55 protein-coding genes and 1 pseudogene (1 of these 56 only partly in view) are annotated in these 54,774 nt (G+C 67.6%); 25 read left to right on the forward strand and 31 right to left on the reverse strand.

Annotation, left to right across the window (positions count from 1 at the left end):
• Positions 1-393, forward strand: a pseudogene (locus ACFVTM_RS00005) (acetyl-coenzyme A synthetase); the annotation flags it as partial.
• Positions 394-459: 66 nt separating this feature from the next.
• Entirely contained in the window at positions 460-1,077 is a 618-nt protein-coding gene (locus ACFVTM_RS00010) for a hypothetical protein (RefSeq protein WP_390201269.1), read from the forward strand.
• On the opposite strand, the gene ACFVTM_RS00015 is transcribed toward ACFVTM_RS00010, so the two are convergent.
• From ACFVTM_RS00015 to gluQRS, 3 genes are read right to left on the reverse strand one after another with little or no spacing between them, the layout of a single operon-like run.
• Positions 1,074-2,075, reverse strand: a complete 1,002-nt coding sequence (locus ACFVTM_RS00015; RefSeq protein WP_390201270.1) for an NADP-dependent oxidoreductase — start codon at positions 2,073-2,075, stop codon at positions 1,074-1,076. The two genes, ACFVTM_RS00010 and ACFVTM_RS00015, sit on opposite strands and share 4 nt — an antisense overlap.
• A 2-nt stretch (positions 2,076-2,077) precedes the next feature.
• Positions 2,078-2,698 (reverse strand): HD domain-containing protein, encoded by a 621-nt coding sequence (locus ACFVTM_RS00020; RefSeq protein WP_390201271.1) that lies wholly within the window; start codon positions 2,696-2,698, stop codon positions 2,078-2,080.
• Positions 2,699-2,707: 9 nt separating this feature from the next.
• Positions 2,708-3,643: a tRNA glutamyl-Q(34) synthetase GluQRS gene (gluQRS, locus tag ACFVTM_RS00025; protein WP_390201272.1), complete on the reverse strand. Its 936-nt coding sequence runs from the start codon at positions 3,641-3,643 to the stop codon at positions 2,708-2,710.
• Between the two features lie 284 nt (positions 3,644-3,927).
• On the opposite strand from gluQRS, the gene ACFVTM_RS00030 reads away from it, so the two are divergent.
• Positions 3,928-4,437, forward strand: a complete 510-nt coding sequence (locus tag ACFVTM_RS00030) for an Lrp/AsnC family transcriptional regulator (RefSeq protein ID WP_390201273.1) — start codon at positions 3,928-3,930, stop codon at positions 4,435-4,437.
• A gap of 54 nt (positions 4,438-4,491) precedes the next feature.
• Here ACFVTM_RS00030 and ACFVTM_RS00035 read toward each other — a convergent pair whose 3' ends face one another.
• The gene (locus ACFVTM_RS00035; RefSeq protein ID WP_390201274.1) at positions 4,492-4,947 is read right to left on the reverse strand and encodes an Lrp/AsnC family transcriptional regulator; all 456 of its coding nucleotides are present in this window, start codon (positions 4,945-4,947) and stop codon (positions 4,492-4,494) included.
• Positions 4,948-5,064: 117 nt separating this feature from the next.
• Here ACFVTM_RS00035 and ACFVTM_RS00040 point away from each other — a divergent pair, with 117 nt between their 5' ends.
• Positions 5,065-5,727 (forward strand): LysE family translocator, encoded by a 663-nt coding sequence (locus ACFVTM_RS00040; protein WP_390201275.1) that lies wholly within the window; start codon positions 5,065-5,067, stop codon positions 5,725-5,727.
• A 22-nt stretch (positions 5,728-5,749) separates the two neighbouring features.
• On the opposite strand, the gene ACFVTM_RS00045 is transcribed toward ACFVTM_RS00040, so the two are convergent.
• The 6 genes from ACFVTM_RS00045 to ACFVTM_RS00070 all read right to left on the reverse strand — a co-directional run bounded on the left by ACFVTM_RS00045 (position 5,750) and on the right by ACFVTM_RS00070 (position 11,443).
• The gene (locus ACFVTM_RS00045) at positions 5,750-6,106 is read right to left on the reverse strand and encodes a nuclear transport factor 2 family protein (RefSeq protein ID WP_390201276.1); all 357 of its coding nucleotides are present in this window, start codon (positions 6,104-6,106) and stop codon (positions 5,750-5,752) included.
• Positions 6,107-6,187: 81 nt separating this feature from the next.
• Positions 6,188-7,159, reverse strand: a complete 972-nt coding sequence (locus ACFVTM_RS00050) for a hypothetical protein (RefSeq protein WP_390202074.1) — start codon at positions 7,157-7,159, stop codon at positions 6,188-6,190.
• A gap of 156 nt (positions 7,160-7,315) precedes the next feature.
• Positions 7,316-7,816, reverse strand: coding sequence for a DUF456 domain-containing protein (locus tag ACFVTM_RS00055; RefSeq protein ID WP_390201277.1), 501 nt, complete (start codon positions 7,814-7,816; stop codon positions 7,316-7,318).
• A 125-nt stretch (positions 7,817-7,941) separates the two neighbouring features.
• Positions 7,942-9,135 (reverse strand): NADP-dependent malic enzyme, encoded by a 1,194-nt coding sequence (locus ACFVTM_RS00060; RefSeq protein ID WP_390202075.1) that lies wholly within the window; start codon positions 9,133-9,135, stop codon positions 7,942-7,944.
• Between the two features lie 304 nt (positions 9,136-9,439).
• A complete protein-coding gene (locus tag ACFVTM_RS00065; RefSeq protein ID WP_390201278.1) occupies positions 9,440-9,994 on the reverse strand; it encodes a helix-turn-helix domain-containing protein in 555 nt (184 codons plus the stop codon).
• A 183-nt stretch (positions 9,995-10,177) separates the two neighbouring features.
• Positions 10,178-11,443, reverse strand: a complete 1,266-nt coding sequence (locus ACFVTM_RS00070; protein WP_390201279.1) for an MFS transporter — start codon at positions 11,441-11,443, stop codon at positions 10,178-10,180.
• Positions 11,444-11,623: 180 nt separating this feature from the next.
• Here ACFVTM_RS00070 and ACFVTM_RS00075 point away from each other — a divergent pair, with 180 nt between their 5' ends.
• The 4 genes from ACFVTM_RS00075 (at position 11,624) to ACFVTM_RS00090 (ending at position 16,793) form a co-directional block, all read left to right on the forward strand.
• Positions 11,624-12,718 (forward strand): thermonuclease family protein, encoded by a 1,095-nt coding sequence (locus ACFVTM_RS00075; RefSeq protein ID WP_390201280.1) that lies wholly within the window; start codon positions 11,624-11,626, stop codon positions 12,716-12,718.
• 33 nt (positions 12,719-12,751) lie between these two features.
• Positions 12,752-13,276 (forward strand): ribonuclease E activity regulator RraA, encoded by a 525-nt coding sequence (rraA, locus tag ACFVTM_RS00080; protein ID WP_390201281.1) that lies wholly within the window; start codon positions 12,752-12,754, stop codon positions 13,274-13,276.
• 105 nt (positions 13,277-13,381) lie between these two features.
• A complete protein-coding gene (locus ACFVTM_RS00085; protein ID WP_390201282.1) occupies positions 13,382-15,052 on the forward strand; it encodes an MDR family MFS transporter in 1,671 nt (556 codons plus the stop codon).
• A gap of 277 nt (positions 15,053-15,329) precedes the next feature.
• Positions 15,330-16,793, forward strand: a complete 1,464-nt coding sequence (locus ACFVTM_RS00090; RefSeq protein ID WP_390201283.1) for a sugar porter family MFS transporter — start codon at positions 15,330-15,332, stop codon at positions 16,791-16,793.
• A 73-nt stretch (positions 16,794-16,866) separates the two neighbouring features.
• Here ACFVTM_RS00090 and ACFVTM_RS00095 read toward each other — a convergent pair whose 3' ends face one another.
• The 5 genes from ACFVTM_RS00095 to ACFVTM_RS00115 all read right to left on the reverse strand — a co-directional run bounded on the left by ACFVTM_RS00095 (position 16,867) and on the right by ACFVTM_RS00115 (position 22,768).
• Entirely contained in the window at positions 16,867-18,093 is a 1,227-nt protein-coding gene (locus ACFVTM_RS00095; RefSeq protein ID WP_390201284.1) for an MFS transporter, read from the reverse strand.
• Between the two features lie 38 nt (positions 18,094-18,131).
• Positions 18,132-18,617, reverse strand: coding sequence for a MarR family winged helix-turn-helix transcriptional regulator (locus ACFVTM_RS00100; protein WP_390201285.1), 486 nt, complete (start codon positions 18,615-18,617; stop codon positions 18,132-18,134).
• A gap of 212 nt (positions 18,618-18,829) precedes the next feature.
• A complete protein-coding gene (locus ACFVTM_RS00105) occupies positions 18,830-19,978 on the reverse strand; it encodes a mannitol-1-phosphate 5-dehydrogenase (RefSeq protein WP_390201287.1) in 1,149 nt (382 codons plus the stop codon).
• Positions 19,978-21,981, reverse strand: a complete 2,004-nt coding sequence (locus ACFVTM_RS00110; RefSeq protein WP_390201288.1) for a PTS mannitol transporter subunit IICBA — start codon at positions 21,979-21,981, stop codon at positions 19,978-19,980. Before ACFVTM_RS00110 ends, ACFVTM_RS00105 begins: the two co-directional genes overlap by 1 nt.
• A gap of 58 nt (positions 21,982-22,039) precedes the next feature.
• Complete coding sequence (locus tag ACFVTM_RS00115; protein WP_390201289.1) at positions 22,040-22,768, reverse strand: TetR/AcrR family transcriptional regulator; 729 nt, start codon at positions 22,766-22,768, stop codon at positions 22,040-22,042.
• A 185-nt stretch (positions 22,769-22,953) separates the two neighbouring features.
• On the opposite strand from ACFVTM_RS00115, the gene ptsP reads away from it, so the two are divergent.
• The 3 genes from ptsP (at position 22,954) to ACFVTM_RS00130 (ending at position 25,519) form a co-directional block, all read left to right on the forward strand.
• Positions 22,954-24,639, forward strand: a complete 1,686-nt coding sequence (gene ptsP / locus ACFVTM_RS00120) for a phosphoenolpyruvate--protein phosphotransferase (protein ID WP_390201290.1) — start codon at positions 22,954-22,956, stop codon at positions 24,637-24,639.
• 82 nt (positions 24,640-24,721) lie between these two features.
• The gene (locus tag ACFVTM_RS00125) at positions 24,722-25,135 is read left to right on the forward strand and encodes a helix-turn-helix domain-containing protein (protein WP_390201292.1); all 414 of its coding nucleotides are present in this window, start codon (positions 24,722-24,724) and stop codon (positions 25,133-25,135) included.
• A gap of 153 nt (positions 25,136-25,288) precedes the next feature.
• On the forward strand, positions 25,289-25,519 hold the full coding sequence (locus ACFVTM_RS00130) for a hypothetical protein (protein WP_390201293.1): 231 nt from the start codon (positions 25,289-25,291) through the stop codon (positions 25,517-25,519).
• A gap of 3 nt (positions 25,520-25,522) precedes the next feature.
• Here the strand turns inward: ACFVTM_RS00130 and ACFVTM_RS00135 are convergent, their stop codons facing one another.
• Positions 25,523-26,743 (reverse strand): PucR family transcriptional regulator, encoded by a 1,221-nt coding sequence (locus tag ACFVTM_RS00135; protein WP_390201295.1) that lies wholly within the window; start codon positions 26,741-26,743, stop codon positions 25,523-25,525.
• A gap of 245 nt (positions 26,744-26,988) precedes the next feature.
• Between ACFVTM_RS00135 and ald the strand changes: the two genes are divergently transcribed.
• Positions 26,989-28,107, forward strand: a complete 1,119-nt coding sequence (ald, locus tag ACFVTM_RS00140) for an alanine dehydrogenase (RefSeq protein WP_390201296.1) — start codon at positions 26,989-26,991, stop codon at positions 28,105-28,107.
• A gap of 91 nt (positions 28,108-28,198) precedes the next feature.
• Here the strand turns inward: ald and ACFVTM_RS00145 are convergent, their stop codons facing one another.
• Both ACFVTM_RS00145 and ACFVTM_RS00150 read right to left on the reverse strand, forming a co-directional pair.
• The gene (locus ACFVTM_RS00145; protein ID WP_390201297.1) at positions 28,199-29,278 is read right to left on the reverse strand and encodes a Gfo/Idh/MocA family oxidoreductase; all 1,080 of its coding nucleotides are present in this window, start codon (positions 29,276-29,278) and stop codon (positions 28,199-28,201) included.
• A gap of 43 nt (positions 29,279-29,321) precedes the next feature.
• Entirely contained in the window at positions 29,322-29,966 is a 645-nt protein-coding gene (locus ACFVTM_RS00150) for a TetR/AcrR family transcriptional regulator (protein ID WP_390201298.1), read from the reverse strand.
• A 127-nt stretch (positions 29,967-30,093) separates the two neighbouring features.
• On the opposite strand from ACFVTM_RS00150, the gene ACFVTM_RS00155 reads away from it, so the two are divergent.
• The 3 genes from ACFVTM_RS00155 (at position 30,094) to ACFVTM_RS00165 (ending at position 32,657) form a co-directional block, all read left to right on the forward strand.
• Positions 30,094-30,657 (forward strand): NAD(P)H-dependent oxidoreductase, encoded by a 564-nt coding sequence (locus tag ACFVTM_RS00155; protein ID WP_390201300.1) that lies wholly within the window; start codon positions 30,094-30,096, stop codon positions 30,655-30,657.
• Positions 30,658-30,833: 176 nt separating this feature from the next.
• Entirely contained in the window at positions 30,834-32,126 is a 1,293-nt protein-coding gene (locus tag ACFVTM_RS00160) for a PLP-dependent aminotransferase family protein (protein ID WP_390201301.1), read from the forward strand.
• Between the two features lie 102 nt (positions 32,127-32,228).
• Positions 32,229-32,657: a universal stress protein gene (locus ACFVTM_RS00165; protein WP_390201303.1), complete on the forward strand. Its 429-nt coding sequence runs from the start codon at positions 32,229-32,231 to the stop codon at positions 32,655-32,657.
• 4 nt (positions 32,658-32,661) lie between these two features.
• Here ACFVTM_RS00165 and ACFVTM_RS00170 read toward each other — a convergent pair whose 3' ends face one another.
• Positions 32,662-34,296, reverse strand: coding sequence for an AMP-binding protein (locus tag ACFVTM_RS00170; protein ID WP_390201304.1), 1,635 nt, complete (start codon positions 34,294-34,296; stop codon positions 32,662-32,664).
• A gap of 274 nt (positions 34,297-34,570) precedes the next feature.
• On the opposite strand from ACFVTM_RS00170, the gene ACFVTM_RS00175 reads away from it, so the two are divergent.
• Positions 34,571-34,909, forward strand: a complete 339-nt coding sequence (locus ACFVTM_RS00175) for a hypothetical protein (RefSeq protein ID WP_390201305.1) — start codon at positions 34,571-34,573, stop codon at positions 34,907-34,909.
• Positions 34,910-35,057: 148 nt separating this feature from the next.
• Here ACFVTM_RS00175 and ACFVTM_RS00180 read toward each other — a convergent pair whose 3' ends face one another.
• The 4 genes from ACFVTM_RS00180 to ACFVTM_RS00195 form a co-directional block, all read right to left on the reverse strand.
• Complete coding sequence (locus ACFVTM_RS00180; RefSeq protein WP_390201306.1) at positions 35,058-36,620, reverse strand: dihydrolipoamide acetyltransferase family protein; 1,563 nt, start codon at positions 36,618-36,620, stop codon at positions 35,058-35,060.
• A 9-nt stretch (positions 36,621-36,629) separates the two neighbouring features.
• Positions 36,630-37,610, reverse strand: a complete 981-nt coding sequence (locus tag ACFVTM_RS00185; RefSeq protein WP_390201307.1) for an alpha-ketoacid dehydrogenase subunit beta — start codon at positions 37,608-37,610, stop codon at positions 36,630-36,632.
• On the reverse strand, positions 37,610-38,860 hold the full coding sequence (pdhA, locus tag ACFVTM_RS00190) for a pyruvate dehydrogenase (acetyl-transferring) E1 component subunit alpha (RefSeq protein WP_390201308.1): 1,251 nt from the start codon (positions 38,858-38,860) through the stop codon (positions 37,610-37,612). The genes ACFVTM_RS00185 and pdhA overlap by 1 nt, the downstream gene beginning before the upstream one ends.
• A 147-nt stretch (positions 38,861-39,007) precedes the next feature.
• Positions 39,008-40,126, reverse strand: a complete 1,119-nt coding sequence (locus tag ACFVTM_RS00195) for a histidinol-phosphate transaminase (protein WP_390201309.1) — start codon at positions 40,124-40,126, stop codon at positions 39,008-39,010.
• A 106-nt stretch (positions 40,127-40,232) separates the two neighbouring features.
• On the opposite strand from ACFVTM_RS00195, the gene ACFVTM_RS00200 reads away from it, so the two are divergent.
• Complete coding sequence (locus ACFVTM_RS00200) at positions 40,233-40,619, forward strand: phage holin family protein (protein ID WP_390201310.1); 387 nt, start codon at positions 40,233-40,235, stop codon at positions 40,617-40,619.
• On the opposite strand, the gene ACFVTM_RS00205 is transcribed toward ACFVTM_RS00200, so the two are convergent.
• A complete protein-coding gene (locus ACFVTM_RS00205; protein ID WP_390201311.1) occupies positions 40,570-41,925 on the reverse strand; it encodes a hypothetical protein in 1,356 nt (451 codons plus the stop codon). The two genes, ACFVTM_RS00200 and ACFVTM_RS00205, sit on opposite strands and share 50 nt — an antisense overlap.
• A 95-nt stretch (positions 41,926-42,020) precedes the next feature.
• Entirely contained in the window at positions 42,021-42,341 is a 321-nt protein-coding gene (locus ACFVTM_RS00210) for a hypothetical protein (protein WP_390201312.1), read from the reverse strand.
• A gap of 265 nt (positions 42,342-42,606) precedes the next feature.
• On the opposite strand from ACFVTM_RS00210, the gene purB reads away from it, so the two are divergent.
• From purB to ACFVTM_RS00230, 4 genes are all read left to right on the forward strand, one after another.
• The gene (purB, locus tag ACFVTM_RS00215) at positions 42,607-44,049 is read left to right on the forward strand and encodes an adenylosuccinate lyase (protein ID WP_390201313.1); all 1,443 of its coding nucleotides are present in this window, start codon (positions 42,607-42,609) and stop codon (positions 44,047-44,049) included.
• Complete coding sequence (locus tag ACFVTM_RS00220; RefSeq protein ID WP_390201314.1) at positions 44,046-44,717, forward strand: histidine phosphatase family protein; 672 nt, start codon at positions 44,046-44,048, stop codon at positions 44,715-44,717. Before purB ends, ACFVTM_RS00220 begins: the two co-directional genes overlap by 4 nt.
• A gap of 85 nt (positions 44,718-44,802) precedes the next feature.
• Positions 44,803-45,306 (forward strand): GNAT family N-acetyltransferase, encoded by a 504-nt coding sequence (locus tag ACFVTM_RS00225; RefSeq protein WP_390201315.1) that lies wholly within the window; start codon positions 44,803-44,805, stop codon positions 45,304-45,306.
• Between the two features lie 84 nt (positions 45,307-45,390).
• Positions 45,391-45,825: an acyl-CoA thioesterase gene (locus ACFVTM_RS00230; RefSeq protein WP_390201317.1), complete on the forward strand. Its 435-nt coding sequence runs from the start codon at positions 45,391-45,393 to the stop codon at positions 45,823-45,825.
• A 23-nt stretch (positions 45,826-45,848) separates the two neighbouring features.
• On the opposite strand, the gene ACFVTM_RS00235 is transcribed toward ACFVTM_RS00230, so the two are convergent.
• The 3 genes from ACFVTM_RS00235 to ACFVTM_RS00245 all read right to left on the reverse strand — a co-directional run bounded on the left by ACFVTM_RS00235 (position 45,849) and on the right by ACFVTM_RS00245 (position 48,429).
• On the reverse strand, positions 45,849-46,241 hold the full coding sequence (locus ACFVTM_RS00235) for a nuclear transport factor 2 family protein (RefSeq protein ID WP_390201318.1): 393 nt from the start codon (positions 46,239-46,241) through the stop codon (positions 45,849-45,851).
• A gap of 128 nt (positions 46,242-46,369) precedes the next feature.
• Positions 46,370-47,560 (reverse strand): 4-hydroxybenzoate 3-monooxygenase, encoded by a 1,191-nt coding sequence (locus ACFVTM_RS00240; protein ID WP_390201319.1) that lies wholly within the window; start codon positions 47,558-47,560, stop codon positions 46,370-46,372.
• A gap of 89 nt (positions 47,561-47,649) precedes the next feature.
• Entirely contained in the window at positions 47,650-48,429 is a 780-nt protein-coding gene (locus ACFVTM_RS00245) for an IclR family transcriptional regulator (protein WP_390202076.1), read from the reverse strand.
• 133 nt (positions 48,430-48,562) lie between these two features.
• Here ACFVTM_RS00245 and ACFVTM_RS00250 point away from each other — a divergent pair, with 133 nt between their 5' ends.
• A complete protein-coding gene (locus tag ACFVTM_RS00250) occupies positions 48,563-49,879 on the forward strand; it encodes an MFS transporter (RefSeq protein ID WP_390201320.1) in 1,317 nt (438 codons plus the stop codon).
• Here ACFVTM_RS00250 and ACFVTM_RS00255 read toward each other — a convergent pair.
• Positions 49,876-50,958, reverse strand: coding sequence for an FUSC family protein (locus ACFVTM_RS00255; RefSeq protein WP_390201321.1), 1,083 nt, complete (start codon positions 50,956-50,958; stop codon positions 49,876-49,878). The genes ACFVTM_RS00250 and ACFVTM_RS00255 overlap by 4 nt on opposite strands.
• A 265-nt stretch (positions 50,959-51,223) precedes the next feature.
• Here ACFVTM_RS00255 and mscL point away from each other — a divergent pair, with 265 nt between their 5' ends.
• Together mscL and ACFVTM_RS00265 are read left to right on the forward strand one after the other, a co-directional pair.
• Positions 51,224-51,757: a large conductance mechanosensitive channel protein MscL gene (gene mscL, locus ACFVTM_RS00260; RefSeq protein WP_390201322.1), complete on the forward strand. Its 534-nt coding sequence runs from the start codon at positions 51,224-51,226 to the stop codon at positions 51,755-51,757.
• Positions 51,758-51,971: 214 nt separating this feature from the next.
• On the forward strand, positions 51,972-52,757 hold the full coding sequence (locus ACFVTM_RS00265; RefSeq protein WP_390202077.1) for an ACT domain-containing protein: 786 nt from the start codon (positions 51,972-51,974) through the stop codon (positions 52,755-52,757).
• 50 nt (positions 52,758-52,807) lie between these two features.
• Here ACFVTM_RS00265 and ACFVTM_RS00270 read toward each other — a convergent pair whose 3' ends face one another.
• Positions 52,808-53,758 carry a diacylglycerol/lipid kinase family protein gene (locus tag ACFVTM_RS00270; protein ID WP_390201323.1) on the reverse strand — a complete coding sequence of 317 codons (951 nt, stop codon included), beginning with the start codon at positions 53,756-53,758 and terminating at the stop codon, positions 52,808-52,810.
• Between the two features lie 219 nt (positions 53,759-53,977).
• Between ACFVTM_RS00270 and ACFVTM_RS00275 the strand changes: the two genes are divergently transcribed.
• On the forward strand, positions 53,978-54,169 hold the full coding sequence (locus tag ACFVTM_RS00275) for a hypothetical protein (protein WP_390201324.1): 192 nt from the start codon (positions 53,978-53,980) through the stop codon (positions 54,167-54,169).
• A gap of 35 nt (positions 54,170-54,204) precedes the next feature.
• Here the strand turns inward: ACFVTM_RS00275 and ACFVTM_RS00280 are convergent, their stop codons facing one another.
• Positions 54,205-54,774 carry the 3' portion of an IclR family transcriptional regulator C-terminal domain-containing protein gene (locus tag ACFVTM_RS00280; RefSeq protein ID WP_390201326.1) on the reverse strand. 237 nt of this gene lie beyond the right edge of the window, so only the last 570 of its 807 coding nucleotides appear in the window; its start codon lies off the right edge, out of view; its stop codon occupies positions 54,205-54,207.

Here is a 54,774-nt window from a genome sequence, read left to right on the forward strand (position 1 = left end):
GATGACGTCATGAACATCTCCGGCCACCGGCTCTCCACCGCCGAAATCGAATCCGCCCTCGTCTCCCACCCCGCCGTCGCCGAAGCCGCCGTCGTGGGGGCCGCGGACGAGACCACCGGCCAGGCCGTCGTCGCCTTCGTGATCCTCCGCGCCGACGCTGTGGACTCGGGCGAGGACACCGTCACCGAACTCCGCACCCACGTCGGCAAGGAAATCGGGCCCATCGCCAAACCCAAAACCATCCTCATCGTCCCCGAACTGCCCAAAACCCGCTCCGGCAAAATCATGCGCCGCCTCCTCAAAGACGTCGCCGAAGGCCGGGACCCCGGCGACGCCACCACCCTCGCCGACAACACCGTCATGACCCAGATCGCCCAATCACTCAAGAAATAACCCGCCGCGATCGGTATGCTCGCTGTGTCCGCATGCGCGGGCGCCCGTGCATGAGGGGAGGGAACAGTGATCCTGTTTCTGACGATTGTGAGCGGCCTGGCCTGGACCGTGGCCTATGTCGATGCCATCCGGATCGGTTTCAAGGACAGGAGCTACGCAATCCCGGCCGCCGCGCTCGGGCTCAACTTCGCCTGGGAGGCCATCTACGCAGCCCGCTCCATCGCGACCGGAATTGACGCGCAGGGAGTCTTCAATATCGCGTGGGGACTCGCCGACGTCGTCATTGTGTACACGTTCCTGAAGTTCGGCCGGTCCGAACTTCCGGCGTGGGTCACGCGGCGGCTCTTCGTCGGCTGGGCGCTCCTGCTGGGCGTCACGTCCTTCGCCGTGCAGCTGCTGTTCGTCGCCGAGTTCGGCTGGGACGACGCATCCCGCTATTCGGCCTTCCTGCAGAACCTGCTGATGTCCGGGCTGTTCATCGCCATGTTCGTTGCCCGCGGCGGACCCCGGGGCCAGACCCTGCTGATCGCCGTGGCCAAGTGGATCGGCACCCTCGCCCCCACTATTGTCTTCGGCTGGTACCGCGGCTCGCCCCTGATCCTGGGCGTGGGTCTGCTCTGCAGCGTCTTCGATCTGGTGTACGTCGGCCTGCTGTGGCGGTCCCGACGCCGGCTTCAGTCCTAGAGCGTGACGACGATCTTGCCCTTGGCGTGGCCCTGTTCGAGCGCGGCGAAGGCCTCCGCAATTTCCGCGAGCGGGTAGGTCCTGTCCACAACTGGCTGCACGTGGCCGCCGTCGACGAGCGCCGCCAGGGTGCGCAGGTCATCCCCGCTGGGGTGCATAAACAGGTAGCGGTAGCTGGCTTTCGCCTTTCGGGCGCGGCGGCGGATGCCCAAGCTCATGAGCCAGAACACGGCGCTGATCAACGGCGGCGAGCCCAGGTCCTTCGTCGCCGTGAGGGGTTCCGGAACGCCGGCGATGGATACCACCCGGGCGCCGGGCCTGAGGATGCGGAAAGAATCCTTGAGGGTTGCTCCGCCGACCAGGTCCAGCACCGCGTCGAAATCGTGCAGTACTTCGGCGAAGTTCTCCCGGGTGTAGTCGATGACGCGGTCCGCCCCCAGCCGCCGGACCAGCCCCTCACCGCGGGATGACGCCGTGGTGGTGACGTCGGCCCCGAGATACTTGGCGAGCTGGATGGCCAGCGTTCCCACGCCGCCTGCGCCGCCGGAGATGAAGAGCCGGGTGCCGCGGCCCACTCCGAGTTCATCGCGGAGGGCCTGCAGTGCCGTGAGTCCGGCCAGGGGCAGTCCGGCGGCGTCGGCGAATCCGAGCGACGCCGGCATGGCGGCCACGAATTCCTGCTGCACGCACACCAACTCGGCGAAGGCCCCGAGCCGCGTCTTGTCCACCCGGGCGTAGACGCGGTCCCCAAGGGCGAAACGGCTGGGCCCGGGTCCGACTGACTCCACCGTCCCGGCGACTTCACAGCCTGCGACGATCGGCAGGCGGACGTGATTGATGGGACGGAGCGCGCCCTGGCGGAATTTGAAGTCCACCGGATTAAGCCCGGCCGCGCAGACTTTGATCCGGACATCGCCCGGGCCGGGCTGGGGAGCCGGAACATCGCGGAACTCCATGGCATCCGGGCCGCCGTAGCGGGTGAGGACGTAGGCACGCACGCTTAGTCCCGCGTGGGCTCGGATTCGGCGGAAGGAGTTTCGTAGGCGAGGTTCTCGTAGTCGGTGTCGTCCGCCTCGTCGAGCATGTCGTCCAGTTCCGCCAGCAGCCACGGGTTGATCCGGGCGAGGATCTTCCGGGTTTCCTCGACCGGGACGGCCGCGTAGAGCACGGGGCGGGCGTCGTCGTAGCGGGTGACCGGGGGCTTGTCCGGCCATTTTTCGGCCAGGGCCTTGACCCGTTCGGGCAGCGAATTGTGCGCGTTGTCGGCAATCTTGACCAGGGTGGCGTCGTGGTTCTCGGCGATGTAGCGGATGCCGGCCTGGTAGTCGTCGGGGTTCTCGTGCAGGCGCTTCGTGACCCGTTCGATGATGTCCACGGCGCGCTCGGAGACGCCCATGTCCAGCAGGGCCTGCCGTGTCATCGGGGTGTCCTCGGCGATGTCGTGGAGGTACCCGGCGATCTGGATATCGTCGTCGAAGTCCGCCAGGGCATCGCCGACGGCGAGCACATGCTCCCGGTAGGGCCGCTTGAGCTTGTCCTTCTGGCGGTTGTGGGCCACCTCGGCCAGGACCCTGGCTGTCTCAACGGTGAAGCGGGGCTGGGGGTGTGCGGGCTCGGTCATGAATCCAGCCTACGCGTCGCGGCTGGCCGTTCGGGGCGGGGCGCCGGGGCCCGGGAGAGCTGCGTTCATTCCGGTCCATACCCAGGGGTCGCGCGGCAGCGTGGCAGGGTCGAAAGCGGTAAGCGCCTGTTCGAGGCGGCCGGGCGGAAGGCCGAGGGAGGCAAGCAGCCCGTCCCGGACCTGCTCCGCGGTCACGCCGGCCAGCGCCAGGTCAGCGAGCGTGACGGCGCCGTCGCGCTTGGCCAGCCGGGCGCCGTCGGCGTTCAGAACGAGCGGCACATGCGCATATTCCGGAACAGGCATATTCAGGAGGGACGCCAGGTAGGCCTGCCGGGGTGTGGAAGGCAGCAGGTCATCGCCCCGGACCACCTGGTCGATGCCTTGCTCGGCATCGTCTACCACCACTGCCAGGTTGTAGGCAGTCACACCGTCGTTGCGCCGGAGCACGAAGTCGTCCACCACCCCGGTGTAGTCGCCGTGGAGCACGTCCCGGACCGCCACCTCGGCCACGGCGGAACGGAGCCGGACCGCTGGCGGCCGGGTGGCCCGCTTGGCGGCGCGCTCGGCGTCGGTGAGGTTCCGGCAGGTCCCCGGGTAGGCGCCCTGCGGAGCGTGCGGCGCGGACGGCGCCTCCTGGATCTCGCGGCGGGTGCAAAAACACTCGTAGGTCAGCCCGGCCGCTGTCAGCTGCGAGATCGCCTCGGCGTACAGGTACTCGCGGTCTGTCTGGCGCACCACGCCGCCGTCCCAGTCCACGCCGATCGCCGCGAGGTCGCGGAGTTGCTCGGCCTCGGCGCCGGCCCGGGCACGGTCCAGGTCCTCCACCCGCATCAGGAACGTCCGCCCCGTGGACCGGGCGAAGAGCCAGGCCAGGATGGCGGTCCGGAGGTTGCCCACGTGCAGTTCGCCGGAAGGACTGGGGGCAAAGCGGCCGGCTGACGTCATGGCACCAGCCTATGCGGGCACAGCACAAGAGCCCCTCAGCTACCGATGACTTCGGGAAATCCGACGTCGGTAGCTCAGGGGCTCTTGCCGTGTGGTGGTGCGTGCGGAATGACGATGCGTGAACAAGAGTCAGTCAGCGGCGGGTTCCTTGCGGGAGCCTCATCCGGGGTCCGGGTGGTGTGCCGGGGTGCCCGTAGCCTTCGGGACCGTGGCGGTGGCCGCGTCCCTTTGTTGTCACCATTTGAGCAGAAGCCCTACAGTTGGTGCAACGGACAGTCGCATGAATGGTCAATCTGATCAACTACAGCCGGTACTGTGAACAGGAAGTGGTCATTTTGCAGGAGCTGGACTCAACGGACCGGCGGATCCTCGCCGCGCTGGATGACGATCCCCGCGTGCCGGTCATGGTGCTGGCGCAGAAGCTGGGCCTGGCCCGCGGCACTGTCCAGTCCCGCCTGGAGCGGATGACGGCGTCGGGCGCGCTCCGCCCGAACAGCAGCCGGGTCCTGCCGTCTGCCCTGGGCCGGGGCGTGGCGGCGGCGGTGAGCGCGGAACTGGACCAGAGCCACCTCAACGAGGCAATCGCCGCTCTGCGCAACATTCCGGAGGTGCTCGAATGCCATGCGCCCGCCGGCGACACCGATCTCCTGATCCGGGTGGTGGCAAAGAGTCCGGATGACCTCTACCGCGTGTCCGAGGAAATCCGGCTGTGCCCCGGCATCGTCCGGACCTCGACGAGCATGTTCCTGCGCGAAGTCATTCCTTACCGGACTACGGGACTGCTCGGCGCCTGACGCCTTCGTCAGGACCCGGCGCCCGGGGCCCGCGCCTATTTTTCCAGACTTTGCCTAGACCGGCGGCCCGACGTTGGTCTTGAGGTTCTTCATGACCAGCGTTGATGTCAGGCGTTCGACGCCGGGCAGCGATGTCAGTTCGGAATCGTAGAAACGCTGGTAGGACGGAAGGTCCTCGGCGATGACCTTGAGCAGATAGTCCGGCGAGCCGAAGAGCCGCTGGGCCTCCACGATGTTGGGGTTGTCGGCCACCCGGTTCTCGAAGATCTCCATGGTGGAGCGGTCCACCTGACGCAGCGTCACGAAGACGATGGCCTCGAACCCGAGTCCCACCGCGGCCGGATCGACGTCCGCCCGGTAGCCCCGGATAATCCCGGCGGCTTCGAGATCCCGCAGCCGGCGGTGGCACGGGGCAACGGTCAGCCCCACCTTGCCGGCCAGGGCCGTGGCAGTCATTCGCCCGTCCGTTTGAAGGTGGCGCAAAATACTTCTGTCAATATTGTCGATCACGCAATTATCTTACCCAAAAGCCGCGATTCTCCAGTAAATAGGCGAACACTTCCGGGCCGATTTTGCCTAGAGTTTTCCCTGTACCCGCAACGAGGGTGCCGCACCCCTGGAGCCGCCATGAACCCCCAGCTTTTCCTCGCCTTCCTGGTTGTCGCCGTCGCCTTGGCGTGCACGCCCGGCGTCGACTGGGCCTACTCGATCGCCGCCGGGCTCAGGCAGCGCAGCTTCGCGCCCGCCGTCGCCGGGCTGTGCGGCGGCTACGCCCTCCACACGGCGCTCCTGGTGCTGGGGCTGGCGGCACTGCTCGCCGGGTTGCCCGGCGTCCTTGGCTGGCTGACCGTCGCGGGCGCCCTCTACCTGCTCTGGCTGGGATTCAGCACCCTGCGGTCCTGGCGCGGGGCCAGCTTCAGCGCCGGCACCCCGGCTCCCCCGGCGGCGGCGGCCGCCAGCCAGTTCCGGATCTTCCTCCAGGGCATGGGGATCAGCGGGATCAATCCGAAGGGCCTGCTGTTCTTCGTGGCCCTGGTGCCGCAGTTCGTCAGCCCCGAGGCCGCGTTGCCGGTTCCGGTCCAGTCGGGGCTGCTCGGGCTGACCTTCGTCCTGCTCGTGGCGGTCATCTATAGCTGCGTGGCGCTCCTGGCACGCAAACTGCTGCACGCCCGGCCGGGCGCGGCGCGTCAGGTGACGCTGGCCAGCGGGATCATCATGCTGGTCCTGGGCGCCCTGCTGCTCGCCGAGCAGATCGTGCCGGCCGTCAGCGCAGCGCTGACCCGCGGGTGAGCCCGGGAATCCGGCGTGAGCGCTACTTGCGCTGCATGTACCACTCGGTGAAGGACGACGCGCGGCCGTCCGCGGTCAGCTGGATGATCCACAGGTTGTCATAGCTTCGGCTGTTGCCGCGGTACGTCGTCAGGCCCTGCACGAACGCCCTGCCCCCGTCGACCCCCAGCAGCTTCCACTCAAACGTCCAGTCGTCCGGCTCATCGCGCCCGGCAATCCAGTGCTCCACGATGTCATCCCGGCCCTGCCACGGTTCGGCTTCCTGGGGGCTGGTCGCATAGACGGCGTCCTCGGTAAACAGGGCCCGGATGTCCTGTGGATCGTTCGTTGTCCACGCCGTGATGTAGTGCTGCATCCAGCGCTCCACAGCATCTCTCATGCCTTTTTTGTACTCCCCGCCATGGGGGCCCGCAAGAGTAGTGGATACGTGTATTTGGCGCTGATCCGGCGCGTAAACCGGTCAGTTGTCGTCAGGCTGCCCGTATTCGCGGTCCCAGAGTTCGTGCATTTCCGCGTCCTTGCGGATGGCCTTCACGGCCTCCAGCTGTGCCGGTTTCCGGCGCTGCCAATCCCTGGCCCCGAGGGTTTTGCGGCCTGCGTCCAGGAGGAGCAGGGCACGGTCTGTCAGCGCATCGCTGCGGAGGGTGAAGTCCGTTTTCCTGCGCCGCAGGACCTCCTGCAGGGCGGAGCGGGAAGCGCTGTAGGACCCCAGCCGGCGCAGGGACCGGGCACGCACCAGCAGCAGCGCGGCGGACAGATCGTCCGCATTCAGCAGCCCCTCGGTGTCCGCCACCACGTCATCGTCGCGCCCCAGCTCGGCGGCCAGTGAACAGCGGGCCAGGGCCAGCGGCAGCGACGGCGGCAAGCCGGCCAGCGCCGCAAGCGCCGCCTCGGTCTGGCCGGTCTCGCGCAGGGAATGGGACAGGGCCAGGAAAACGGCCTCCTCACTGAACAGCGCCGGGACCTCGATCCGCTCGGCCACCTCCACCCTGGTGACCACGCCGGCCAGGTAGACGGCGGCGTAACGGTTGGCGTCGGCGTCGTTCCGAAGGCTGAGGCCGTGCTGCAGGAGATCGGACGCGCGCAGGTGCCCGCCATGGGCGTACGCCAGCAGCCCAGCCATGAGGTAGCAGAGTCCGGCCCAGCCGGGGTACGCGCGGGCCAGGGTGATCAGCCGGTCCGGATCGGTGCTGCCAAAGATGGCGGCGTGCACGGCTTTCGCCGTCTTGGCGGACGTCCGGCCGCCCACCTTGCCCAGCCGGGGGACGCCGCCCTCTGCGGTCAGCGTCCCGGGCTTCCGGCCCGCCATGAGTCCGGTCACCACGCCGCCCACGTTGCCGGCCAGGCCGCGGACGGGCGTCCGGATCACGGGCGTGCGGAAGGGCGTCAGGTCGCGGGCGTCGGCGTACGGCCTGCGCTTGCCCGCGGGCATCCCACCCGCGGGCATCTGCCCAGCGGGAATCAAGCCTGCGGGAATCAAGGCCGCGGGAATCAAGCCGGCGGGGATTTGGCCGATGGGGAGGTGGGGGGCGGATTCGCCAAGTCCGGCGCTCATTCCCTCATGGTAGTAGGCTCCGGCTGGCCGCTGCTAGGCTGCCGAAGCCACCCAGAGGCCGATCACCCAGGTGCTCGCGGCGAGGCACGCGAGGCCGAATTCCACGATCATGCCCAGGCCGGTGGCCTTCAGCGCGGCCCAGCTCGAGGCCACTGCCCTGCCGAACGCCCGCGTGCGCAGCAGCTCGCTCAGCAGGAGCCCGGCCGCGAAGCCCAAGAAGAGCCCCACCACGGGGATGATGAACATGCCGGCAACGCCCAGCACCAGGCCCACCACCAGCGAACGGCTCGGGATGCTGTGCTCCTTGAGCTTCCGGCCGGTCAGGACGGCGCTGGCGGCCATGCCGGCCAGGACGAACACCAGCCCGATCCCGAAGACCACCCAGCCCGTGGTTCCGGCGCCGCCCCACAAGGCCCAGGCGAGCAGGCTCAACCCGATCAGGATGCTGCCGGGCAGCACGGGAATAATGGTCCCGGCCACGCCCACCAGGATGGCGAGCCCGCAGAGCACAGTCACGGCAATCTCGGGGTTCATGGGCCCAGTCTAGGCGGGAAGGGACCCGGCCCGGCCGGGAAAGGGCCCGGCCCGGCGACGGTGGCACCGCTCCGTTAGACCTAAAGCAGGCAGTGCCGCCGTCGCCGGTTCGGCCGCGCGCGGGTCTACCCGGCTTCCACCGCCGCGGCGACTGCAGCGGTGACAGCCGGCGCCACCCGGGGGTCAAGCGGGCTGGGCACGATGTAGTCGGCGGAGAGATCGTCCTCGGCCAGTTCGGCGATGGCCCGGGCCGCGGCGAGCTTCATGGCCGGGGTGATCCGGCGGGCGCCGGCGTCGAGGGCTCCGCGGAAGATGCCGGGGAAGGCGAGGACGTTGTTGATCTGGTTCGGGAAGTCGCTGCGTCCGGTGGCGACCACAGCCGCGTACTTGCTCGCGACCTCCGGCAGGACTTCCGGGTCCGGGTTGGACAGGGCGAACACGATCGAGCTGTGGTTCATCAGCTTCAGGTGTTCCTCGTCCAGCTTGGCGGAGGAGACACCGACGAACACGTCGGCGCCGAGCAGGGCCTCTCCCGGGCCGCCGGTCACGCCGCGCGGGTTGCTGCGGGCGGCGAGCTCGGCCTTCTTGCTGGCCGGATCGGCCGCGATGTCCGCTCGGTCCGCGGTGATCGCGCCACGGGAGTCCAGGAGGACGACGTCGCCAATCCCGGCGGTCAGCAGGATTTCGGCGACGGCGATTCCGGCCGCACCGGCGCCGGAGACCACCACGCGCAGGCTGTCGAGCGTCCGGCCGGTCACCTTGGCGGCGTTGGTCAGGGCGGCGAGGACCACGACGGCGGTACCGTGCTGGTCATCGTGCATGACGGGGCAGTCCAGTGCCTCGATGAGCTTGTCTTCGAGTTCGAAGCAGCGCGGCGCGGCGATGTCCTCGAGGTTGACGGCGCCGAAGCTCGGGCGCAGACGGACAAGGGTCTCGACGATTTCGTCGACGTCGGTGGTGTTGAGGACCAGCGGGATGGAGTCGAGTTCACCGAAGGCCTTGAAGAGCGCGGACTTGCCCTCCATCACGGGCAGCGAGGCGCTGGCGCCGATATTGCCCAGGCCGAGCACCGCAGTGCCGTCGCTGACGACCACCACAAGTCGCTGGGCCCACGTGAGCGTCTTGGCGAGCTCGGGGTTGGCATGGATGGCGCGGCTGACCTGGGCGACGCCGGGCGTGTAGGCGATGGAGAGGTCGCGCTTGCTGGCGAGCGGGACGGTGCTGGAAATCGACAGCTTGCCGCCCTCGTGCGATGCGAAGATTTCCTCGTCGCTGAGCACGGCTACCGTCTCGGCCGGGGAAGTGGAATCGGCGGGAATGATCGTTTCAGTGGACACGTCTTTGTCTCCTGGGATTCACCGTGGGCGCACGGCTCATGAAGCTCAAGCACAGGGATGCTCAAGTTGGTCTGGCGGGGGCGGCGGCAACCAAAGGTGGCGGTGGCGTTAGGGCCCCCGGAGTTGATGGCGTCAGCCGGGTCCGGTCCAGCAATGGTAAACAGGGCATTCACCCGGTTACGCCGGGCAAGGGCCGCATTGGGCCGTGGTTAAACGTTTACGCTCTGGGTTAAGTGACCCGGATCACGCTTAAAAAGTGTTTTTCGGGGCAATTGGTCTAGACCGGTTACGCGGCCTGCGGAGCGCGCTGCAGGAGCGAGCAGGCCTTCTTGAGGTCCTCCTCCGCTTCGAAGAGGGACAGCCGGCGGCAGCGGACGGCCTGGACCAGTCCAGTGACCGTCAGCAGCAGGACCCGGGCCACGGCGGCGTCGCCGCAGGCGGCCGTCACAGCCTTCTCGGCCGTCGCATCGATTTCCCGGAGCAGACGCGTGGTGTCGGTGTCCTTGACGTAGACCGCCCGGTTCAGGCACTGCTCCACGGCAGGCTGCATTAGGCGCATGTGGAAGATCTCCATCACCACTCCCACAAGGGCCTGGGCTGCAACTTTTCCCTCCGCGGAGCTTCCTGCCAGCAGTTCGCCCAGTTGCTTGCGGTAGAGCGCCAGGACCAGCTGGGTGGAGGAGGGGAAGTAGCGGTACAGCGTCCCCAGCGGCACATCCGCCTTGGCCGCCACCTCGGAGAGGACCACGGAGTCCAGGCCCTTGCGGGCAAATCCGGCGGCAACGTCAAGGATCCGGACGTAACGGAGCCGTTGCCGGGGCAGAGTGGGAGGAGGGGCCATCGGTGGAAGATCTGAGTGAAAGTCAGGCATCAGCAGCGTTCCGGGGGGTCGTTTTTCTCGGCAGCCGGGCGCCATCCGCCCACCGCGCTGCCGCGGCAATTGCCGTCCACTATACGCCACCAAACCGGGCATCTGGCCCGTCGAGCCGGGCCCCAGCGGCCCCCGGAACGGGCCGCGCCCGGCTCAGTCCACGCCCTTGATCTTCACCACGAACACGGCACCGAGAAGCCCGATCACGGCGGCCGCCACATACAGCGCAACATAGCCGCCCCAAAGGGCTACGAAGGGGTAGGCGATCAGCGGGGCAAGCACCTGCGGCAGCGAGTTCGCGATGTTGATGACGCCAAGATCCTTGCCCCGGTTCAGGGCCGTGGGCAGGACCTGGGTGATGAGGGCGAAATCCACCGCCAAGTAGCACCCGAAGCCGATGCCCAGCACGGAGGCGCCGATCAGCGCACCCGGCCAGGTGGGCGCGAACGCAAGAATGAGCGAGGCCACGGCGATCACGGCCGACGAGATGATGACCAGCGGCTTCCGGCGGCCCATCCGGTCGCTCAGCCGGCCGCCGACCACGCTGGTGACAATCACCATGACCGCATAGAGGCCCGTCAGGATCAGGACCCCAACCGCGGGCTCAATCCCTTCGGTGTCGCGGAGCCGGACTGCGTCGTTGAGGAAGAACAGCAGGTACAGGGTGACCATGTGGTTGCCGATGTTCACCAGCAGGCGCGTCAGCCAGGCCCAGGCGAAGTCCGGGTAGCGGGCCGGGGAAATCCAGAAGCCCCGCAAAAAGCCGGCTAGGCTGAACGGCGGGCGGGCCTGCGCGGGCAACGGAACGTCGTCGTTCTTGAAGTAATAGAGCACGACGCCGGCAAGCAGCGCCGCCGCGCAGACGAAGTACCCCACGGCGAAGTTTCCGGCGACGGCGGCCGCGATCACCGCCCCTGCCAGGATTCCGGCTGTCTGGCCCATGGCTGCCAGTCCGCCCACCATGCCCCGCTGGGGAACGGGCACCCGGTCCGGGATGGCCGCGGTGATGGCCGCGTAGGCGCCGTTGCAGCCGGCCTGGACAAGGCACCACAGCAGCGTCATGGCGGCGATGCCCGGGGCGCCCGCCAGCGCGATGAGTGCCGCGGCGCCCAGGACGGCGCCGAAGACAACCCACGGCACCCGGCGGCCCCGCCGCGAGGTGGTCCGGTCACTGAAGGCGCCAAAGAGGGGGTTCGCTACAAGGGACACAGCCGCGCCCGCGCCCGTCACGAGGGCCAGGATGGCTTCCTTGTCCGGTTCGCTGAACGCCGCCGCCTGCTGGCCGAGAAGCACCTGGAGCGGGCCGAAGAACGCCGCATTGATGCCGACATTGACCAGCACCACCCCCGCGGTCCAGACAGGCCGGACGCGGCGTTCGGGTTCGGCGAGAGCCGGCGCGGTGGTATCGGACATGGTCATGGTCCCCCCTGGAACTGATGATCAGGCAGATGTATCAGTGCGGAGCCAGACTATCGGGACTCGGCAGATCTGTTCGCAATGTGCCGGAAACCGCCGATTTGGCATTCAGCGCAGTAAGGTCATCGTTGAACCTCCAACTATGGAGAAGATCATCAACACTCGTTCCTTGGGGGAATACTTTTGGTTTCAACATTGCCGGGCGCTCTCGCCCGAACCAAGGCCGTGGGGATCGCCCTGGCAGCACTTATGGCGCTCAGTGGCTGCAACTCCAGCCCGGCTGCAGAGAGCAACGCCGCCAGGAGCGAAGCCACCGGCTCCGGCGCGGACCAGGCCACAGTCATCCGTGTCATCGACGGCGACACCTTCGAGGCCTCGATTAACGGCGAACAAAAGACTGTCCGGCTTCTGAACGTCGACACTCCGGAGACCAAGGACCCTAACGCGCCAGTCGAATGCATGGGTCCGGAAGCGACCAAAGGCCTCGAACAGCTTCTGCCCGTCGGGGCCAAGATCAGGCTCGAACTGGACGTCGAACCACTGGACAAATACGGGCGCACGCTGGCAGGGGTCTTCGACTCAGCCGGAAAGCTGGTCAACGCCGAGATCGCCAGGCTGGGCCTCGGGGTTCCCGTCCTGTTCGAGCCCAACAAGAAGTTTTATCCGCCGGTTGTTGAGGCCTTCGACGAGGCTCGTGCTCGGGGCGTAGGCCTGAACTCCTCAGTCGTCGCGTGCCTGCCGTCGCAGGAGGTTGCAATTGCGGCGCAGGCTGTTGAAACCCTGGTCGCCGCTCCCCTTTCCGATTCCGCGGCCGATCTGGACCGGGGCCACGCCGGGCTGGTCGCAGCCCTCGCGACGGTCGCCGCGCTCAAGGCAGAGGCCAAGGATGGAATCCACTGGGCCGCGTACAAGACAACGCAGGTGTCGGCGATGCTGAACCGGTTGGACTCAGCGGCTACGACTGGGGCTGCCAAGCAGGCCGCCATTGGAGCGAAAAAGAAGGAACTCGCGGATGCAGAAGCAGCCGCAGCAGCCGCTCGCCAGGCCGCCGAAACTGCTGCCGCAGGGGCGGCCGCCGCGGAGGCCGAGCGAATTCGCAACCTGCCGCCCGCGCCGGCGCCCTACGTGCCCCCGGCACCTGCCCCCTACGTCCCGCCAGCCTATGTACCACCTGCGTATGTGCCCCCTGCCCCCGCACCCAACCCGTATCCGGGATACAACGGCCCTCGCTGTTATGCCCCAGGCGGCAAGACGTGGACGCCGTGTAGCAAGAGGTAGTACGGCCCCTGGGACTCGGCAGATCCATTCCATATGTGCGAGTCTCTGGGGGAACCACCCCCATGCATCCGAGGAGAATCCGTGAACGCTTCCGCCGTCAATACCGCCGACCTCTACGATGAGCGCGGCGGGGAGCTGGACTCCGTGTCCTTGCAGTTCCAGTCCCTGGGCGGCCACAGCCACTTCCGCGGGCCGGTCCGGACTATCCGTTGCTTCGAGGACAACGCGCTGGTCAAGTCCGTGCTGGCGACTCCCGGCAACGGCTCGGTACTGGTGGTCGACGGCGCCGGCTCCCTCCGCACGGCCCTGATGGGGGACCTGATCGCGGCGAGTGCCGTCGCGAACGGCTGGGCCGGCGTCGTTATCAACGGCGCCATCCGGGACCGGATCGCCATCGCGGGGCTGCCGCTCGGGGTCAAGGCGCTGGGCAGCAACCCGCGCAAGAGCGCGAAAGAAGGCGCCGGTGCCGTGGACGTGCCGCTGGAGATCGACGGCGTGGCCATCCGCCCCGGCGCGATGATCTGGTGCGATCCGGACGGGATTCTGGTCGAACGCTGAGGACATTTTTCACCGGGAGGTAGTGGCGGGAACAATTCAGCCAGTAACATAGTTACTGAAAGCAACTATCCGCTTAGATTCCCCACACTTCCCCTTGGAGCAGTCATGTCCAAAACCACCTCCGTGCGCGCCGCGGGAGAGGTCCTGACCCACCGTCAGACCGTCACCGTCATGGTGGGACTCATGCTCGGCATGTTCCTGTCCTCGCTGGACCAGACGATCGTGTCCACCTCGATCTACACGATCGCCAACGACCTCGACGGCCTCTCCTTGCAGGCCTGGGCCACCACCGCCTACCTCATCACCTCCACGGTGACCACGCCCCTCTACGGCAAGCTCAGCGACATCTTCGGACGCCGCCCGCTGTACCTCATCGCCATCGTGATCTTCCTCGTCGGCTCGCTCTACGCCGGCTCCGTCCACTCCATGACTGAGCTCGCCATTGCCCGAGGCATCCAGGGCATGGGCGCCGGCGGCCTGCTGGCACTCGCCCTGACCATCATCGGCGACATCGTGGCACTCAAGGACCGGGCCAAGTACCAGGGCTACTTCATGTCCGTCTTCGGCATCTCCTCCGTTCTGGGTCCGGTGGTCGGCGGCGCCCTCGCAGGCTCCGAGACCATCCTCGGAATTGACGGCTGGCGCTGGGTCTTCCTCATCAACCTGCCGATAGGCCTCGCCGCCCTCGTGGTGGTGTTCATGTACCTGCACCTCCCGGCCAAGCACGTGAAGCAGAAGATCGACTACTGGGGCGCCGCCGCCATCACCTTGGCGATCGTGCCGCTCCTGCTCGTCGCCGAACAGGGCCGGAGCTGGGGCTGGAGCTCCGCCAACTCCTACCTCTGCTACGGGCTGGGCGTTGTTGGCATCATCGCGTTCCTGCTGGCCGAACGGCGCGCCGGCGACTACGCGCTGATCCCGCTCCGGCTGTTCCAGAACGTCACCTTCGGCCTGTCCTCGCTGCTGAACTTCATCATCGGCATCGGCATGTTCGGCGCCATCGCGATGCTGCCCATGTACCTGCAGCTGGTCAAGGGCCTCACCCCCACCGAGGCCGGCCTCATGATGATCACTTTCACCGTGGGCATCCTGACCGGCTCCATCACGGCCGGCCGGACCATCTCCGCCTCGGGCACGTACCGGATCTTCCCGATCCTCGGCACGGCGGTCTTGACCGCCGCCGCCGTCGTGATGGGCCTGTCCCTCGGCGTCGACACGCCGCTGTGGGTGCCGGGCGTCATCGCCGTGTTCTTCGGCCTGGGCCTGGGCTTCTGCATGCAGCCCCTGACGCTGGCCATGCAGGTCTCCGTGCCGTCCAAGGACATGGGCGTGGGCACCTCCTCCGCCGCGTTCTTCCGCTCCATGGGCGGCGCAGTCGGAACCGCCGTGTTCATCTCGATGCTCTTCAGTCTCGCGGCGGACAAGATCGCCACGGGCATGAAGGACGCCGCGCAGAACGCGGACTACCTCAAGGTGCTCAAGGATCCGGCCGTGGCTGCCGATCCCGCCAACGCCAAGCTCTACGACTTCTTCAGGAACGGGGCGAGCAACGATTCCCTGAACGACACCAGCTGGCTGCACACCGCCAACCAGACGCTGACCCGCCCCATCACCGAGGGCTTCGCGCAGTCGATCGACGCCGTCATGCTCACGGCCGCCGCGCTCACCGGCATCGCCTTCCTGATCACCTTCGCCCTGCCGAACAAGAAACTCACGGACCCGAAGGCAGCCGCCAACGCGGATGGGGCAGCGGCAGTCGCGGCCGCCGCCCACTAGCGGAGCACCGGCAGGTCCACGTCACGGCAGGCAGTCTTTGGGACTGCCTGCCGTTGTCGTCTGCCGCAAAACCGGGCCCGGGGAGGGCGTCCGACGCCGAAAGACTGCCCTGCGTGACGCCTGCGGACCCCGGCCCGGCCAGGCACGGTTGGCGGCAGGGAAACCGTGTGTGTTTAGCCTCACTTTCCGAAGCTTGTGATTCGCGGCACGCCGGCCCGGGTGTAAGACTGGGTAGTTGCGGCTTAGGCCGAGGACCGCGAACTGCCAAGGGAGCCGTATGACCATCACCCAAGACCAGACCGCCGCCAAGATCCCCAAACGGGTCATTTGGCTGGCCGTGGCGGGCGCCGTCGGCGGCTTCCTCTTCGGCTTCGACTCCTCCGTCGTCAACGGCGCCGTCGACGCGATCAAGGACGAGTTCGCGCTGAGCGAGGCTGTGACCGGCTTCGCCGTCGCCGTGGCCCTCCTCGGCTGCGCGGCAGGCGCCTACCTGGCCGGCAAGGTCGCCGACCGCTACGGCCGAATCCCGGCCATGAAGCTGGGGGCACTGCTGTTCCTGGTCAGCGCCATCGGCACCGGGTTCGCGTTCGGCGTCTGGGACCTGATCTTCTGGCGGCTGGTGGGCGGGCTCGGCATCGGCCTGGCCTCGGTGATCGCGCCGGCCTACATTTCCGAGATCTCCCCGCGCCACGTCCGGGGCCGCCTGGCCTCGCTGCAGCAGCTGGCAATCACCACCGGTATCTTCGCAGCCCTCCTCTCCGACGCCCTGTTCGCGAATTCGGCCGGCGGAGCGGACCAGGCCCTCTGGTTCGGCCTGGAAGCGTGGCGCTGGATGTTCATGGCCGCCGCCGTCCCCGCCGTGGTCTACGGCTGGATCGCCTTCACCCTGCCCGAATCGCCGCGGTTCCTGGTCTTCCAGGGCAAGGACGAGGATGCACTCAAAGTCTTCAAGTCGATCGCCCCGAACGAGGACTCGGACCGGCACCTGCGCGACATCAAAAAGGCCATCGACGAGGACAAGCTCGCCGGCCAGAAGGGCTCGCTGCGCGGCAAGGCCCTGGGCCTGCAGCCTGTGGTCTGGATCGGCATCATCCTGTCCGTGCTGCAGCAGTTCGTCGGCATCAACGTGATCTTCTACTACTCCACCACGCTGTGGAAGGCCGTGGGCTTCCAGGAAAAGGATTCCCTCACTATCTCCGTTGCCACTGCCATCACCAACATCCTGGTGACGCTCGTGGCGATCGCCCTGGTGGACCGGATCGGGCGCCGTCCCATCATGCTGGCCGGCTCCATCGGCATGGCCCTCTCGCTCGGCACCATGGCCGTGGCCTTCGGCTCCGCCACCGGCTCGGGTGACGCCATCTCCCTTCCCGGGGCCTGGGGTCCGGCCGCGCTGGTTGCCGCCAACGTCTTCGTCATCAGCTTCGGCGCCTCGTGGGGTCCGCTGGTCTGGGTGCTGCTGGGCGAAATCTTCCCGTCCCGGATCCGCGCCCGCGCCCTGGGCTTGGCCGCAGCGGCACAGTGGATCGCCAACTTCGCCATCACGCTGAGCTTCCCTGTCATGGCCGCGGCCTCGCTGCCCCTGACGTATGCGATGTACGCGCTGTTCGCGGCGGCGTCGTTCTTCTTCGTGATGTTCAAGGTGCCGGAGACCAACGGCATGTCCCTGGAACAGGCCGAAACGCTGTTCGTCCCGAAGGGTTCTGCAAAAGACTCTGCAAAGGACTCCGCGAAAGCCTGATCCCGGCACGTGGAAAGTGGTAACAGAAACGCCCATGTTCAGCGGAACATGGGCGTTTCTGTTGTCTCGTCGCCTAGACCACGTGCGGTTCGTGGGCTGCCAGGTAGCGGCGTCCGCCGAAGACCACGGCAATCGCGACCACCATGGCCAGTGCGCCGGCGAAGAAGGGCACCTGCGGGCCGAAGTGCTCGCCCAGCTGCGCGGCCGCAAAAGGTGCCAGGGCGCCGCCCATCCAGCGCACGAAGTTGTAGCCGGCCGAGGCGACCGGCCGCGGCGAATCGGAAACACCCATGGCCAGCTCCGTGTAGATGGTGTTGTTGACGCCCAGGAGCGCCCCGGAGATGACCACGAGGACCACGACGGCGGGCACTGAGTGCCCGGCGGCCAGGCCCAGCCCCAGAAGGTCCAGCATCAGCACGAACAGGGTGCCGGTGAGGACCCGGACCGCGCCGAAGCGGTTCTGCAGCACGGGGGCAACGAAAACCGAGCACACGGCCACAGCCACGCCCCAGCCGAAGAACACCCCGCCGATCCCGTAGGCGTCCATGCCGAGGATGAAGGGCGTGAAGGCGAGGACGGTGAAGAAGCCGTAGTTGTAGAACAGGCCGCTCGCCGCCGTCGTCCTGAGCCCCTTGTGCCCCAGGGCCAGCAGCGGGTCGCGGAGCCGGACTTTCCGCTCGGGCAGCGGAGTCTTGGGCAGCAGGGCAATGAGCGCGATGAACGCTGAAGCCATCAGCACGGCGGTGCCGAAGAACGGGGCGCGCCACTGCCAGCCCCCAAGCAGTGCACCCAGGAGTGGGCCGAGGGAGATGCCCAGGCCGAGGGCGGCCTCGTACAGGATGATCGCGGTTCCGGCGCCGCCGCTTGCGACGCCGACAATCACGGCCAGCGCCGTGGCCACAAACAGGGCGTTGCCCAGTCCCCAGCCGGCCCGGAAGCCGATCAGCTCAGCCACGCTGCCCGATGTGCCGGACAGCGAGGCGAACACGACGATCACCGCCAGTCCGATCAACAGCGTCCGCTTCCCGCCGATCCGGGAGGAGACGTAGCCGGTAATCAGCATGGCGACGGCGGTCACCAGGAAGTAGCTCGTAAAGAGCAGCGACACCTGGCTCGGGGAGGCGTCCAGGTTCTTGGCGATCGCCGGCAGGATGGGATCCACCAGCCCGATGCCCATGAAGGCGAAGACGGCTGCAAGTGCCGTCGCCCACACCGCCTTGGGCTGTTTGAGCAGTGAGGCCTTCTCGGCCTCGAGGGTGACTTCGGCTGCCGGCAGGGTGTCGGCGGGCTGGCCGTGCATGGGGGTACTCCTAAGTATTTGGGAATGAAGGTTGAAGATCAGGCCTGGAGCGTCGCGTTGATCCGGCCAATGACCGGCAGGGCAGCGGCGAGGGCGGCGCGGTCATGGTCCGAGAGGGACGAGAGGACGCCGGCCATGACGGCGTTGCGGCGCTCATTGGCGGAGGCGACGGCGGCAAGGCCGGCGTCCGTGAGGCGCACGCGGACGGCGCGGGAGTCCTCCGGGTCCGGTTCCCGGCGGGCGAGGCCCGCGCGCTCGAGCTTGATGATCTGCTCGGTGGCGCTGGGCACCTTGACGCCGAGATTCCGGGCGATTTCGCCCACCCGCACGCCGCCGGCCGCGGAAGCAGTGGCGGCCGTTGCGGGCCCTGTGTCCATCAGCATCTTGAGCGTGCTGAGCTGGGCGGCACTGAGTTCGCCGTCGGCGTCGAGGCGGCGGACCAGGTAAATGCTGTGGCGGAGGGCCTCGCGAAAGTCCTGGGCGAGGGCGAGGAGGCCGGGGTCAGCCGGGTCACTGGCGTTCATAGTTAGGTAGCCTAACAGTTAGGCAACCTAATGGTCAAGGAACGAGCCGTTGCCCTATCACTCGTGGTTGCTAAAACCGGCTAAAACCGGCGAATAGCAGCCAAAAGTGATAGCGCAACGGGTGGGGGAGGTTGCTCCGGGCCGCGCGGGGCCTAAGCACGCCGACGCCGGAACTCACGGGAGTTCCGGCGCCGGCCCAGCTAGGGCGTTGATCAGACGATCGTCTTGGCTTCCTCAACGAGCGAGGAGACGGCGGCGAAGAGCGGGTGGTCCGGCGCCAGGCCAGTGATCTTCTCCGTGGCCTCGTCCGGCGAGGACGCGGAGAGGATCTTCGCCAGCTCCACGGCCTCGGCGTCCGCCGGGTCATTGAAGCGCAGGGCCGCGGCGATCGCCCCGAGCAGCGCTTCGGGGACAATTCCGCGTTCGGCCAGCTCGGCAGCGGGGCCGATGAAGCGTTCGTTCCGGCTGAGCTTGCGCAGCGGGGCACGGCCCACCCGGTTGACGGTGTCCGGCAGGTGCGGGTTGGAGAAGCGGCCCAGGATCTTCTCCACGTACGCCTCCTGATCCCCGCGGTTGAAGCCGTGCTTGGCCACCAGGAGCTCCTTGGTTTCGTCCAGGACGGAGCGCACATCGGCGGCGACGTCCTGATCGGCCATGGCCTCGGAAATCTTGCCCAGGCCGGCCTCGAAACCGAAATACGCCGCGGCAGCGTGGCCCGTGTTGACGGTGAACAGCTTCCGTTCGATGTACGGCCCCAGATCGTCCACGAAGGTCGCGCCCGGGATCACCGGCTCCTTCCCGGCGAACGGGGTACGGTCAATCACCCACTCATAGAACGTCTCCACCGTGACGTCCAGGCCCTGCCCGGCGTCCTGGTTGGGCACAATCCGGTCCACCGCCGTGTTGGCAAACACGGCGGCGGCGTCCAGGGACCCGGCGGCCGGATCCCACTGGGCGGCCACCTCGGCCTTCAGGATGTCGGTTGCGTTGATCGCGTTCTCGCACGCCATAACTTGCAGCGGCGCCAGCCCGGCTGCCCGGGCGGCGATCCCCTTGGCGATCAGGGGCGCCACGAACTTCAGGATGTGCGGACCGACGGCGGTGGTGACGATGTCCGCCGTCGCGATTTCCGCGACGACGGCGGCTTCCTGCGTGCCGGAGTTCAGCGCACGGAAGTTCTCGACGACGCGGACGGCGGGGCTGTCCCCCACCTCGTGGACCTGGTAGCTGTCCGCTGCGGCCAGCTGGGTGATGAGGGCGTCCGCGACGTCGGCGAACACCACCTCATACCCTGCGTCGTGCAGCAGCAGCCCCACGAAACCGCGGCCGATGTTTCCGGCTCCGAAATGCACGGCCTTCACTAGGAGTTGACCTTTCCGAACAGGGCCAGCACTTCGTCAACCGTGGTGGCCGCCTCGAGCTGGGCCACCTGCGCCTTGTTGGTGAAGACCTTGGCGATCGAGGACAGGATGTGCAGGTGTTCGTTGTTGACGCCGGCCACGCCGACCACGAACTTCACTTCCTTGCCGTTCCAGTCGATGCCGTTCGGGTAGCGGATCACGGACACCGCGGACTTCATGATGTGGTCCTTGGCGGCGTTCGTGCCGTGCGGGATGGCGAGGAAGCTGCCCATGTAGGTGGAGACGGACTCCTCGCGTTCGTGCATGGCGTCAACGTAGCCGGAGTCGACGGCGCCGCGGTCCAGCAGGAGCTGCCCGGCCTCGTCGATCGCGGCGTCCCGCGTGGTGGCGGTGCCGTTGAGGACGACGCTTTCGGCCACCAGGATGCCCGCGGGACCCGCCTCGGCGTCCGCGTCAGCCTCGGCGGAGGCCTCGGCGGTGCCGCCGGCGGCAACACCGGTGGCAGCACCCGCCGCGGCCGGGGCCGCTGCAGCATCCGCGCCGACTCCGTCCGAGTTGCTGGCTTTGACCAGCTCCACGATCTCGTCGTACCGCGGGCTGTTCATGAAGTTGTCCACAGAGACATGCACGGCGCTGGCGGTCGCGGGCTTGGCCCGCTCGGTCAGGTCCTGGTGGGTGATGACGACGTCGTACGTGTCGCTGAGGTTGGCGATTGCGGAGTTGGTGACCTTGACGTCCGGGAAGCCGGCCGCCTTGATTTTGTTCCGGAGCACGGAGGCGCCCATCGCGCTCGAGCCCATTCCGGCGTCGCACGCGAAGACGATGTTCTTGATCGGAGTCGCGAGGACGGCGACGCCGCTCGCGCCCACGCCCTCACCGATCAGGGCCGCGGAAACCGAGCTCTTCTTGCCCTTCAGCGCTTCCATCTTGTGCGTGGCTTGGTCGAGGTCGTCTTCCGCGGGTGCCTTGCTGGCTTTCAGGATCACCGAGCCGATGAGGAAGGACACTGTAGTGGCGAACAGCACGGAGAGGGTCACGCCGACGTAGCTGTCGCGTGCGGTGGAGGCGTAGACCGCAATGATGCTGCCCGGGGCCGCCGGGGATCGGAGTCCGGCGCCGGTGACCACCAGGGTGAAGATGCCCGTCATGCCGCCGCCGATTGCCGCGAAGATCATCATCGGCTTCATCAGGACATACGGGAAATAGATCTCATGAATGCCGCCGACGAACTGGATCACGGCTGCGCCCGGCGCCGACGCCTTGGCCAGACCCTTGCCGAAGAACGAGTAGGCGAGCAGGACGCCGAAGCCAGGACCGGGGTTGGCTTCGAGCAGGAACAGGATGGACTTGCCCTGCTCGAGCGCCTGCTGGGTGCCGAGCGGGGTGAGGATGCCGTGGTTGACGGCGTTGTTCAGGAACAGGACCTTGGCGGGCTCGATGAAGATGCTGGTAAAGGGCAGCAGTCCGTTCACCACAAGGAATTCGACCACGGCGCTGGCGCCGTTGCTGAAGGCCTTCACGATGGGGCCGACCACCAGCATGCCGACGACCGCCATGGCGGCGGCCAGGATGCCTGCCGAGAAGTTGTCGATCAGCATTTCGAAGCCGGGCTTGACGCGGCCTTCCCAGATCTTGTCCGCCTTCATCATCAGCCACGCGGTGAGCGGGCCCAGGATCATGGCGCCGATGAACATGGGGATGTCGGTACCGACGATCACACCCATCGTGGCCACCGCACCAACCACGCCGCCTCGCACGCCGTAGACCATCCGGCCACCGGTGTAGCCGATCAGGAGCGGGAGCAGGTACGTGATCATGGGCCCGACCAGCTTGCCGAGCTCCGCATTGGGGAAGAAGCCCGCCGGGATGAAGAGCGCTGTGATAAAGCCCCACGCGATGAAGGCGCCGATGTTGGGCATGATCATTCCGGACAGGAACGTCCCGAATTTCTGGATGTGCACCCGCACGCTGGTCTTTGGTTTCGCAACTGTCTCTGTTGCCATGTGAGTTCCTAACCGTCATTCCCGCTGCTTTGCAGGATGGTCCGATAATTTCGCCGAGCTAGCTGGTGGAGCTGGTGGAGATCCGGTGGAGCCACTCGAGGAAGAGCTTGAGTTCCGAGCTGGAGAGCTGGTCCGAGTGGGACGCCTGGAGTGCTGCGTTCAATGCGATTGCCGCCACAACCACGGAGGATTTTCCGCTGTCATCAGGGCCGTTGTCCTGGGCCTGCTCGGTGGAAACGGCAAAGATCATGGCGTCGCGGGTCATGGCGGAGAGTTCGAGGTTTCGCTCCGGCACCTTTTCCGCGATCAGCATGAGGGTCACGCCCACGTTGGCCGCCAGAATGGACCTGGCCGCCTCTTTGGGCGGGACGTTGAGCTGGCCGGCGACTGCCGCCTTGTTGAGCATCTCCTCCATGAGGGCCTCGGCATCGGCGACGATCGCCGGCCGGCTCTCAGGGCGGATATTGCCAAACATGACGAGGTACAGTTCCGGCTGTTTCAGCCCGAACTGGACGTGGTTGTCCCACATCCTGCGGATGTCCTCCAGCGGTTGGCCAGAGGGCGCGAAGTCACGTTCGCCCGCGACATATTCGTCAAAACCTGCTGCGACGACGGCGTCGAACAGCCCTTCTTTGTCACCAAAGTGGTGGTAGAGGGTCGGTGCGGTAACACCGGCCAGTTGTGTGATCTGGCGGGTCGAGACCGCGGATCCGCCCGAGTTGGCCAGCAGCTCGGCGGCCGCGCGCAGCAGCCGGGCCTTGGGTGGTAGCTGGCCATCGATACTCATAACCGCTACCCTAGCACCTATAGCAACGCTATATGAACTGCATCACATACAATTTTTGCAGGTGCCGTGACCCGCCCGTTGACGTAGCCGTCAGCCGCGGTCAGCCATGATCAGCAGGGTCATTGGCGGCACCTGGCTTACCGGCTTACTGGCCACTGGCCTACGACAGAGAATGAGGACCTTCAGTGCAGAACTTCCCAGGAGTAGGCGTCAGCCCCGGCCGCATCATCGGCACCATCCGGCAGATGCCCAAACCGATCAGCGAACCGCCCGCCGGAGAGCAGCTTCCCGCCGGCATCACGGCGGAAGAGGCGACGGCGGCCCTGAAGGCCGCCGCGAAGTCCGTCCACGACGAACTCAAGGCCCGCTCCGAGACCGTCACCGGCGACGGCAAGGCCGTACTGGAGGCCACGGCCCTCATGGCCACCGACACCATGCTGCTCAAGTCCGCCGCCAAACTGATCGGCCGCGGCACCTCCGGGCAGCGGGCGATCTGGGAGGCCGGCGCCTCCGTCTCGGAAATGCTGCACAATCTGGGCGGCTACATGGCCGAACGTGCCACGGACGTCCTGGACGTCCGGGCCCGGATCGTGGCGGAACTGCGCGGGGTTCCCGCGCCGGGCATTCCCGTCTCCGCCACCCCGTTCATCCTCGTCGCCGAGGACCTGGCCCCGGCCGATACCGCCACCCTGGATCCGGAAAAGGTCCTTGCCCTGGTCACCGCCGGCGGCGGCCCGCAGTCCCACACGGCCATCATCGCCCGCTCGCTGGGCCTGCCCGCCGTCGTGGCCGCTGCCGGAGTGGACGAGCTCGCCGACGGCACCGAGGTGTACGTGGACGGCGCGGCCGGCCTCATCACCGCGGACCCTGAGGAATCCCAGCGCGCGGCCGCCGCCCACTGGGCCGCCACGGCGTCGCTGCTGGCGGCCTTTGACGGGACGGGCACGACGGCGGACGGCCACCTCGTTCCGCTGCTCGCCAACGTCGGCGGCGCCAAGGACGCCGTCAAGGCGGCCGGCCTGAACGCCCAGGGCGTCGGGCTGTTCCGGACCGAGTTCTGTTTCCTGGAGCGTGACACCGAGCCGACCGTGGAGGAACAGGCCGCCGCGTACCAGGGCGTTTTTGACGCCTTCCCGGGCAAGAAGGTGGTGCTCCGCACCCTCGACGCCGGTGCGGACAAGCCGCTGCCGTTCCTGACCGACGCCACCGAGCCCAACCCGGCCCTGGGCGTCCGCGGGTACCGGACCGACTTCACCACGCCCGGCGTCCTGGAGCGCCAGCTGCAGGCGATCGCCCTGGCCGAGAAGGCATCCGAGGCCGACGTCTGGGTGATGGCCCCGATGATTTCCACAGCCGAGGAAGCAGCCCGTTTCGCGTCCCTGTGCGCCGCGGCAGGAATCAAGACCCCCGGCGTCATGGTGGAGGTCCCCTCGGCCGCGCTCACGGCAGAGTCCATCCTCCGCGAAGTCGGCTTCGCCAGCCTGGGCACCAACGACCTCACCCAGTACGCCATGGCCGCCGACCGCCAGCTCGGCCCGCTGGCCGCCCTGAACACCCCCTGGCAGCCGGCCGTGCTGCGGCTCGTGGGCCTGACAGTGGAAGGTTCGGCGGCCGAGGGCCACAACAAGCCCGTGGGCGTGTGTGGCGAGGCTGCGGCGGACCCGGCCCTCGCCGTCGTCCTCACCGGGCTTGGTGTCACCACACTGTCCATGACGGCGCGTTCCATCGCGGCCGTCGCAGCCGTGCTGAAGACCGTCACCCTGGCCGAAGCGCAGGAGCTGGCCAAGCTGGCCCTCTCCGCGCCGAGCGCTACCGATGCCCGGGCCTGGGTCCGGGCAAAGCTGCCGGTGCTGGAGGACCTGGGGCTGTAACCATTGGTGCCACCGGCGGGCCCGCCGGCGGACCCATCCGCTTCGCCGCGGCCGCCAGAACACGAGCCGCTAGGATGCACTCATGGCACTGATAGCTCCCCGGGTGACGGCCGGCCTCCCGGCCGAGGACGCGCAGAAACTCAAGTACGCCCTCGACGGCGGCCACGACATCACCGTATTTGTTGACGGCACCGTCCACCGGCTGCCGCCCGCGGCGAGGGACGCCGTCGTCGACCTGCTGGGCCGCTTCAGCCGCGGTGAGGCGGTTACCGTCAGCAGCGTCGAGGAGATGCTGACGACGTCCCGGGCAGCGGAGCTGGCGGGGATCTCGCACACGTACCTGCGGAACATGACTGACCGCGGCGAAATCCCGGTCGAATACCGGGGGACGCACCGGCGGATCCGGCTGGCCGACGTCATGGCCTGGCTCGAGACGCAAAAGAAGATCGGTCCGGGCGCCGCGCCGGGCAGCCAGGACGAAGGCCCAAATGACTAGCGACCAAAAATGGCTGGCGACCAAAAATGACTAGCGAACAGATGCTTCATGACGCAGTGATAAGGATCAAGCAACGATCGCTCGCTTGCGCGGAAACACTGATATGCCGCGGGTTAAGCTTGCTTTGTGGGTAAATTCAGAGGGTGGCACATCATGGCAGGCATCGCCGCGATGCTGCTCGCTGGCATCCTCGGAACCGCCATGGGCCTGAACAATACCGCCACGTATTTGGCCAGCGGCGTCGCTTTTGTTGCGGTGTCGCTGTGGGTGGACAGCCGGATTTCCCGCCACCGCGACGCCGTCCGCAGGGCCGGCACCGGGCCTGAGGCGGGCTCCGACACCGGACTGGCCCTCGACACGGACTCCTCCAAGCGCGAAGGCTGAACCCTAAATCCGAGGCCGGCCCGCCCAGCGCCGCGCCTTGAGCGCAGCATGAAGTTCCAGCCGCACCATTCCCTTCAGCGGGTCAACGCCCAGCAACTGGCGGATCCGGCCGAGCCGGTTGTAGATGCTGCTCCGGTGCAGGTGCAGCTTGGTCGCGACTTCCTGGACTGAGCCGTCGTTGTCATAGAACAGCTCCAGCACGGGCAGCAGCTCGCGGTTGCGGTCATGGTCCTCGAGGATGCGGAAATACACGGATCCCGCGTCCGCCCAGGCTCCCGCCCCGCCGCCTGCCGAGGCCAGGAGCTGGTAGACGCCGGTGGCCCGGCAGTCAACCAGTTCGCCCAACTGCGGATCCACCGCCGCGGCCTGGGCCGCCTGCCGTGATTGCCGGTAGGCCTCGGCGAGTTCGCGTGGCTTCGCGAATCCCTCACTCGTGCCCAGGATGATCCGCCGGACAGTGCGCCCGGAGCGCTTGGCGAGTTCCAGCTGGTAGTGGACCAGCACCTGGGCATGGTCCGCGCGTCCCGTGGATTCCTTGAAGAGCACCACCGCGTGGGTTTCGGTGCCGGCGCTGAAAAGTGCGGCGTCCACGCCGATGGTGGCCTGCAGCGCGGCGGAGCGGTGAATGAGGGTGTCGGCGATGGGGTCCGAGCCGCCGGCCCAGCCGTCTGCATCCAGGACGGTCACCAGCTGCCAGGGCCCCTTGCCCTGGACCTCTTTCCAGCCCGCCACGGCCGCCACAGCGTTGGCCTCACCGGCGCAGGCGGCCAGGAATTCCTGTTCGCGGCGGCGGCGGAACTCGGACTCGGCCGTATTGGAATCCAGCAGCAGGAAGGAGAGCTGTTCCAGCTCCGGCGCCACGTCCTGCAGCTGGGACAGGACGGTCGCGGCGCTTGGCTCCTCGGCGTCGAGTTGGACCCACAGGTACCCCACCCGGAAGCCCCGCACCAGCAGCGGCACGCACACACGGCCCAGCATGCCGAGATCCGCATTGGCCGGGACCACGACCGGCCGGACCGCCGTCGCAATCCCGTGGGAGAGCTGCCAGGCGATGACGTCCACGGGGACCCGCTTGCTGAGCAAGAAGTTCACCCGGACACGGTCGGCGTGCGATTGGTTGGAGCTGTAGGCGAGCAGCAAACCGTCGAGGTCCTCGAGGGAGAGTCCGCGGCCCAGCCGTTGCGCCACCTGCTCCACGAGCTGCTCCACGTCCTGCTGCTGCATCCTGCCAGACTACTGCCCGCCCCGCCGCACTGCGAATGCATTCGGCGACGGACACCAGCCGACACCTGACGCCCGCTCGATCGACAAATGTCTATCCCCGGATTTGAGAAACCCCGGAATCACGCGGCGGGCGCGCTGCACCCGTCGGCCGCTCCTGTCGCGTGCCTCACAGCGGGATTTATTCTGGAAGTACGAAATCCCCCGCTCATCCCGGCCCACGAGGCCCTCACTACTGGAGCCAACAAATGATCATCGGTGTACCCAAAGAGATCAAGAACAACGAGTTCCGCGTCGCCATCACAGCAGCTGGCGTCCACGAATTCCGCACCAACGGCCACGTGGTCCTCGTCGAGCGCGGCGCGGGCCTGGGTTCCGGCATCACGGACGAGGAATACGCGATCGCCGGCGCCGAGATCGTCGCCGAGGCCGACGACGTCTGGGGCCGCGCCGACATGGTGATGAAGGTCAAGGAGCCGGTCAAGGCCGAATACCACCGCTTCCGCAAGGGCCTGATCCTCTTCACCTACCTGCACCTGGCCGCCGAGCCTGAACTGACCCAGGAGCTGATCAACTCCGGCGTCACCGCCATCGCCTACGAGACCGTCCAGGAAGGCCGGACCCTGCCGCTGCTGGCTCCGATGTCCGAGGTTGCCGGCCGCCTGTCCGTGCAGGTGGGCGCCACCTCCCTGATGGCCCCTGCCGGCGGCAAGGGCGTGCTGCTCGGCGGCGTCCCGGGCGTCCGTCCGGCCAAGGTTGTTGTCCTGGGCGCTGGCGTTGCCGGCACCAACGCCGCCGCCATGGCCCTGGGCCTGGGCGCCGACGTCACCATCCTGGACATCAACATCAACCGCCTCCGCGAGCTGGACGCCCAGTACCAGGGCCGCCTGAAGACGGTCGCGTCCAACACGTACGAGATCGAGAAGTCCGTGGTCGACGCCGACCTCGTCATCGGTTCGGTCCTCATCCCCGGCGCCAAGGCCCCGAAGCTCGTCACCAACGAGCTCGTGTCCCGGATGAAGCCCGGCTCCGTGCTGGTGGACATCGCCGTGGACCAGGGCGGCTGCTTCGAGGACACCCACCCCACCACGCACCAGGAACCGACGTACAAGGTCCACAACACGATCTTCTACTGCGTCGCCAACATGCCCGGCGCCGTCCCGAACACCTCCACGTACGCGCTGACCAACGTCACCCTGCGCTACGCGGTGTCCCTGGCCAATCTGGGTGTCAAGGCCGCCTTCGACCGCGACCCCGCACTGGCCTCCGGCCTGAACATCGCCGGCGGCAAGGTTGCCCACCGCTCGGTCTCCGAGGCGCACAACCTGCCCCTCGTCGCCGACTGGCACGAGCTGGTCTCCGCGTAACCCTGCGGAGTTAGCATCGGCTGCTGCGTAACCGCCCTTTTGGACCCCCAGAACGGCACTTACGGAGCAGCCGATTGCTGTTTAAGGCTGGCTAAGCGCGTTCGGCCAGGGCCCGGGCCTGTTCGATCAGCCGCAGCACCTCAACCGGGCCCGCGGGGTCGACCGGGACGGGCAGCGCCGAGCCGGCACCGCCGTCGGCGATCTTTGCCGCGAGAATCCGGTAGAACTCCGGGTAGGCGCCGCGTTCGGTGGGCAGCCGGTCCAGGTGCCCGTCGCGCCCCAGCAGCCCAGCCCAGTCCGGGTCCTCGACGCCGTACCCGGCATCCAGCGGGCTGCCGCCGGCCACAATGTAGGGCTCCTGCGGGTCCACGCCGTGCTTGGTGAAGCCGCCGTCGCTGCCCAGGATGCGGTAGCGCGGCCCCTGCTGGGCGCACAGCATGTTCATCCACAGGTGGCTGATCACCCCGGAACTGTGCTGCAGGGCCACGAAGACGTCGTCGTCAGCCTTGCTTCCGGGCCGCCGGGCCGCCAGTTCCGCGTGCACGACCGTGGCCGGGCCAAAGAGCTGCACCGCCTGGTCCAGCAGGTGGGTGCCGAGGTCAAACAGCACGCCGCCGCCGTCGCCCGCAGTGGCGGCCGCCTTCCACGCCTTGGGGACGTCCGGCGACCACCGTTCAAAGCGGGACTCAAAGCGGGCCACGGTGCCAAAGACGCCGCTGTCCAGCAGTCCGCGGACCGTGAGGTAATCGCCGTCCCAGCGCCGGTTCTGGAACACGGTGAGCACCCGTCCCAGCCCGGCCGCGAGGTCAATGAGTTCCCGCCCCTCGGCGCTGCTGACGGCGAACGGCTTGTCGACGACGACGTCGAGCCCGGCTTCCAGCGCGGCTTTCGCGAGCGGATGGTGCGTGGCCGGCGGCGTGCCGAGCACCAGCAGGTCCAGTTCACCGGCGAGCTCCAGGAGTCCGGCCGGAGTGTCGACGATCCGGGCCGCAGGGTAGCTTTCCGCGGCGGCAGACTGCCTGCCGACGTCGGATGTGGAGATGGCATCCAGCGAATAGGCGGCATTTGCGGCGATGAACGGCGCGTGGAAGACGCTGCCGGAGAGGCCGAAACCGGCGACGGCGGTGCGGATGGGCCCACTTGTTTGGTCGGTCGCTGAATCGTTGCTCATGATGCCTAGGCTACCGCTGTGAGCGAGATCAAACCCGAGCCGATCAACCTCGACGGCCTGGCCCGCCCACCACTCGCGTGACGAGCTCCCGCCAGTTTTCCGTGAGCCGCTCGGGCGCAATCCCGTGCACGCCGACGGAATGGAGCAGGAGTTCAGGCTCCAGGGCGGCCCCGAGGGCCGACGCCATGAGCCACGGGTCCGCCGTCACGCCGGCTTCGCGCAGCAGCATCTCAAGGTGCCGGTGCCAGAGGACGGCCGGCGGGACGTCGAACCTGTTGTAGGCCGAGGCGTCGGCCGCCCGTGCCAGCTCCCCGAACTCCAGGGTCCAGGCGATGCGGGCTGCACCGACGGCGATCAGCCGCTCCAGGGGCGGCGCGCCGGGACCCACCGGAGGCGGACCGAACATGAACCGGCCCTGGAATTCGGCCTCCGCGTCACTCAGGAGCGCCACCATCAACCCCGCGCGGCTGCCGAACCGCCGGAAGACCGTCCCCTTGCCGACCCCGGCGCGCTGCGCCAGCCGGTCCATGGTGAGCGCGTCGACGCTGGATTCCTCAACGATTTCCCGGGCGGCGCAGAGCAGGAGCTCCCTGTTGCGCACCGCGTCACGGCGGCCGGAGTCTGCGGCGGGCGTGGCGGCGCGCCCACCCCCGGGCTGGGCACCGGGACGGATCGGGATGAGGCTCACACCGCTGATTCTAGCGCCCCGGAATATAACCGGACCACAGTCCGTTTAGCATGGGTGAAGGCCCCCCAAGCCTCCACGATCCGCCAGCCGCCGGAACCATCCAGCGGCGTGATGCACAGGAGTACACATGTCCAAGAAGACCATCCTCACCCTCGTCGGCAGCCTTCGCGCCGGTTCCACCAACCTGCAGCTGGCCGAGGCCATCCAGCTCAATGCCCCCGAACAGGTGGACGTGGTCATTCACGAGAGCCTGGGCAACATCCCGTTCTACAACGAGGACATCGACGTCGAGGGCCAGGTTCCCGCGGCGGCCGCCGCCCTGCGCGCTGCCGCCAACGACGCCAACACCATCCTGCTGGTCACCCCGGAACACAACGGCACCGTCCCGGCCTCCCTCAAGAACGCGATCGACTGGCTGTCCCGCCCGTTCGGCGCCGGCGCCCTGTCCGGCAAGCCCACCGCTGTTGTCGGGACCGCCTTTGGCCAGTTCGGCGGCGTGTGGGCCCAGGACGAAGCCCGCAAGGCCGTCGGCATCGCCGGCGCCCAGGTCCTAGAGGACGTCAAGCTGGCGGTTCCCGGCTCGATGGTCCGCTTCGCCGAGGTCCACCCGAAGGACGACGCCGAAGTTGTCGAGCAGATCAAGGGCGTGTTCGACGCGCTGGCCGAGGCCCGCACCGCCGAAGCGGCCTAGGCCCCCCGCGCACCGCTCCACCCCGCAACACCCAGATGGCCCCCGGCAGCATGCAGCTGCCGGGGGCCTCTCGGATTCCGGCCAGCCTTGGGCTTGGTCCTGCGCCTTGGGCCCGCGTGCGCGCATCTGACAACAATCGTTTTCCCCCGGGCAACATGGGTAGTATCCTTGGGAATGTGACCCACGAAACACTTGATGCCGCCGCAGCAGTACTTCCGGCCGAGGCCATTGACGCAATCGAACGTGCGGCTACGTCCGCCCACCGCCACGAGATCCTGTTCTCGGAGCGCGCAGCAAATATCAAGCAGTCGGCAGTCCGGGACGTTTTCGACATCTCGATGCGCCCCGGCCTCGTTTCCCTCGCCGGCGGAAGCCCCTACCTGCAGTCCCTGCCGCTGGAACGACTTGGCCAGACGGCCGCGAAGATCATCGCCGAACAGGGCATGACCGCCCTGCAGTATGGCAGCGGCCAGGGCACCGAGGAACTCCGTGCCCAGATCTGCGAGGTGATGGCAGCCGAAGGGATCCTGGACGCCGACCCCGCGAACATCGTGATCACGGCCGGCTCGCAGTCCGCCCAGGATGTGGCCACCAAGGTCTTCTGCAACCCCGGGGACGTGGTCCTCGTGGAGGATCCCACCTATGTGGGCGCCCTCAACACGTTCGAGGCCTACCAGGTGGAAGCCCAGGCCGTGCCGATGGACGACGACGGGATCATTCCGGATCTCCTCGAGGCCAAGATCGCCGCCCTGCAGACCGCCGGCAGGAACATCAAGTTCCTCTACACAATCCCCAGCTTCAACAACCCGTCCGGGATCACCCTGTCCGCAGAACGCCGGCAGTCGGTGGTGGATATATGCCGACACGCGAATATTCTGGTGCTGGAGGACAACCCGTACGGCCTGCTGCGCTTCGACGGCAAGCCGCTGACACCCTTGCGGGCAGCCAATCCGGATGACGTCATCTACATGGGGTCCTTTTCCAAGATCTTCGCCCCGGGCCTGCGGATCGGCTGGGCCCTCGTTCCAGCCCACCTGCAGCGCCGCTACTACCTGGCGTCCGAAGCCGTCACCCTGTGTCCGCCGACGCTGAACCAGATGCTGGTTTCGGCCTATCTGCGTGACTATGACTGGCTCGGCCAGATCCAGACGTACCGCGGGCTCTACAAGGAACGCTGCGAGGCCATGCTTGCCGCCCTGGCCGAATACATGCCGGACGGACTGAGCTGGACACGCCCCGACGGCGGCTTCTTCGTGTGGGTCACCCTGCCCGACGGCGTGGACACGTACCCGTTGCTGAAAAAGGCGATCGATGCCGGCGTCGTCTTCATCCCGGGAGCGGCCTTTACGTCCTCGGACGACACCTCGAACAAGATCCGGCTGGCGTTCAGCGCGGTGCCGCCGGAATCGATCCGCGAAGGAGTGCGGCGACTCGCGCCGGTCCTGCGGGAAGCAGTGGCTGCGCTGTAGCGTCAAGACCTGTAGCGTGACGAGCCTTGGCGCGAAGACCGGTAGCGTGAAGACCGGCAGGGCTCATTGAACGGCAATACCCAACGACAGAGGGAGCGGTCCATGACCGGAATTATCGTTGTCGGCGTCGACGGCAGTGAGACTGCCCTGCGGGCGGCGCACACTGCCCGCGACCTCGCAGCATCCGTGGGGGCGACACTTCACGTGGTGAGCGCCTTTGACAGCGACAGGACCGAGGTCTTCGGCAGCGGCAGTGACCAGTGGATCGTTTCGGACGCCGGCAACGCGGAGAAGGTCGCGCGGACGGTCGCGGACAGCCTGCGCCGCCCGGACGCCAATGTCACCTACGCCGCCGCGCGGGGCAAGCCCGCCGAGGCCCTGATCCGCGAAGCCGAACGGACCGGGGCACGGATGATTGTGGTCGGCAACCGCCGCATGTCCGGGATCGGCCGCGTCCTGGGGAGCGTTGCGAACAGTGTGGCCCACAACGCCCCCTGCGACGTCTACATCGCCAAGACCGACGTCGGCTAGGGCACTACAGCTTCCCCGGCGCGGCGCCGGGCACCGGGTCTGGCGCCGCGGCCGGCTCGGCGACCTTGAGCATCCGCCGCAGGATCTTTCCTGAGGCGGACTTCGGCACGGCCTCGATAAACTCCACGCGGCGGATCTTCTTGAACGGCGCCACCTTGGCCGCCACGAAGGCCATGACAGCCTCCAGGTCCAAGGCGTCGCCGTCCGCGCCGGGCTGGCGCACCACGAACGCCTTGGGCACTTCCTGGCCGTCGGCGTCGAGGAATCCGATCACCGCCGAGTCGGCGATCCCGGGGTGGGTGAGGAGCAGCGCCTCAAGCTCCGCCGGGGCGATCTGGTAGCCCTTGTACTTGATCAGTTCTTTGAGCCGGTCCACGATCGTCACAACGCCGTCCGCCCGCACCATGGCGATGTCCCCGGTCTCCAGGAAGCCGTCCGCGTCCAGGGCGTCCGCGGTTTCCTGCGGCCGGTTCAGGTAGCCGAGCATCACGTTCGGCCCGCGGCACAACAGGTGCCCCGGCGCGCTGGTTCCCTCTGCCGGAACGGGGATGTCCTCCCCCGTGGCCGGGTCCACCAGGCGGCACTGCATGTTTGGCACGGTGTATCCGACCGAACTGACGGGGACGTCACGGACGTCGCGCGGAATGAGGTGCGATACCGGGCTCATCTCTGTCATGCCGTAGCCCTGCAGCACCCGGCAGTCGAGGCGTTCGGCCAGGCGGCTGCCCAGCTCCCCGTCCAGTGGCGCGGCGCCGGAGAGCGTGGTGTGCACCGAGGTGAGGTCGTACTCGGCAACCAGCGGGTGCTTGGCCAGCGCCACGGCCACGGGAGGCGCGATGAACAGGTAGCTGCACCGGTGGTCCTGGATGATCCGCAGGAACTCGGGCAGATCAAACCTGGGCATGGTGACGAGCCTGGCCCGCTGGCGCAGTGCGAGGTTCAGCAGGACGGTCAGCCCGTAGATGTGGAAGAACGGAAGCAGCGCCATCAGCCGGTCCTCGGGACCGACGTCGAGCAGTCCCCGGGACTGTTCCACGTTGGCGACCAGGTTTCGGTGGCTGAGCATGACGCCCTTCGGCCTGCCGGTGGTGCCGGACGAGTAGGGCAGCACGGCCACATGGGTAGCGGGATCGAACGAGACGCTCGGCGCCGGGGCGCCTGCGGCGAGCAGGTCGGCCAGCGCGGGGTGGCCGTCGGCGCCGTCGAGCACCACGAGCCGCGACGCCGGGATCCCCGTCGTTTCGGCTGCCTCCCGGGCGGCGGGCAGCAGCGCCGAGACCGTGAACAGCCAGTCCGCACCGGCGTCGGTGAGCTGGTTGGCGATCTCGTCCGCCGTGTACAGCGAATTGATGGTGGTGACCGTGGCGCCCGCCCGCAGCAGGCCGTGGAAGACGGTGGCAAAGGCGGGGATGTTGGGACACAGGATGGCCGCCACGCCGTTCACGCCGAGGCCCTGGGCGGCCACCGCACCGGCCAGGGCATCAATCTGCCCGCGGAGCGTACGGTACGTGGTTTCCGCACCGCTGGCACCGTCGACGACGGCGACCCGGTCCAGGTCCTCCTCCGCCAGGCTGCCGAAGAGGTAGTCGTAAATGCTGAGACTGGGAACATCGACGTCGGGGTACGGGCTTGAAAACACGCAACATCTCCTTTGATCCGCGTCCGCCCGGGCTGTCGGCGGCTGGTGCCACTCTAGTGCCGTGGTGCGGCTCCGGGACAGGATGGCGCTGACTTGGCTGTGCGCGGGCTTGGCTGTGTTCGGACTTGGCTGTGTTCCGACTTGACGAGGATCACCCGGCCCCGTGGGCAGCTTCACCACCGTTTTGATTCCCGGGCCGGAGCGGCTCGGTAAAATGGGAAGTGCCCTGCGATGGTGCGGACATCCACAAACCCCACCTACCGAGGGAACCCCAATGCTCACTCTTCAGCGCCGCCAACTGGTTGGCCACGACATCCTGCTGGCCCGTCACGGCAACCACATCAGTGCCATGCGCGTGGACCGCGGTGCCGGGCGCGTTGTGGCGTTCCTGGATGACGGCTCAACCGACAGCGCCCCCAACCTGATTGCGCCGGGCCTGCGCATGCCCGACACCGTCCGCAGCGTGCTCCGCGAGGACTGGAAATTCCTCACCGGGATCAGCGCGTGCAGCGTAGGACTCGCGGGCCTGATGTTTGCCGCCTCCGCGGCCCTGGCCAGTTTGAGCGGCGATCCCGCGATGGCCCAGGTGCTGGCCGCCTACTCGGGAAACTGAGCCGGCCCGGCCAGTCGGCCCGACCAGACCCGGTCTGACACGGGCCCGCCGGAAACAGACCCGCCTGACAAAGGCAGAACCCCGCCGCTGACTCGTTCAGCGGCGGGGTTCCGTCGTTTCCGGCTGGTTTCCCGGCTGGCCCGGCTGTTTAGTCCAGTAGCAGTGCCGGCTCTTCGAGGATGGCGGCGACGTCGGCCATGAATCGGGCCGAGAGGTCCCCGTCCACCACGCGGTGGTCGAAGGAGCCGCCGAGGGTTGTGATCCAGCGCGGAATGACTTCGCCGTCCAGGACCCAGGGCTTTTGCTTGATGGTGCCGAACGCCACGATCGCGACCTCGCCCGGGTTGATGATCGGCGTGCCGGTGTCGATCCCAAGGGCGCCGATGTTGGTCACGGTGAGCGTGCCGCCCCGCATCTGGGCGGGCTGGGTCTTGCCGGCCCGCGCCGTGGTGGCGAGCTCGTTCAGGGCCAGGGCCAACTGCTTGAGCGAGAGGTCCTGGGCGTTCTTGATGTTCGGCACCATCAGGCCGCGGGGCGTGGCTGCGGCGATGCCCAGGTTCATGAAGTGCTTGACGTGGATCTCCGCGGAATCGCTGCCGTCCGGGTTGTCCACCCAGGTCGCGTTGACGCTCGGGTTTCGCGCCGCGGCCCAGATGACTGCCTTGGCCAGGATCAGCAGCGGGGAGACCCTGACGCCTTCGAAGTCGCGGGAGGCCTTCAGGCGCTTGACGAATTCCATGGTGCGGCTGGCGTCGACGTCCACAAAGATGCTGACGTGCGGTGCTGAGAATGCCGATTCCACCATGGCCTTTGCGGTGGCCTTGCGGACCCCCTTGACCGGGATGCGTTCGATCCGCTGGTCCTGCGGGCGGCCGGATTTGCCCCAGAACGAGTCCGCCTGGTCCACCTCGGCGTCGCGCTGGGCCTGGTAGCTCACCAGGTCCTCGCGGGTCACCTCGCCGCGGGCTCCGGTGGGTACGACGTCGGCCAGGTTGATCCCGAGGTCCCGGGCGATCTTGCGGACCGGCGGCTTGGCCAGCACCTTGCCGACCAGGCCGCTGATGGCGCCGCCCAAGGTGGGGCGCAGGTCAAAGGCGTCGGCAGCGCCGGCCGATGCCGCAGTGGTCGGAACGGCGGTCACGTCGGCGGTCTCGCCAGTTGGGCGGCCGACGGCGGCCGTCTCGCCGGCCGGGCCGGTCCAGGTGTCCTGGGCTTCTTTAGGCTCGGCCGCCGGGGCGGCTGCACTGGAGCCTGCTTGGGCCGGCGGGGCGGAGATCCGCCGGCGGCGCTTGACGGCGTCGGCCTTGGGGCCGGATCCCACCAGCGGACCCGCGGCCGGGCGGCCGGCTGCCTCGCCGGCATCGGACGTGTCGGCCGGCAGGGTGCCGTACATGGGTGCTGCGACAGTCGGAGCCGGGGCTTCGGATGCTGGGGCGGCAGGTGAGGGGGCCTCAGGTGCCGGGGCTTCGGCGGCGTCGCTCACGCTGATGATCGGCGTGCCGACTTCCACCGTGACTCCCTCGGAAACCAGCAGCTCCGTGACAGTCCCCGCGAACGGTGAGGGCAGTTCCACCAGGGACTTGGCCGTCTCGATCTCGCACAGGACGTCGTTGATGGCAACGGTATCGCCGGCCTTGACCTTCCAGGCGACGATTTCGGCCTCCGTCAGCCCTTCGCCGACGTCGGGAAGGTTGAACTTATTGAGCGTCATGGGTCCTCGTCAGTACGCCAGGGCGCGGTCGAGCGCCTCAAGGATGCGGTCGATGTCCGGCAGGTAGTCTTCTTCGACCTTGGCCACGGGATAGGGCATGTGGAATCCGCCGACACGGATGACGGGGGCCTCCAGCGAGTGGAATGCCCGTTCGCTGATCCGGGCGGCAATTTCGCCGCCGATGCCGCCGAACGTGGGGGCCTCGTGGGCCACGATCAGCCGGCCGGTCTTCCGAACCGACGCCGTGACGGTGTCGAAGTCGATCGGCGAGATGGAACGGAGGTCGATTACCTCGACGCTGTGGCCGTCCTCGGCGGCGGCCTCAGCCGCAGCGAGGGCCACGGGCACCAGCGGCCCGTAGACGACGACGGTGGCGTCGGTTCCCTCGCGGAGCACATGCGCTTTGAAGGGGTCCGCGGACGCGCCGGGGGTCTCGGTGTCCACCTCGCCCCGGAGCCAGTAGCGGCGCTTGGGCTCGAAGACGATCACGGGATCCTGGCAGTCGACGGCCTGCTGGATCATCCAGTAGGCATCGTGCGGGTTGGACGGCGTGATGATGCGCAGGCCGGCCGTGTGGGCGAACAGCGCCTCCGGCGATTCGGAGTGGTGCTCGATCGAGCCGATGCCGCCGCCGTACGGGATGCGGATGACGACCGGAACGGTCAGGTTGCCGTTGCTGCGCGAGTGCATCTTGGCCAGCTGGGTGGTGATCTGGTTGAACCCGGGGAACACGAAGCCGTCGAACTGGATCTCGCAGACCGGCTGGTAGCCGCGCAGGGAAAGTCCGATCGCAGTGCCGATGATGCCGGATTCGGCCAGCGGGGTATCCACCACGCGGTCGGCGCCGAATTCGGCGATCAGCCCGTCCGTGACGCGGTAGACGCCGCCGAGGGCTCCGATGTCCTCGCCCATGAGCAGCGAGCGGGGGTTGTTGTTCAGCGTCGCGCGCAGGCCCTCGTTGATGGCCTTCGCAATGGTCATGGTGGTCATTACTGGGCCCCTGTCTCTGCTCCGGCGGGTTCCGCCTGGTCGGCGAACCCTGCGCTGTATTCCTCGAACCAGGCCAGCTCCTCGGCCACCAGCGGGTGCGCCTCCACGTACGTGTTGGCGAAGGCGGTCCGGATGTCCGGGGTTTCCAGGTCGTGGGTGGTCTTGCGGACATAGGCGGCGAGCTCGTCGCCGTCGGCCCTGACCTTCTCGAAGAAGGCGTCGTCCGCGAGGCCCTCGGCGCGGAGGTACTTTTCCAGGCGTTCCAGCGGATCCTTGGCCCGCCACACGGTTTCCTCGGCGGATTCACGGTACTTGGTGGGGTCATCGGCCGTCGTGTGCGCCCCGACGCGGTAGGTGAACGCCTCGATCAGCACGGGACCGTTGCCTTCGCGGGCCTGCTCCAGCGCCCACTCCGTGACGGCGTGCACGGCGATCACGTCATTGCCGTCCACCCGGATGCCGGGGAAGCCGTAGCCCTTGGCGCGGTTGGCGAGCGGGATGCGCGTCTGCACTGAAGTCGGCACGGAGATGGCCCAGTGGTTGTTCTGGCAGAAGAAGACCACGGGCGCCTGGTAGGACGAGGCGAACACCATGGATTCGTGGACGTCCCCTTCGGAGCTGGCGCCGTCGCCGAAGTAGACCATGACGGCGGCCTTCGGCTCCGCGGCCTGTCCCGTTTCACCACTGGCGATCGCGTTGGCTGCCGCCAGCTTCTGGTCCCGCTGGATGCCCATGGCGTAGCCGACGGCGTGCGGGGTCTGGGCGGCCAGGACCAGCGTGTAGACGTGGAAGTTCGTGTCCTTCGGGTTCCAACCGCCGTTGGAGACGCCCCGGAACTGACGCAGCAACTCGGCCAGGTCCACATTGCGGGTAAGGGCCACGCCGTGCTCGCGGTAGGTCGGAAAGATGTAGTCCTGCGGCTGGCTGGCCCGGCCGGAGCCGATCTGGGCAGCCTCCTGGCCCGTGAGCGGAACCCACAGGGCCAGCTGGCCCTGCCGCTGCAGGGCGGTGGCTTCCACGTCGAAGCGGCGGATCTTGGCCATGTCTGCATAGAAACCGCGCAGCGTGCCCGGATCGAGCCTTTCGGCGTACTTCGAGAAAACCGGATCAGAGCCCAGGGTGCCGTCGGGGCCCAGCAGCTGCACCATCGGCTCGGCCGGGGCGCCCAGTTGGGCCTCGGCTTCCGCCTCGAGCTGGTCATCCATCTCGGTTCCGTCGAACTCGGTAGAGGGCAGATGTGTGGCGCCCATACCGTCTCCTTGCTTGCCGCATCCGAATGCGCCGCAATCGCTGGGATATATGCCGGGCTGGGAATACATTCCGCATCCGGCATATATTTTGGCTTACTCGTCCTTACTTTATCCGCACGGGGCGGCCAGGACCCGTCATGTTAAGCGCTAGGAACGCCGTGGCGGTTTTGTATAGATCGCACAGAGCTCCAGGAACCGGGTGTTGGCCTCCGCTTCGCCGATGCTGACCCGCACGCCCTCGTCGCCGAAGGCACGCACGGACAGCGCCCGTTCCGCCGCCAGGGCGGCGAATTCCGCACTGTTCGCGCCCAGGTTGAGCCAGACGAAATTGCCTTGGGCCTCCGGAATGAACCATCCGAGTTCCCGCAGTCCGGCCGTGACCCGGTCCCGCTCGTCAACCAGGCTTTGTACCCTTTCTACAACATCGGCGAAGTGGTCGAGTGAGGTGACCGCAGCCGTTTCGGCGATTTGGGACACCGCGAAGGGTGTGGCGGCGACCCGCAGGTGCTGTGTCAGTTCCGGTCGGGAGACGCTGTAGCCCACGCGGAGTCCTGCGAGGCCGTGCGCCTTCGAAAACGTCCGGAGGACCACGACGTTGGGGTACTTGCGGTACATCGCGATGCCGTCCACAGCGTCATCGGCCCGCACAAATTCCTGGTAGGCCTCATCGATGACCACCACGACGTCGGCGGGAACGGCCTTGATGAAGCGCTCCGTTTCCTCAGACGTCAGGATGGGGCCGGTCGGGTTGTTGGGCGTGCACAGCAGGATCATCCTGGTCCGCGCGGTAACTGCGGCGGCCATGGCCTCCAGGTCATGCCGCCCGTCGGCTGTCAGCGGGATGCGGACGCTCTCGGCGCCCGCCAGCCCGACGCAGATCGGGTAGGCCTCGAACGAGCGCCACGCGTAAATGACTTCGTCGGCTTTGCCGTCGTCGTTCTGGCCGGCGAAAGTAGTCAGCAGCTGGTTCAAGGCGCCGAGGCTGCCGGCACCCGTGACGATGTCCTCGGCGGGAACATCCAGGAAGCGGGCGAGCGATTCACGCAGCTTGCTGCTCAGCGGGTCGGGATACCGGTTGAAGTCAGTCTGCGCCGCGATGGCCTGCTGCACTGCAGGGATCGGGGGCAGCGGGTTTTCGTTCGAGGAAAGCTTGTAGCTGACCAGGCCCTCCACGGGGACGGGCGGTTTGCCTGCCGCATAGCGGGGCAGGAGGTCTACCACCGGACGGGGCCTGATGCCCCCGGCCGGGTTCTCTGATGAAGTCATGCCCACTAGCCTACTTCGGGTCGCCGCCGCTGTGGCGGGATGCCGTTGCGCTGCTGGGGGGTGATGGTCCCTGCCGCTGCGGCCGGGCGTATGACAGCATGGGGCCATGCGCTCATTCATCGTACGAGTCATCATCAACGGGCTGGCCTTGGCAATCGCCTGCTGGATCCTCACCGGCCTGGATATTTCGACCCAGGGCGACGGCACCATCAACGTTGTGCTGGGCTACCTGTTCATCGGCTTGATCTTTGGCCTTGTCAATGCCTTCGTCAAGCCCATCGTGAGCATCCTGTCTCTTCCGATCACCATCCTCACCCTGGGCCTGTTCACGGTGGTCATCAACGCTGCCATGCTCTACCTGACGTCCTGGATCAGCAGCTACACCACTGTGCACTTCACCATCGACTCGTTCTTCTGGACCGCGGTTTTCGCCGCCATCATCATCAGCGTGGTGTCCCTCGTGGCCAGCTTCCTTCCCGCCCTCGATCGCTAGACTCCCCCGGGCCGTCACGCTGTCCCGGGGTTGCGCGCGTTTCCCGCTGCGCCGGCCGGCCCTCGCGCCGGAACGAAAACCGGGTCACCGTCGCCGTCCCTCCTGTCCCGACGACTGCCGCCAGGGCCGCCGTGGAGTCCCGCAGCGTGTTGTCCCGGCTCGCCGAAATGAGGGCGGCCCCGTCGGCATAATTCTCCAGCCGGTGCCCTGGCCCCAGACCGAAGTCCGTAAGAGCCGGAATGGCCAGCGGGTTCGTGAGGGTCACGGTCACCCGGTCCCTGGTATCCGGATTGGCCAGCCCGTCTGCCCCGGGCACCCAGTCCTGCTCATGTTCCAGGTGCAGGCTGCGGATTCCCGGCTCCGGGTTGATGCCGCCAACCGGAGAACCCGCGGTCAGCACAAACTTGAGATCGTACTCGGCCAGGACGGCGCGGTCTTTGCTCAAATTCATCGCGTGGATCCCACCCTGGCTGTAGCCGACGGCCACCAGCTGGTCGCCGGCCTGGGCTCCCGCCTGCCGCAAGGCCTGACGGATTGCGTCGGCGGTTGATGCCGAGTCGTAGCCCAGGGCCTCGGCGATTCCGGCTGGATCAAAGGGGTTGGTGCCTTCCGGCAGGGTGCCCTGCTGCGTCCCGGGAATGATCACCACCCACGCGGGCCGGCCCCCGCCGTCGGCCTTGATGACCTCGATCCGGCCGCCCTGTTCTCCCACTGCTCCGGCCCGCCGCAGCAGCCCGGCCGGCGAGAGGTCGACGTTGGCCGAAAACGTCTCCCGGCCCACGATGTCGACGGGCCGGGGCTTGAGGAACGCGAGTCCCGGGGCGTCCGAGGCGTCCCGGACCAGCCGGCGGACATCAGTGGGCCCGCTGACTGCCCCGGCCACGGCGGCCAGGGGCAAGGGCAGGCCAAGCAGCACAGCGAGGTTCCGGGGCGCCGTGGCGACCCAGTCTTCAACGGCGCCGCGCATCCCGGGCAGGGCGAAGGGTACCGGCGATGCGCCGTACTCCGGGCCGTGCAGTCCCATCCGCAGCAGCAGGGCATTCCGGGCCTCGGCATATTCGTACTCGCGGTGGCTGGCACGGACGTCGTCTCCGATGCGCTGGAGTTCTGACCGGACGCGGCCGACATCCCGGCCGGCCTCCCCCACGGCGATGATGGCGTTGCTGCCGCTGGCATAGGAGTCGGACTGGTAAGGGAACAGTGCGCGCCGGACGGCGTCGGCCTCGATTTCAACCCATTGCAATTGCCGGACCAGCCCGTCCAGTGCGGCGGCGCCCGCCAGCAGTTCCTCGAACTGGAAGCTCACCCCTCCGATTCCGCCCCGGATGCGAAGGCTGCCGTCGGCCGGTGGCGCGGAAACCCCGGGCGTGCCGCCGGAGCCTGCAGGCGTCACCTCGGCCATCAGGGGCCGGTCCGGTCCGCAAGCGTCACGTTCCGCGCATGCCGGAGCACCACTGTCACGGCGTCGAGCAGGGAGTCCCGGCTTCGGCGCAGCGCCGCCGCGTGCAGGGACAACGTCAGCCGGTAAGCGCGGCCAGCCGGCGACTGCCACGTCTGCAGTTCCAGGCGCGAGAGGTTGGCCAGCACCCCGTCCGCCTCATCGGCGCACCTCGCGACGCGCGCCGCGAGCTGCTGGACTTCATAACTGCGCGAAGCACACTCGAGGGCATCGGCGGCCGTCACGCCAAGAACAGCAACGCTGCCCGCCGGTCCGGGTGACATCCCACTACTTGGTGACATCCAACTACCCGGCGACATCCCACTACTTGGTGACATCCAACTACCCGGCGACATCCCACTACTTGGTGACATCCCACTACTCATGGACCCGACGCTAACGGGCGGCCAGGACCGGCTGAAGCCCACCGCCCCGCTATGTGGACAACGCCCCGGACGGCGGTCGGCGTCGGCCCGGGAAATTCATGCGGCACTGTCATAAGAACAGGTGCGCTTAAGGCCCGGCGGCACTTCGTGAAAGAATCGGCACATGCCTGAAACTGCCGCCACAGCTGATACCCGCACGCCATCCGGACGCCTGGCCCTCGCCGCGTCCGACCACCAGATCGCGCTCGGCCCGCTGGATGGCCGCTACCAGTCCGCCGTCGCGCCGCTGGTGGACTACCTCTCCGAGGCGGCCCTGAACCGCGACCGGGTCGCCGTCGAGGTTGAATGGCTGATCCACCTGACCGCCAACAGCGTCCTGCCCGGCGCCGGCCCGCTCACGGCGGATCAGCAGCAGCAGCTGCGCGCGATTGTCACGGAGTTCGACGCCGCATCCGTCACCGAACTGGCCGAGATCGAGGCTGTCACGGTACACGACGTCAAGGCCGTGGAGTACTACATCGGCCGCCGCCTGCCCGGCATCGGCATCAACCACCTGACCGCCATGGTGCACTTCGGCTGCACCTCCGAGGACATCAACAACCTCTCCTACGCCCTGGGCGTCAAGGGAGCCGTGGAGGACGTGTGGCTGCCCGCGGCCCGCGCCCTCGTTGCGCAGATCAGCGCCATGGCCGAGGCCAACCGCGCGGTGCCGATGCTCTCCCGCACCCACGGCCAGCCCGCCACTCCCACCACGCTGGGCAAGGAATTGGCCGTCTTCGCGCACCGCCTCACCCGGCAGCTGGACCGGATTGCCCGGACCGAGTACCTCGGCAAGATCAACGGCGCCACCGGCACCTACGCGGCCCACGTTGCCTCCGTCCCCGGCGCCGACTGGGAAAACGTCTCCAAGGGCTTCGTCGAAGGCCTCGGCCTGACCTGGAACCCGCTGACCACCCAAATCGAAAGCCACGACTGGCAGGCCGAACTCTATGCCGACGTCGCGCGTTTCAACCGCATCCTGCACAACGTCTGCACCGACATCTGGAGCTACATCTCGATCGGCTACTTCGTGCAGATCCCGGTGGCGGGCGCCACCGGTTCCTCGACCATGCCGCACAAGGTGAACCCGATCCGCTTCGAAAACGCCGAGGCCAACCTGGAGATCTCCTCCGGCCTGCTGGACGTGCTGGGCTCCACCCTGGTGACCTCCCGCTGGCAGCGCGACCTCACCGACTCCTCCTCGCAGCGCAACATCGGCGTGGCGTTCGGCCACTCGCTGCTCGCCATCTCGAACGTCGCCAAGGGCCTGGACCGGCTCAAGGTTGCCGAGGAGGTGCTGGCCGCGGACCTGGACACGAACTGGGAAGTCCTCGGCGAGGCCATCCAGATGGTCATGCGCGCCGAGGCCATCGCCGGCGTCGAAGGCATGGAGAACCCCTACGAGCGGCTCAAGGACCTGACCCGCGGGCAGCGCGTGGACGCTGCCCGGATGCAGGAATTCGTCCAGGGGCTCGGCCTGTCCGCCGACGCCGAGGCCCGGCTGCTGGCCCTGACCCCTGGCAAGTACACGGGCATCGCCGACCAGCTGGTGGACCACCTCAAATGAGGCTCCTGCTCATCCGCCATGGCCAGACGCCCGGCAATGTTCTGGGCCAGCTGGACACGGCGCATCCGGGGCCCGGCCTGACAGAACTCGGCGAACGCCAGGCCGAGGCGTTGTCCCGTGCCCTGGCGAACGAGCGGGTCCATGCCCTCTACGCCTCCACCCTGATCCGTACGCAGATCACGGCCGCGCCCCTCGCCCGCGTGCACGGGCTGGAAATCGAGGTGCTCCAAGGCATTCACGAGATCGAAGCCGGGTCTCTGGAGAAGATGACGGACCACGAATCGCACAAGCGGTACATGGGCACCATTTTTTCCTGGGCGGACGGCGATCTGGACCGCCGGATGCCGGCCGGTCCCAGCGGCCGGGACTTCTTCGAGCGCTATGACGCCGCGATGGCCAAGATCGCGGCGCGGGAAAACGGCGCGGGAAACTCAGGATCCGTAGCCGTGGTCAGCCACGGCGCGGCCATCCGGGTGTGGGCCGGCCTGCGGGCGGGCAACATCGAACCGGACTTTGCCATCAAACACGCGCTGGACAATACCGGAATCGTGGCACTGGACGGCGATCCCGATACCGGCTGGGAGCTCATCCACTGGGACGACAGCCCCGTGGGCGGCCTTGCGCTGGCGGATCCGACGGCGGAGGATCCCACCGGCCGTCAGGCGTAGCGAAACGCTTACCGGCAGGAAACACAGCCGAAACCGCTGGTGCCTAGCCTTAGACTGCATAACACTTCGGCGAATCGAGGCAGTCATGCAGACCAACCCGCGGCTCAACATCCGTCAGGTCACTTGGGCGAACCCGGTCGGCGCGGACCTAAGGGCCGCCCAGCAGGCGGAACTCGAGGCCCGCTTCGGCCGACCCGACCACGAACCCGGCCCGCCGCCGTCGGAAGCGGACACGGCGGTGTTCCTGGTGGCACATGACAAGGCTTCCGGCCAGCCGGTGGGCTGCGGAGGGCTTCGCATGCTGGACGCCCGGACGGCCGAAATCAAACGCCTCTACGTGCTGCCCTACACCCGGGGCTCTGGTGTGGCGAGCTCCATCCTGGCGGCCCTCGAAGCCCACGCCCACGCGCTGGGGATCACCACACTGACTGCGGAGGCTGGCTCGGTGCAGACCGACGGACGGCAGTTCTACGAGAACTCGGGCTTCGTCTCGGTGCCGAACTTCGGACCGTATATCGGCGTGGCGCACTCATACTGCTACGCGAAGCCGATCGATTCGCACAGCGCCGCTCACACCGCCATGGCGTAAGGCCACGCTGCACCGCAGACCGGCACCGTCAACCGGCACCGTCACAGAACGCCGGTCCGTCACGGAGTGGGCTAGCCTCGCACTATGGAATCGGCCGACATCACTTTCCGCACCCGCAAATGGGTGCGGCCAGAGGACCTCAACGCCAATGGCACCCTGTTTGGCGGGAGCCTGCTGAAGTGGATCGACGAAGAGGCTGCCATTTACGCCATCCTGCAGCTGGGCAACGGCCGGGCCGTCACCAAGTACATCTCGGAAATCAACTTCGTCAGCTCCGCCGTCCAGGGCGACCTGATCGAAATGGGCCTGACCGCTACCCGCTTCGGCCGGACGTCGCTGACCATGCGCGCCGAGGTCCGGAACATGATCACGCGGCGAAGCATCCTCACGATTGAGGAGATCATATTCGTGAACCTGAGCCCCACCGGGAAGCCGGAGCCGCACGGATACACCGAAATCACCTATGACCGGGACCGGATTCCGACGCACCACCTCACCGAGACACTGGATCAGGACTAAGTTCGGCCGGACGGGTTGTTTGGTCAGGTCCAGAAATCGTCTGCCTTGGCCGTATCCTCGAAGAACTCCCGCCCTTCCCTGATCTTTCCGTCGCGGACCACAAACGTGATGACGGTGGCCATGTCCAAGGTCTTGCCGTTGTTTTGTGCGCGGGTTTTCTGGATGGCGACCGTGTAGTTTTCCCCGCCGACGATGTCCTCGAGGTCTGCCTGGAAGGAACCCTGGGTGCGCGCTCCCAGTTCCCCGAAGTACGCCAGGATCGCGTCCCGGCCCTGCTTGGTTCCGGACAGCACGCCGCTTCCGGCAACGTGCCAGACTGCGTCCTCCGCGAACATTTCGCTGAGGGTCGCCATATCCCCTGCGTTGAAGGCCGTGTACCCGCGTCGGACCAGTTCAACATTCTCTGCGGTTCCCATGATCGTGCACCTCTCCGTCATCTTTGTCGGGTCATGCTGGGACGGTTCAAGGGTAGTCCTGGCCCCGGTGGCTGTCGATGGAAAAATGCATCGCCGCAGGACCTTCCGGCAGGACGCCGGGCAGGGCCCTAACGCGCGTCCGGCCAGCCCGTGTAAGCCTCCGCGAGATAGGCGCGACCATGGCGGGATGACACCACGGACTGGAGCTCGCCAAGCTGGCGGGCACGGGAAAAGTCGTCGGCGTCGGCGGCCGTGTGCAGCATGGAAGTCATCCAGTAGGAGAACTGCTGGGCCTTCCACACCCTGCCAACGGCACGGTCGCTGTAGGCATCCAGGAGCGCGGTTGAGCCGGTGGAATAGAAGCTGTCGAATCCTTCGAAGAGGACTTTGACGTCGTTCAGCGCCAGGTTCAACCCCTTGGCCCCGGTGGGCGGCACCGTGTGCGCGGCGTCGCCGGCGAGGAACAGCTTGCCGTGCCGCATGGGGGCCTGGACAAAGCTGCGGAATTTCAGGACGGTCTTGTCGATCACGGGTCCTTCCTTCACCTCGAAGCCGTTGCCGTTGACGCGGCTCCGGAAGGCGTCCCAGATGCGGTCTTCGTCCCAGTTGTTGACGTCCTCGTTGGGGTCGCACTGGAAGTACATCCGCTGGACCGTCTCGGTGCGCTGGCTGATCAGGGCGAAGCCGTTCTCCGAGTTGGCGTAGATCAGCTCGTCTGAGCTGCGCGGCGCCTCGGCCAGGATGCCGAACCAGGCGAAGGGATATTCGTGGAAGTACCGTTTGCGCCGCGCCTCGGGGATCTGCTGGCGGCAGTGGCTGCGTGAACCGTCCGCGCCGGCGATGAAGTCGGCCTGGAGCTCGTATTCGATGCCGTCCTCATCCGTGAACCAGACCTTGGGCTCGGCCTCGATGTCATGGACGGTGGCCTCCTTGACCCCGTACCTGACGTCCCCGCCGTCGGCCTTCCGGCGTGCCGAGAGATCCAGGAACACATCCGTCTGCGGGTAGAGCCAGACCGATTCGCCGACGAGGTCCTGAAAGTCGATCCGGTGGCTTTCACCATTGAAGCGCAGTTCGATGCCGTCGTGGCGGTCGCCGTCGCGCAGCACGCGGTCGGAGACACCGCTGTCAACGAGCAGGTTGACCGAGCCGTGCTCCAGGATGCCGGCGCGGACCGTTTCGGAGATCTCCTGGTGGCTGCGGAGTTCGACGACGGTGGATTCGATGCCGGCCTTGGCCAGCAGGTGGGACAGCATGAGCCCGGCCGGGCCGGCACCCATGATCGCTACCTGGGTGGTGATGACTTTCCGCTGTGCCATGTGCGTCTCGCTTCGTCGCGGGGTCCGGGCGGGCCCGGAGCCGTATTCGTGGTCCGGCTAACAGTGTGCTCCCGCAGGCGTGATGCCCGTTACACGGATGCCGTTGAATGGAATCCGACGGTCTCGCGGGGCTCGCCAAGCCGCCGCCCGATGCCGCGGGCTGCGGTCTGGAGGGCTGGGACCAGCGCCTGCAGGCGCATCTCCCGGAGTGGAACGACGACGCCGAGGGCCGCCACAGCCCGCTTCCGGCGGTCCAGCACGGGGACGGCAATCCCCCACGTGTCCGGATCTACGACGCCGGCCAGCTGCGCATAGCCCTGGCGGACGGCCTCATCAAGGAGGCTGCGGAGGTCGGCAGCGGCCAGCCTCCCGGCCGGGTCACTGAACTCTTCGAGGTACTCGGCCTGGACCGTGCGGGGCTGGTTGGCCATCAGCACCAGTCCTGCGGAGGACACGTGCACGGGCATCCGGCCGGCCACCTGCGCACGGTTGACTGCGGAGCCCCGGCGGGACAGCCGCTCCACGAAGAGCACTTCAGCGCCGTCCAGCACGGCAAGATTCACGTTTTGGTTCAGCACCTGCTGGATGTCCTCCATGAACGGCAGGGCCGCCTGGCGGAGCTCAAGCGTGGGCGAACTGCGGTTGGCGAGTTCCCAGAGCCGAAGGCCCAGGCTGACCGAGCCGCCGGGGCCGACGTCGAGCAGTCCGTGTCCTGCAAGCTGCCGGACCAGCCGGTGCGCAGTGGTCACGGGAAGTTGCGCCCTCGCGGCCAACTCCGAGAGCTGCAATGCCGTGACACCCTCCGGGAAAGCGGCGATCAGCCGCAGGACGCGGTCCACCACTGAGTCGCCGGAGTTCGAATTGGCCACCATGCCCCTTCCGTTGAATGGTTTTAAGTGTCCCACGCAACACCCTCGGGTGATAGAACTCTCACAATAGGAAGAGGCCGGCCGGCACCGGCCGGGCACACGGAATCACGTAAATACTAGCGCTGAGGTAGCAATGTCAATGTCGTCATTGGAAAACAAATCACGGTGGCCCGTGTGGCTCTGCTGGCTGGCCATGGTGCTGGACGGCTTTGACCTGGTGGTCCTCGGCACCGTCATTCCGACCCTCATCAAGTCGCAGGAACTTGGTTTCGACGCAGTCGGGGCAACGTTCGCGGCAACCATCTCCCTGGTGGGCGTGGGGCTCGGCGCACTCTTCATCGCCCCGCTCTCGGACCGCCTGGGCCGGCGGAACCTGCTGGTGGCCTGCGTGACGTGGTTCTCCATCTTCACCATCGCCGTCGTCTTCGCACCCAACGTGGCATTGTTCAGCACGTTCCGGCTGCTGGCCGGCCTGGGCCTGGGCGCCTGCCTGCCCGCCGCACTGGCCTACATGAACGACTACGCACCTGCCGGAACGGCCGGAAAGTCCACCACCCGGACCATGACCGGTTACCACGTCGGAGCCGTGGCTACCGCGTTCCTGGCCCTCATGGTGATCCCAAGCTGGCGGACCATGTTTGTAGTGGGTGGCCTGGCCGGTTTTGCCCTGGTCCCCTTCCTGTGGTTCAAGCTGCCGGAGACCCTGCCGCCGGTGCACCACATCCCCGCAGCCGCCAAGGCCCCGGCCCTGGCCGGCACAGTCCAGGCCGGCAGCCCTGCCCGGGCTGGCAACCCCGCCGAGGCCGCGGCCCCGGCCGCCGAAGAACGCGCCAGCTTCCGGGATCTGCGCCGCAAGCCCTACCCGCTGATCGCAGCCGGCGTGGCTGTGGCGTCCTTCATGGGCCTGCTGCTGGTCTACGGCCTGAACACCTGGCTGCCGCAGCTCATGGCCTCCGCCGGCTACAGCCTGAATGCCGGCCTCGCCTTGCTCCTGGTCCTCAACGTGGGCGCTGTGGTGGGCCTATTGATCGCCGGGGTCCTGGCGGACCGGCACGGCACCAAGAGGATCGTTCTGCTCTGGTTTGGCCTCTCCGCCGTGTTCCTCGCCGCGCTCAGCATCCAGATCCAGAACGAACTCGTCCTCTATGCCGCCGTGTTTGTCACCGGCGTCTTCGTCTTCAGCTCCCAGGTCCTGGTCTACGCCTGGGTCAGCCAGCTCTTCCCGGTCCGGCTGCGCGGCACCGCACTGGGCTTCGCCGCCGGCGTGGGCAGGCTGGGAGCCATTTTGGGCCCGGCGGTCACCGGCGCACTCGTGGCCGCCGGCATTGCCTACCCGTGGGGCTTCTACGTTTTCGCCGCCGCCGCGGTCCTGGCTGTCCTCGCCCTCGCCTTCGTCCCGCAGACCGTCGCGGCAGTGTCCCGCACCGGCGCCGGCGTCGGGCGCTCCTAGCGCAGGCGCCCGGGGGTCCCCGCTTCCCGGCGGCCCGCCAGGCGTCGCCATGCGCCGGGCGCCAGCACGACGGCGATGCCGACGGCGGCGCCGATGATCGTCTCGATGATTCTGTCGCGGAGCAGGATGCCCGGCGGGATGGGCGCGACGAGCAGCGTCGACGTCAGGGCCAGGGGCGTGACAAAGACCTGCGCCAGCATGTACTGCCGCGCGATGAACATTTCGGCCCCGAACTGGCACGCGGCGATCACCAGCACTGTCTGCCAGGGGTTCGGCTGCAGGAGCAGGATCCCGGCGAGCAGGACCAGGCCCAGGGCGGTGCCGGCGATGCGCTGCAGGCCCCGGCTGACGCGGTGCCGCGTGGTGTGACCCACGAGCGGGACGACGGCGGCCACCATCGCCCAGTAGTTGTGGCCAACCCCGAGCCATTCGCCGGCGAGGGTTCCCAGTGTGCCTGCCAGGCCTGCCGCCACGAGGTAGCCCGCACTTTCCTGCCACGCGGCGCGCTTCTCAGCCGGCGTCAGCCTCACGGGTTCCGGCCACACCCACGGGGTCCGGCGGCTCCTGGCCACACGCGATGACTGTCCGATGAGCAGGGAGAACGCGGCCGTGAGCACCGCCACCAGCATGGCCTGCCACAACGGCGGCTGGTTCGGGATTGAGGCGATGGCCGCGAACGCGAAGATATGGAAGAGCGAGCCGGAGGGGCGAAGGCGCCACAACGCGACCACGAGGGAACAGGCGCCGGCCACTACCGTTGTGGTCCCGACCAGGACCCAGGTGGTGCCTGCCGCCGAAAGCCCGGCAAGAGCGTCCACGCGCGCGGTGAGGGCGGCCAGGAACATCACCAGGAGCATCAGGCCACCGGCCCGCACCTGGAGGCTCAGCCGCCTGGCGTGCGGCTCATTCCGGCCATAGATTCCGGTGAAGGCGCCGAAGGAGGCAAAGATTGCCAGGTCGAGGCGGTCCAGCAGTACCAGGGTGATCAGCGGAACGAAGACGCCGACGGCGCAGCGCAGGGCAACCTGGTGGTCCTTGTTGGCCGGCGCGATGGTGAGCATCTCGGCGAACATCTTCACGGCGCCCACCCCACGGGGCCAACGTCACGGCGCCCGGTCCACGGCCGTACGGCTTCATGGCATGTATTCATGGGCTTGCCTTCACGGGTGGGGGCCCCTTTCGCAGCGGTCGGAGTGGTACGACGGCGTCACTGGCATCCACGACGGATGTTACTCCGGAACCCCAACGGCTGACGCACCGAATCCCGTTGATCGGGATCGGCTCGGCGTACCGTGAGGTGGTAGCGTCTAGCGGTTGAATCACGCAAACAACCGGAGGTTCCCCATGCTCAAAGGCTTCAAGGATTTCATCCTGCGCGGCAACGTGATCGAACTGTCCATCGCCGTCGTGGTCGGCACCGCATTTACTGCTTTGGTCAGCGCCTTCACGTCAAACATCGTCAACCCGGTCCTCGCCGCGGCCGGCGGCGTCGAGACCCATGGCCTGGGCTTTTTCGTCTGGCCAGGCAACGACAAGACCTTCGTCAACATCGGCGCCGTCGTGACGGCCTTCATGACGTTCCTCATCACCGCCGCGGTGGTCTACTTCATCTTCGTGGCACCCATGAACCGGATCAACCGCATGGTCAAGAGCCGGCTCGGCGCAGCCGAGCCCGAGGAAGAGCCGATTCCGGCCGACACCGCGCTGCTGGCCGAGATCCGGGACCTGCTCAGCACACTGGCCGGCACGGAACACGACGGCGGCCGCACCGGCGTCGAGAAGACGGTTGAGAAATACGGTAACGCGGTGGACCATACGGTAGGAAACGCGGCGGACTTCGTGGACGAGGACAGTCCGCGCCACGCCGCCACGCGCTAGCTGCACTGCCCAGGCAGGCGCCTTTTCCAGCGCTGGTTCGAAACCGTCACGAGGCGGCAATCCGGCCGAAACAGGGGGCCGGAATCATGGGAGCATGACGCGCACCGCCGAAGGCAAGACCCCAGGCAAGACCCCGGCCAAAACACCAGGCAAAACACCGGGCAAGACCCGGCCCCCGGCCACGTCCGAGCTGCGCTGCGAAGTGTGCGGCCAGATGCCCGAACCGACCAAGGCGCGGCTGACCCTGGCCAACATCGCCGTGATGCTTCCGATCGAATTGCTGGTGCACGCGGCGGTGGTGGAAACACACCTGCCGTACGTTGCCAAGGTCCTGGTGCTGACCATGACCGCGACCATCCTGGTGATCTGGGTGGCCGAACCCTCGGCGGCCCGGATGCTCAGAAGCTGGCTGCACGCTCCGGCCCTGCGCCACCGCAAACGGCTTGTCGCTGCACCTGCCCTGTGGCGGGCGCGGACCGTCCTGAAGGACAGGCCCGGATCGCTGCAAAAACTGACGCAGACCCTGGCCGGACTCAACACGAACATCCTCAGCATTCATGTCCACCCCGTGGCTGGCGGCGTGCTGGACGAGTTTGTGCTCTCGGCACCGGGTGAAGTCCGCGAAGCCGAGCTGCTCCGGGCACTGCGGGCGGGCGGCGGAGCGGATCCGCACGTCTGGCCCACCACCGCCCTGGCCATGGCCGACGGGCAGACCGGTGCCCTGAGCCTGGCCGCCCGGATCGCCGCCAGCCCCGAGGAGCTGCCCCTGGCCGTCGCGGAACTGCTGCGGGCCCGGATCATGCCAGGACCGGCCGCCGGCAACCCCGAGGCGCCGTCCCCAAGCGGCCCGGACGGGACTGTCCTGAAAATCCCGACTGCGTGGCACGGGCCCATCGCGTTTTCCCGGCCCGGCGAGCCGTTCACGCCGGCCGAGTCCGCCCGCGCGCACCGGCTGGCCGAACTCGCTGAGATCCTGGCGCACCGCCGGGCCGCACACTAGCCCGGGCGGAGCGCCGGACCGGGCCCGGCCCCACTAGTCCGGGCGGCGGGTCAGATGGCCGTCATCCGGATGCTGAGGGCGCCGGGTTCCACCGTGACGCTGAGGTGCTTGGCCTTGCCGAGCGGGTCACCGTCGAGCTGGAAATCCTGCTCGTGGGCAAGTTCGATCTCGGCTGACTTTCCGGCAAAGTATTCCACCGAGGCGTCCTTGGGCTTGTTCCGGCCGAAGACCCCGGCCAGCACACCCAGCCAGCCGAGGCGGCCGACGGGTGCCAGGATCACGACGTCGAGGATTCCGTCGTCGATCTTGGCTTTGGGGAAGATCTCCACGCCACCCATGATCTTGCCGCAGTTGCCCACCATCACGCTGCGGATCCGGCGCCGCACGGCGTGCTCGCCGTCAATGCTGATCTTCGCCCGGATGGGCTTGCCCGGCAGGTGCCGGATCCCCGCTTCGACATAGGCGAGCCAACCCACGCGGTCCTTGAGTTCGTCCACGGTGTTGGCCATGATGGCGGCGTCGTAGCCTAGCCCGGCCATGACAAGGAAGGTTTGCTCTTCCTCGGCGTGGTCCAGCCTGGCCTTCACCACGTCCACCTTGACGTCCGTGCCGCTCAGGACGTCGTAGCTGGCGGCCACGGGGTCGGTGATGTCGACGCCGAGATTGCGGGCCAGCAGGTTGCCGGTGCCCATAGGCACCAGGCCCATCGGCGTGCCGGTGCCCGCGAGGACCTCCGCCACGCAGCGGACGGTTCCGTCACCGCCCGCGGCGATGACGACGTCGACTCCGGCGTCCAGGGCCTCGCGGGCCTGGCCAATCCCAGTGTCCTCCTTGGTGGTCTCCAGCCACAGCGGCTCGGCCCAGCCCTGGGTCTCGCACAGGCGGAAGAAGGAGGCACGGAAGCTCTCGCCGGGAGACTTCATGGGGTTGATGACCACGGCGGCCCGCCGGGGCGCGGTGTTGTCGGGGGTCTCCGGCGTCGCGGTGTTGTTCTCTGTCATGACGTCCTTAAGGCAATGGGGCGGGGAGAGGTCCCTAACGTGAAATCCTAGCCGCAGTGTCCGCGCAACCTCCTCAACGCCAGCGCCAATCGTGGACGTCCCCTCGACAGCCTCACTAGACTGGGTTTCGTGATGTGCCGGAGCCTGCGCTCCGGACGCCGAAAGTGGGAGCAGATGACTGAACCAGAGAAGTATTCGGCTACCGCTGAATCATCGAGTATGGATCCCCATGATTGGGGCCGGGCGATGGCCCTGGCGCTCACGCGGCTGGCCGAACAGCTCGCCCCCGAAGACAGCGAGGACATCCATTCTTCGATAGTGGACCGGGGCCTGCACCTGAAAATCAGTGACGAACCCGGGGGCGTCACCATCACGGTTTCAACAGAGCCCATCCCGGATGCCGCCCCCTGACACAGCTCTCCCCGGACGCCCGTCAGGGGCGTGTTTCACCGCCCCGAGGTCAGGTCCTCCGAGATGAGTTCCGCCGTCGCGACGGTTGCCTCACGCACGGCCTCGAGGTAGGCAGCAGGATCGGGCTGCGCCGAAACCGTCTGGGCCTGCAGCGAGACGTTGATCGCCGCCACCACCTTGGGCCCGTCATGGACCGGCGCCGCAATGGACATCAGTCCCAGCTCCAGTTCCTGGTCCAGCAGGCACCAGCCCTGGGCACGGACCGTGTCCAGCTCCGCCAGGAGTGCAGCCCGCGTTCCGATGGACCCTGGGGTCAGGGGCCGGATGTCGGCGGCCGCGAGGTACTCTTCGAGCTTCGTCGGGGGCAGGGCCGCCAGCAGCACCCTGCCCATTGACGTCGCGTAGGCGGGGAAGCGGGTGCCCACTGTGATGCCCACCGTCATGATCCGCCGGGTCGACACCCGCGCGATGTAGGCGATGTCGGTGCCCTCCAGCACCGCTGCCGACGTCGACTCCCCCAGCTCGAGCGAGAGCTCCTCCAGGTGCGGTTGGGCGAGCTGCGGCAGGGACAGCCCGGACAGGTAGGCGTAGCCGAGCTGCAGCAC

Source organism: Arthrobacter sp. NPDC058130 (assembly GCF_042884475.1).
Taxonomy (GTDB): Bacteria; Actinomycetota; Actinomycetes; order Actinomycetales; family Micrococcaceae; genus Arthrobacter.

Excerpts from the sequence above, each read along its gene's own strand:
- ACFVTM_RS00020 (WP_390201271.1), bottom strand. The coding sequence starts at position 2,698 with ATGACCGAGCCCGCACACCCCCAGCCCCGCTTCACCGTTGAGACAGCC.
- gluQRS (WP_390201272.1), bottom strand. The coding sequence starts at position 3,643 with ATGACGTCAGCCGGCCGCTTTGCCCCCAGTCCTTCCGGCGAACTGCAC.
- ACFVTM_RS00030 (WP_390201273.1), top strand. The coding sequence starts at position 3,928 with ATGGTCAATCTGATCAACTACAGCCGGTACTGTGAACAGGAAGTGGTC.
- ACFVTM_RS00040 (WP_390201275.1), top strand. The coding sequence starts at position 5,065 with ATGAACCCCCAGCTTTTCCTCGCCTTCCTGGTTGTCGCCGTCGCCTTG.
- ACFVTM_RS00045 (WP_390201276.1), bottom strand. The coding sequence starts at position 6,106 with ATGAGAGATGCTGTGGAGCGCTGGATGCAGCACTACATCACGGCGTGG.
- ACFVTM_RS00050 (WP_390202074.1), bottom strand. The coding sequence starts at position 7,159 with ATGCCCGCGGGCAAGCGCAGGCCGTACGCCGACGCCCGCGACCTGACG.
- ACFVTM_RS00055 (WP_390201277.1), bottom strand. The coding sequence starts at position 7,816 with ATGAACCCCGAGATTGCCGTGACTGTGCTCTGCGGGCTCGCCATCCTG.
- ACFVTM_RS00065 (WP_390201278.1), bottom strand. The coding sequence starts at position 9,994 with ATGGCCCCTCCTCCCACTCTGCCCCGGCAACGGCTCCGTTACGTCCGG.
- ACFVTM_RS00070 (WP_390201279.1), bottom strand. The coding sequence starts at position 11,443 with ATGACCATGTCCGATACCACCGCGCCGGCTCTCGCCGAACCCGAACGC.
- rraA (WP_390201281.1), top strand. The coding sequence starts at position 12,752 with ATGTGCGAGTCTCTGGGGGAACCACCCCCATGCATCCGAGGAGAATCC.
- ACFVTM_RS00085 (WP_390201282.1), top strand. The coding sequence starts at position 13,382 with ATGTCCAAAACCACCTCCGTGCGCGCCGCGGGAGAGGTCCTGACCCAC.
- ACFVTM_RS00090 (WP_390201283.1), top strand. The coding sequence starts at position 15,330 with ATGACCATCACCCAAGACCAGACCGCCGCCAAGATCCCCAAACGGGTC.
- ACFVTM_RS00095 (WP_390201284.1), bottom strand. The coding sequence starts at position 18,093 with ATGCACGGCCAGCCCGCCGACACCCTGCCGGCAGCCGAAGTCACCCTC.
- ACFVTM_RS00100 (WP_390201285.1), bottom strand. The coding sequence starts at position 18,617 with ATGAACGCCAGTGACCCGGCTGACCCCGGCCTCCTCGCCCTCGCCCAG.
- ACFVTM_RS00110 (WP_390201288.1), bottom strand. The coding sequence starts at position 21,981 with ATGGCAACAGAGACAGTTGCGAAACCAAAGACCAGCGTGCGGGTGCAC.
- ACFVTM_RS00115 (WP_390201289.1), bottom strand. The coding sequence starts at position 22,768 with ATGAGTATCGATGGCCAGCTACCACCCAAGGCCCGGCTGCTGCGCGCG.
- ACFVTM_RS00125 (WP_390201292.1), top strand. The coding sequence starts at position 24,722 with ATGGCACTGATAGCTCCCCGGGTGACGGCCGGCCTCCCGGCCGAGGAC.
- ACFVTM_RS00130 (WP_390201293.1), top strand. The coding sequence starts at position 25,289 with ATGGCAGGCATCGCCGCGATGCTGCTCGCTGGCATCCTCGGAACCGCC.
- ACFVTM_RS00135 (WP_390201295.1), bottom strand. The coding sequence starts at position 26,743 with ATGCAGCAGCAGGACGTGGAGCAGCTCGTGGAGCAGGTGGCGCAACGG.
- ald (WP_390201296.1), top strand. The coding sequence starts at position 26,989 with ATGATCATCGGTGTACCCAAAGAGATCAAGAACAACGAGTTCCGCGTC.
- ACFVTM_RS00145 (WP_390201297.1), bottom strand. The coding sequence starts at position 29,278 with ATGAGCAACGATTCAGCGACCGACCAAACAAGTGGGCCCATCCGCACC.
- ACFVTM_RS00155 (WP_390201300.1), top strand. The coding sequence starts at position 30,094 with ATGTCCAAGAAGACCATCCTCACCCTCGTCGGCAGCCTTCGCGCCGGT.
- ACFVTM_RS00165 (WP_390201303.1), top strand. The coding sequence starts at position 32,229 with ATGACCGGAATTATCGTTGTCGGCGTCGACGGCAGTGAGACTGCCCTG.
- ACFVTM_RS00175 (WP_390201305.1), top strand. The coding sequence starts at position 34,571 with ATGCTCACTCTTCAGCGCCGCCAACTGGTTGGCCACGACATCCTGCTG.
- ACFVTM_RS00180 (WP_390201306.1), bottom strand. The coding sequence starts at position 36,620 with ATGACGCTCAATAAGTTCAACCTTCCCGACGTCGGCGAAGGGCTGACG.
- ACFVTM_RS00185 (WP_390201307.1), bottom strand. The coding sequence starts at position 37,610 with ATGACCACCATGACCATTGCGAAGGCCATCAACGAGGGCCTGCGCGCG.
- pdhA (WP_390201308.1), bottom strand. The coding sequence starts at position 38,860 with ATGGGCGCCACACATCTGCCCTCTACCGAGTTCGACGGAACCGAGATG.
- ACFVTM_RS00195 (WP_390201309.1), bottom strand. The coding sequence starts at position 40,126 with ATGACTTCATCAGAGAACCCGGCCGGGGGCATCAGGCCCCGTCCGGTG.
- ACFVTM_RS00200 (WP_390201310.1), top strand. The coding sequence starts at position 40,233 with ATGCGCTCATTCATCGTACGAGTCATCATCAACGGGCTGGCCTTGGCA.
- ACFVTM_RS00210 (WP_390201312.1), bottom strand. The coding sequence starts at position 42,341 with ATGTCACCCGGACCGGCGGGCAGCGTTGCTGTTCTTGGCGTGACGGCC.
- purB (WP_390201313.1), top strand. The coding sequence starts at position 42,607 with ATGCCTGAAACTGCCGCCACAGCTGATACCCGCACGCCATCCGGACGC.
- ACFVTM_RS00220 (WP_390201314.1), top strand. The coding sequence starts at position 44,046 with ATGAGGCTCCTGCTCATCCGCCATGGCCAGACGCCCGGCAATGTTCTG.
- ACFVTM_RS00225 (WP_390201315.1), top strand. The coding sequence starts at position 44,803 with ATGCAGACCAACCCGCGGCTCAACATCCGTCAGGTCACTTGGGCGAAC.
- ACFVTM_RS00230 (WP_390201317.1), top strand. The coding sequence starts at position 45,391 with ATGGAATCGGCCGACATCACTTTCCGCACCCGCAAATGGGTGCGGCCA.
- ACFVTM_RS00235 (WP_390201318.1), bottom strand. The coding sequence starts at position 46,241 with ATGGGAACCGCAGAGAATGTTGAACTGGTCCGACGCGGGTACACGGCC.
- ACFVTM_RS00240 (WP_390201319.1), bottom strand. The coding sequence starts at position 47,560 with ATGGCACAGCGGAAAGTCATCACCACCCAGGTAGCGATCATGGGTGCC.
- ACFVTM_RS00250 (WP_390201320.1), top strand. The coding sequence starts at position 48,563 with ATGTCAATGTCGTCATTGGAAAACAAATCACGGTGGCCCGTGTGGCTC.
- mscL (WP_390201322.1), top strand. The coding sequence starts at position 51,224 with ATGCTCAAAGGCTTCAAGGATTTCATCCTGCGCGGCAACGTGATCGAA.
- ACFVTM_RS00265 (WP_390202077.1), top strand. The coding sequence starts at position 51,972 with ATGCCCGAACCGACCAAGGCGCGGCTGACCCTGGCCAACATCGCCGTG.
- ACFVTM_RS00270 (WP_390201323.1), bottom strand. The coding sequence starts at position 53,758 with ATGACAGAGAACAACACCGCGACGCCGGAGACCCCCGACAACACCGCG.
- ACFVTM_RS00275 (WP_390201324.1), top strand. The coding sequence starts at position 53,978 with ATGGATCCCCATGATTGGGGCCGGGCGATGGCCCTGGCGCTCACGCGG.